The organism is Faecalibacterium sp. BIOML-A4 (genome assembly GCF_009679665.1).
Taxonomy (GTDB): domain Bacteria; phylum Bacillota; class Clostridia; order Oscillospirales; family Ruminococcaceae; genus Faecalibacterium; species Faecalibacterium taiwanense.
Genome location: NZ_WKZG01000010.1, coordinates 57,672 through 115,342, shown reverse-complemented (window position 1 = coordinate 115,342; position 57,671 = coordinate 57,672). Strand labels below are relative to the sequence as shown.

General features: G+C 59.0%; 50 protein-coding genes and 2 tRNA genes (1 of these 52 only partly in view). 18 read left to right on the top strand and 34 right to left on the bottom strand.

The annotated features are described in order from the left end of the window. Positions 1-18: 18 nt before the first annotated feature. Positions 19-1,725: a hypothetical protein gene (locus GKG34_RS08595; RefSeq protein ID WP_154255998.1), complete on the bottom strand. Its 1,707-nt coding sequence runs from the start codon at positions 1,723-1,725 to the stop codon at positions 19-21. A 5-nt stretch (positions 1,726-1,730) separates the two neighbouring features. Beyond that, on the bottom strand, positions 1,731-3,788 hold the full coding sequence (locus GKG34_RS08590) for an MMPL family transporter (RefSeq protein WP_154255997.1): 2,058 nt from the start codon (positions 3,786-3,788) through the stop codon (positions 1,731-1,733). A gap of 339 nt (positions 3,789-4,127) precedes the next feature. Here GKG34_RS08590 and GKG34_RS08585 point away from each other — a divergent pair, with 339 nt between their 5' ends. Together GKG34_RS08585 and GKG34_RS08580 are read left to right on the top strand one after the other, a co-directional pair. Further along, positions 4,128-5,477 (top strand): MATE family efflux transporter, encoded by a 1,350-nt coding sequence (locus GKG34_RS08585; RefSeq protein WP_154255996.1) that lies wholly within the window; start codon positions 4,128-4,130, stop codon positions 5,475-5,477. A gap of 129 nt (positions 5,478-5,606) precedes the next feature. After that, positions 5,607-6,344, top strand: coding sequence for a Type 1 glutamine amidotransferase-like domain-containing protein (locus GKG34_RS08580; RefSeq protein WP_097774068.1), 738 nt, complete (start codon positions 5,607-5,609; stop codon positions 6,342-6,344). 146 nt (positions 6,345-6,490) lie between these two features. Here GKG34_RS08580 and GKG34_RS08575 read toward each other — a convergent pair whose 3' ends face one another. The 5 genes from GKG34_RS08575 to GKG34_RS08555 all read right to left on the bottom strand — a co-directional run bounded on the left by GKG34_RS08575 (position 6,491) and on the right by GKG34_RS08555 (position 13,576). Next, the gene (locus GKG34_RS08575; protein ID WP_154255995.1) at positions 6,491-9,784 is read right to left on the bottom strand and encodes an SbcC/MukB-like Walker B domain-containing protein; all 3,294 of its coding nucleotides are present in this window, start codon (positions 9,782-9,784) and stop codon (positions 6,491-6,493) included. Beyond that, positions 9,781-10,377: a DUF4194 domain-containing protein gene (locus GKG34_RS08570; protein ID WP_005937508.1), complete on the bottom strand. Its 597-nt coding sequence runs from the start codon at positions 10,375-10,377 to the stop codon at positions 9,781-9,783. The genes GKG34_RS08575 and GKG34_RS08570 overlap by 4 nt, the downstream gene beginning before the upstream one ends. Next, the gene (locus GKG34_RS08565) at positions 10,364-11,791 is read right to left on the bottom strand and encodes a Wadjet anti-phage system protein JetA family protein (protein WP_154255994.1); all 1,428 of its coding nucleotides are present in this window, start codon (positions 11,789-11,791) and stop codon (positions 10,364-10,366) included. The genes GKG34_RS08570 and GKG34_RS08565 overlap by 14 nt, the downstream gene beginning before the upstream one ends. Positions 11,792-12,153: 362 nt before the next feature. Next, positions 12,154-12,678: a hypothetical protein gene (locus tag GKG34_RS08560; RefSeq protein WP_154255993.1), complete on the bottom strand. Its 525-nt coding sequence runs from the start codon at positions 12,676-12,678 to the stop codon at positions 12,154-12,156. A gap of 427 nt (positions 12,679-13,105) precedes the next feature. Next, positions 13,106-13,576, bottom strand: coding sequence for a hypothetical protein (locus GKG34_RS08555; RefSeq protein WP_154255992.1), 471 nt, complete (start codon positions 13,574-13,576; stop codon positions 13,106-13,108). A gap of 438 nt (positions 13,577-14,014) precedes the next feature. On the opposite strand from GKG34_RS08555, the gene GKG34_RS08550 reads away from it, so the two are divergent. Continuing rightward, positions 14,015-14,686, top strand: coding sequence for a hypothetical protein (locus tag GKG34_RS08550; RefSeq protein ID WP_154255991.1), 672 nt, complete (start codon positions 14,015-14,017; stop codon positions 14,684-14,686). A 227-nt stretch (positions 14,687-14,913) separates the two neighbouring features. Here GKG34_RS08550 and GKG34_RS08545 read toward each other — a convergent pair whose 3' ends face one another. Further along, the gene (locus tag GKG34_RS08545; RefSeq protein WP_097774075.1) at positions 14,914-15,246 is read right to left on the bottom strand and encodes an acylphosphatase; all 333 of its coding nucleotides are present in this window, start codon (positions 15,244-15,246) and stop codon (positions 14,914-14,916) included. A 1-nt stretch (position 15,247) separates the two neighbouring features. Next, positions 15,248-16,903: a putative manganese-dependent inorganic diphosphatase gene (locus GKG34_RS08540; RefSeq protein WP_154255990.1), complete on the bottom strand. Its 1,656-nt coding sequence runs from the start codon at positions 16,901-16,903 to the stop codon at positions 15,248-15,250. Between the two features lie 234 nt (positions 16,904-17,137). Here GKG34_RS08540 and GKG34_RS08535 point away from each other — a divergent pair, with 234 nt between their 5' ends. From GKG34_RS08535 to GKG34_RS08525, 3 genes are all read left to right on the top strand, one after another. Then, entirely contained in the window at positions 17,138-17,935 is a 798-nt protein-coding gene (locus tag GKG34_RS08535; protein ID WP_243139232.1) for a hypothetical protein, read from the top strand. 90 nt (positions 17,936-18,025) lie between these two features. Beyond that, positions 18,026-19,393, top strand: coding sequence for an MATE family efflux transporter (locus GKG34_RS08530; protein WP_005937406.1), 1,368 nt, complete (start codon positions 18,026-18,028; stop codon positions 19,391-19,393). Between the two features lie 183 nt (positions 19,394-19,576). Next, the gene (locus tag GKG34_RS08525) at positions 19,577-20,236 is read left to right on the top strand and encodes a phosphatase PAP2 family protein (protein WP_097774079.1); all 660 of its coding nucleotides are present in this window, start codon (positions 19,577-19,579) and stop codon (positions 20,234-20,236) included. A 56-nt stretch (positions 20,237-20,292) separates the two neighbouring features. Here the strand turns inward: GKG34_RS08525 and gluQRS are convergent, their stop codons facing one another. Together gluQRS and GKG34_RS08515 are read right to left on the bottom strand one after the other, a co-directional pair. Continuing rightward, the gene (gene gluQRS, locus GKG34_RS08520) at positions 20,293-21,270 is read right to left on the bottom strand and encodes a tRNA glutamyl-Q(34) synthetase GluQRS (RefSeq protein WP_154255988.1); all 978 of its coding nucleotides are present in this window, start codon (positions 21,268-21,270) and stop codon (positions 20,293-20,295) included. 675 nt (positions 21,271-21,945) lie between these two features. After that, positions 21,946-23,493 carry a PTS transporter subunit EIIC gene (locus GKG34_RS08515; protein ID WP_154255987.1) on the bottom strand — a complete coding sequence of 516 codons (1,548 nt, stop codon included), beginning with the start codon at positions 23,491-23,493 and terminating at the stop codon, positions 21,946-21,948. 248 nt (positions 23,494-23,741) lie between these two features. Between GKG34_RS08515 and GKG34_RS15880 the strand changes: the two genes are divergently transcribed. Beyond that, complete coding sequence (locus tag GKG34_RS15880; protein WP_155115857.1) at positions 23,742-24,353, top strand: hypothetical protein; 612 nt, start codon at positions 23,742-23,744, stop codon at positions 24,351-24,353. Between the two features lie 78 nt (positions 24,354-24,431). On the opposite strand, the gene GKG34_RS08505 is transcribed toward GKG34_RS15880, so the two are convergent. Beyond that, positions 24,432-25,556, bottom strand: coding sequence for a DUF362 domain-containing protein (locus GKG34_RS08505; RefSeq protein WP_097776767.1), 1,125 nt, complete (start codon positions 25,554-25,556; stop codon positions 24,432-24,434). Between the two features lie 410 nt (positions 25,557-25,966). Then, positions 25,967-26,827 carry an undecaprenyl-diphosphate phosphatase gene (locus tag GKG34_RS08500; protein WP_256372191.1) on the bottom strand — a complete coding sequence of 287 codons (861 nt, stop codon included), beginning with the start codon at positions 26,825-26,827 and terminating at the stop codon, positions 25,967-25,969. Between the two features lie 223 nt (positions 26,828-27,050). Here GKG34_RS08500 and GKG34_RS08495 point away from each other — a divergent pair, with 223 nt between their 5' ends. The 5 genes from GKG34_RS08495 to GKG34_RS08475 are packed head-to-tail and all read left to right on the top strand — an operon-like array spanning position 27,051 to position 30,601. After that, complete coding sequence (locus tag GKG34_RS08495; protein ID WP_005937093.1) at positions 27,051-27,464, top strand: TrkA family potassium uptake protein; 414 nt, start codon at positions 27,051-27,053, stop codon at positions 27,462-27,464. A gap of 16 nt (positions 27,465-27,480) precedes the next feature. Beyond that, positions 27,481-28,146, top strand: a complete 666-nt coding sequence (locus GKG34_RS08490; RefSeq protein ID WP_118529207.1) for an NAD-binding protein — start codon at positions 27,481-27,483, stop codon at positions 28,144-28,146. Beyond that, positions 28,143-28,574: a hypothetical protein gene (locus GKG34_RS08485; protein WP_097774085.1), complete on the top strand. Its 432-nt coding sequence runs from the start codon at positions 28,143-28,145 to the stop codon at positions 28,572-28,574. The genes GKG34_RS08490 and GKG34_RS08485 overlap by 4 nt, the downstream gene beginning before the upstream one ends. After that, a complete protein-coding gene (locus tag GKG34_RS08480; protein WP_154255986.1) occupies positions 28,571-29,923 on the top strand; it encodes a PH domain-containing protein in 1,353 nt (450 codons plus the stop codon). The genes GKG34_RS08485 and GKG34_RS08480 overlap by 4 nt, the downstream gene beginning before the upstream one ends. 21 nt (positions 29,924-29,944) lie before the next feature. Next, positions 29,945-30,601 (top strand): HAD family hydrolase, encoded by a 657-nt coding sequence (locus GKG34_RS08475; RefSeq protein ID WP_347563444.1) that lies wholly within the window; start codon positions 29,945-29,947, stop codon positions 30,599-30,601. Between the two features lie 492 nt (positions 30,602-31,093). Here GKG34_RS08475 and GKG34_RS08470 read toward each other — a convergent pair whose 3' ends face one another. The 21 genes from GKG34_RS08470 to rpmH all read right to left on the bottom strand — a co-directional run bounded on the left by GKG34_RS08470 (position 31,094) and on the right by rpmH (position 52,521). Beyond that, positions 31,094-32,416 (bottom strand): ABC transporter substrate-binding protein, encoded by a 1,323-nt coding sequence (locus GKG34_RS08470; protein ID WP_097774088.1) that lies wholly within the window; start codon positions 32,414-32,416, stop codon positions 31,094-31,096. A 99-nt stretch (positions 32,417-32,515) separates the two neighbouring features. Then, a complete protein-coding gene (locus GKG34_RS08465; protein WP_005937160.1) occupies positions 32,516-33,223 on the bottom strand; it encodes an ABC transporter ATP-binding protein in 708 nt (235 codons plus the stop codon). After that, the gene (locus tag GKG34_RS08460) at positions 33,216-33,965 is read right to left on the bottom strand and encodes an ABC transporter ATP-binding protein (protein WP_005937157.1); all 750 of its coding nucleotides are present in this window, start codon (positions 33,963-33,965) and stop codon (positions 33,216-33,218) included. Before GKG34_RS08460 ends, GKG34_RS08465 begins: the two co-directional genes overlap by 8 nt. A 2-nt stretch (positions 33,966-33,967) precedes the next feature. Beyond that, on the bottom strand, positions 33,968-35,023 hold the full coding sequence (locus GKG34_RS08455) for a branched-chain amino acid ABC transporter permease (protein ID WP_154255985.1): 1,056 nt from the start codon (positions 35,021-35,023) through the stop codon (positions 33,968-33,970). Position 35,024: 1 nt separating this feature from the next. Continuing rightward, positions 35,025-35,888: a branched-chain amino acid ABC transporter permease gene (locus GKG34_RS08450; RefSeq protein ID WP_005937151.1), complete on the bottom strand. Its 864-nt coding sequence runs from the start codon at positions 35,886-35,888 to the stop codon at positions 35,025-35,027. Between the two features lie 674 nt (positions 35,889-36,562). Then, a tRNA-Glu gene (locus GKG34_RS08445) sits at positions 36,563-36,634 on the bottom strand. A gap of 92 nt (positions 36,635-36,726) precedes the next feature. After that, positions 36,727-36,803: transfer RNA gene (locus GKG34_RS08440), tRNA-Met, on the bottom strand. Positions 36,804-37,006: 203 nt separating this feature from the next. Next, the gene (gene serS / locus GKG34_RS08435) at positions 37,007-38,338 is read right to left on the bottom strand and encodes a serine--tRNA ligase (RefSeq protein ID WP_005937144.1); all 1,332 of its coding nucleotides are present in this window, start codon (positions 38,336-38,338) and stop codon (positions 37,007-37,009) included. A gap of 86 nt (positions 38,339-38,424) precedes the next feature. Beyond that, complete coding sequence (locus GKG34_RS08430) at positions 38,425-39,294, bottom strand: ParB/RepB/Spo0J family partition protein (RefSeq protein WP_154255984.1); 870 nt, start codon at positions 39,292-39,294, stop codon at positions 38,425-38,427. Positions 39,295-39,312: 18 nt separating this feature from the next. After that, a complete protein-coding gene (locus tag GKG34_RS08425) occupies positions 39,313-40,146 on the bottom strand; it encodes a ParA family protein (RefSeq protein WP_044953183.1) in 834 nt (277 codons plus the stop codon). A 741-nt stretch (positions 40,147-40,887) separates the two neighbouring features. Beyond that, positions 40,888-41,685 carry a ParB/RepB/Spo0J family partition protein gene (locus GKG34_RS08420; protein WP_154255983.1) on the bottom strand — a complete coding sequence of 266 codons (798 nt, stop codon included), beginning with the start codon at positions 41,683-41,685 and terminating at the stop codon, positions 40,888-40,890. A 159-nt stretch (positions 41,686-41,844) separates the two neighbouring features. Next, positions 41,845-42,552: a 16S rRNA (guanine(527)-N(7))-methyltransferase RsmG gene (gene rsmG / locus GKG34_RS08415; RefSeq protein WP_154255982.1), complete on the bottom strand. Its 708-nt coding sequence runs from the start codon at positions 42,550-42,552 to the stop codon at positions 41,845-41,847. Between the two features lie 19 nt (positions 42,553-42,571). Beyond that, a complete protein-coding gene (locus GKG34_RS08410; RefSeq protein ID WP_337678554.1) occupies positions 42,572-43,129 on the bottom strand; it encodes a prolyl-tRNA synthetase associated domain-containing protein in 558 nt (185 codons plus the stop codon). Position 43,130: 1 nt separating this feature from the next. Then, entirely contained in the window at positions 43,131-45,002 is a 1,872-nt protein-coding gene (gene mnmG, locus GKG34_RS08405; RefSeq protein WP_154255981.1) for a tRNA uridine-5-carboxymethylaminomethyl(34) synthesis enzyme MnmG, read from the bottom strand. Positions 45,003-45,407: 405 nt separating this feature from the next. Continuing rightward, a complete protein-coding gene (gene mnmE, locus GKG34_RS08400; RefSeq protein WP_044953129.1) occupies positions 45,408-46,778 on the bottom strand; it encodes a tRNA uridine-5-carboxymethylaminomethyl(34) synthesis GTPase MnmE in 1,371 nt (456 codons plus the stop codon). Positions 46,779-46,998: 220 nt separating this feature from the next. Further along, positions 46,999-48,810 (bottom strand): 5'-nucleotidase C-terminal domain-containing protein, encoded by a 1,812-nt coding sequence (locus GKG34_RS08395; protein WP_243139231.1) that lies wholly within the window; start codon positions 48,808-48,810, stop codon positions 46,999-47,001. 304 nt (positions 48,811-49,114) lie between these two features. Further along, on the bottom strand, positions 49,115-50,278 hold the full coding sequence (jag, locus tag GKG34_RS08390; RefSeq protein WP_005936973.1) for an RNA-binding cell elongation regulator Jag/EloR: 1,164 nt from the start codon (positions 50,276-50,278) through the stop codon (positions 49,115-49,117). 17 nt (positions 50,279-50,295) lie between these two features. Beyond that, positions 50,296-51,357, bottom strand: coding sequence for a YidC/Oxa1 family membrane protein insertase (locus GKG34_RS08385; RefSeq protein WP_243139036.1), 1,062 nt, complete (start codon positions 51,355-51,357; stop codon positions 50,296-50,298). 94 nt (positions 51,358-51,451) lie between these two features. Continuing rightward, positions 51,452-51,766: a membrane protein insertion efficiency factor YidD gene (gene yidD / locus GKG34_RS08380; protein ID WP_005937122.1), complete on the bottom strand. Its 315-nt coding sequence runs from the start codon at positions 51,764-51,766 to the stop codon at positions 51,452-51,454. After that, complete coding sequence (gene rnpA / locus GKG34_RS08375) at positions 51,763-52,173, bottom strand: ribonuclease P protein component (RefSeq protein WP_044953169.1); 411 nt, start codon at positions 52,171-52,173, stop codon at positions 51,763-51,765. Before rnpA ends, yidD begins: the two co-directional genes overlap by 4 nt. Before the next feature lie 213 nt (positions 52,174-52,386). Further along, positions 52,387-52,521: a 50S ribosomal protein L34 gene (rpmH, locus tag GKG34_RS08370; protein ID WP_005924258.1), complete on the bottom strand. Its 135-nt coding sequence runs from the start codon at positions 52,519-52,521 to the stop codon at positions 52,387-52,389. Positions 52,522-52,877: 356 nt separating this feature from the next. Between rpmH and dnaA the strand changes: the two genes are divergently transcribed. From dnaA to gyrB, 6 genes are all read left to right on the top strand, one after another. Further along, the gene (dnaA, locus tag GKG34_RS08365; protein WP_005937115.1) at positions 52,878-54,200 is read left to right on the top strand and encodes a chromosomal replication initiator protein DnaA; all 1,323 of its coding nucleotides are present in this window, start codon (positions 52,878-52,880) and stop codon (positions 54,198-54,200) included. A 396-nt stretch (positions 54,201-54,596) separates the two neighbouring features. Next, positions 54,597-55,703 carry a DNA polymerase III subunit beta gene (dnaN, locus tag GKG34_RS08360; protein WP_097776786.1) on the top strand — a complete coding sequence of 369 codons (1,107 nt, stop codon included), beginning with the start codon at positions 54,597-54,599 and terminating at the stop codon, positions 55,701-55,703. Positions 55,704-55,715: 12 nt separating this feature from the next. Next, entirely contained in the window at positions 55,716-55,931 is a 216-nt protein-coding gene (locus GKG34_RS08355; RefSeq protein ID WP_005937022.1) for an RNA-binding S4 domain-containing protein, read from the top strand. Further along, positions 55,931-57,052: a DNA replication/repair protein RecF gene (locus GKG34_RS08350; protein WP_005937019.1), complete on the top strand. Its 1,122-nt coding sequence runs from the start codon at positions 55,931-55,933 to the stop codon at positions 57,050-57,052. The genes GKG34_RS08355 and GKG34_RS08350 overlap by 1 nt, the downstream gene beginning before the upstream one ends. A gap of 82 nt (positions 57,053-57,134) precedes the next feature. Then, complete coding sequence (locus GKG34_RS08345; RefSeq protein ID WP_005937016.1) at positions 57,135-57,392, top strand: DUF370 domain-containing protein; 258 nt, start codon at positions 57,135-57,137, stop codon at positions 57,390-57,392. 83 nt (positions 57,393-57,475) lie between these two features. Beyond that, positions 57,476-57,671 carry the start of a DNA topoisomerase (ATP-hydrolyzing) subunit B gene (gene gyrB, locus GKG34_RS08340; protein WP_097774101.1) on the top strand. 1,799 nt of this gene lie beyond the right edge of the window, so the window shows 196 of its 1,995 coding nt (coding positions 1-196); its start codon is at positions 57,476-57,478; its stop codon lies off the right edge, out of view.

The following is a 57,671-nucleotide window of genomic DNA, read 5'->3' as shown; positions in this document are numbered from 1 at the left end:
GGAGCCATTTTAAATCTGTCAGCCTTTATACAGCCCAAACAGCTTGAGCAGCTTCTGCCAGAAGGTCAGGGTCACAGCTGCCGGTTCCGGCTGGGCAGCCGGGGCCGGGGCCGTGATGGCAGTGGTCTGCAGCGCAAACTGCACCGCGCCCACCTCGGTGTTCTCTGCCGAGGTGAAGCTCTGCACCTCCCCGCCGCCGGAAAGACTGTTCAGCAGGCCGTCCAGCTGGGCACCCATGTCGATGCCGGAAACGCTGCTGCGCAGCTCGCCGGTGCCGCCGGTCAGCTGCGATGCACCCTCCGCCAGCTGCGCAACGCCCGCCTTCAGCTGGGCTACACCGTCGGTGTAGGCGTTCAGGCCGTCGTCCAGCTGGACGTACTGGGCGGCAAGCTGGTTCACGCCGTCGGTGAGCACCGAGAGATTGCCCAGCATCCCAGTAAGCACACCGGCCAGCTGACGCACCCCGGCATCAAACTCGCCGTAGCTGCCGTTCAGGGTGCTGCTGCCCTCGTGCAGCTGGGCAATTCCGCCGTTCACGGTGTCGAGATAGGTCTGCATGGCATCGATGTTGGCCGTAGACCCCTGCAAAAGCAGGATCACATCCTTGAGCTGCGGCATCATCCATACCATGCCCTGCAGCTGCTGGATGGCCTTGGCATTGCCATCCTTTACCACGTCAAGGTCAAGGCCGTTCTCTTTCAGGATGGCCTTGTAGGCTTCAAAGCTCACCTGCTGCTCCAGCTGTGCCGCGCCCTCATCCAGCCGGGCAATGCCGTCCCGGATCTGGGTGGAGGCATCCAGCAGGGTGTTCAGCTCGTCGGTGGAGGCAGAGATGCCGTTCAGCGCGGTCTGCATCTGGGTGAGGGCGGCACGCACCCGGGCTGAGCCGCCGGTCAAGGCACCGGAATTGCCGTTCAGGGTGTCGATGCCCGCCTGCACCTGCGCAATGCCGTCTGCCAGCGCGTTGGCACCATCGTCCAACTGCACGGAACCGCTCTGCAGCTGTTCCAGCATCCCGGTCAGGTCCATATCCCCGAGGTCGAGGTTCAGGTTCAGCCGCACGCCGTTCAGGGAAACAGCGTCCATGGCAAAGTCCGTCACATCGGCGGTGACGGTCACGTCGCTGTCCGCGCCCGGCAGCAGGATGTAGGAAAGCTGCTTTTTGCTGCCCACATTCGCCACCGTAGCGCCCGGCGCGCTGATGTTCCGGGCAAGGCCGGTGTCCAGACTCATGGTCACCTGCAGCGCGTAGTCGTCAAAAAAGCTGCCGGTGCAGTCCGGGTTGCGGCTCACCTGCAGCCGGATGGAAAGGGCACCGCTTTTGCCGCCCAGCTCGTCGGGGCTGATTTCTGCCCCATCCAGCGTATAGGTCAGCTTTACCACCCACGGCAGGGCCGTGGCGGCGTCCATGGTGCCCTCATAATAGAGCTTGCCGTCCTCGGTCACATGCACCGTGACCGTATCGCCGCTCTGCTCCACGGCATCGCTCGTGGTCATGTTGCGCACGGCAGTGTAGCTGCCGTGGTCCGCAACGGTGCCCCCCGCCTGCACGGAAAAGCTGTTCACGGCGTACACGCCGGTCACCGCACCGGAGGCCGTAAGATTTGCATAAATGACCTCTTCCTTGGCAGCGGAGGCTGCTGCAAAAGCCGGCAGACTGCTGCCCGCCAGCAGGCAGCCTGCCAGCGCCAGCGCCGACACCCGGCGCACAAATCGATGTTTCATCTCGGTCAAGCCTCCTTCGGCTGTCTTTTCTTTTTTATAATGAGCGGGTCGGCCAGATACAAAAAGCCCGGCAGTGCCGAAAGCACGATGGCCAGCGACACCAGACTGCCCACGCCCAGAAAATTGCCCAGCTGGCCCAGCAGCTGGTTTGTGGAAATGGCTCCCATCAGGAAGCCCACCACCGCCATAGCGCTGCCTGTGGTGCTGACCGAGGTGGTCACGGCGGACACCGTGGCCGCAACGGCTTCTTTGCGGCCCAGCGTCTCGCGGAACTCCTGATAGCGGTCGGAGAAGAGGATGGCGTAATCCACCGTAGCACCCAGCTGCACCGAGCTGATGATGAGGTAGGCAATGTAGAACACGTACTGGCCCCGGAAGTACGGGATGGCCAGATTGATCCAGATGGCGGTCTCGATGCTGAGCACCAGGATCACTGGCAGCAGCAGCTGGCGCTTCATAAGGAGCAGAATCAGGAATACTGCGCCGATGGCCAGCAGGTTCACCTTGACCATGTCGGCCGTGATGGTGTCCATCAGGTCATAGGTGCTCACGCCCTGACCGGCCAGATAATAATTGTCCGAGTAATATTGCTGCACCGTGGTGCGCACCCGCTCCACCAGCGCAAAGGCCCCATCGCCCTCGGTGTCGGCATCCACCGTAAGCACCATGCGGGTGTAGCCGCCGGAGACCAACAGCCCCAACGTATCCCCGGGCACGAACTCCGGCGGAATGGACGCGCCTGCGTTGTCCACATAGGAAAGGATGCCGGTCACCTCCGGGATGGCGTGCAATGCATCCGAAAGCTTTTGCTGCGTGGCGGTGTCGCCCTCTGGCACCAGTACAACGTAGGTGTCGCTGCGGCCAAAGGTCTCCTCGATGGCGGCGGTGTCCGCACCCAGACGGGTGTTCTCGCCAAACATGTGGGCGGCACCGTAGTAATACTGGTTCGAGTTGGAGGCCAGATAGCTGGGCACCATCAGAATGACCAGCACCAGCGCCATGGGCAGCATGATGCGGGCCACAAAGCGGCCAAACTTGTCAAAGCTGGGCAGCAGTGGCCTGTGGTAGGTCTTATCCATCCACTGATACGCTGCCAGCGTGAGCGCGGGCATAAAGGTGAACACGGTGACAAGGCTCAGCACCACGCCCTTTGCCAGCGCAAGGCCCAGATCCGGGCCGATCTGGAACTGCATGAGCACCAGTGCCAGAAAACCGATGACGGTGGTCAGGCCGCTGGACAGGATGGAGCCGGTGGATCTGCACAGGGCATCCACCATGCACTCCTCCGGGCTGGCATCCGGGTTTTCAGCCCGGCACTCCGCAAAGCGGTGGATCAGGAACACCGAGTAGTCCAGCGACACCGCCAGCTGCAGGATGCTGCCCGCCGCGTTGGTGACAAAGGAGATGGTGCCGAAGATGAGGTTCGTGCCGTTGTTGAGCAGGATAGCCGCGCCAAGGCCCGTCAGCACCAGCAGCGGCTCCGCCCAGGAATCGGTGGTCAGGATCAGGATGAACAGCACATACACCACCGCGATGGCGGCGATCTTTGCCACCTCGGTCACGGTGGAGTTGGTGGCAACGGCAGTGGAGACCGCCGCGCCCTCCAGCGCGTTGCCCTCCCCGATCAGATCCCGCACGGCAGCCACGGCTTCCAGACGCTTCTCGTCCTCCACCGTCACGGTGAACAGGGCGCAGCCATCCTTATAATAGCTCTCCACCGTGGCGGTGTCCTGCATCTGCAAAGGCACTGTCACATCCAAACTGTCGTCCAGCCATGCAACGGAGGACACTCCGTCGATGGCGGCAAGCTTTTCCTTGTACTCCAGCGCCTGCGGCACCGTGACATCCCGCACCATGACCCGCATGTTGGGGATGCCGCCGGTGAAAGCACCGTTCATCACCTCGATGGCGGTGGTGGAGGGGGATTCCGGCGGCAGGTAGTCGTTGATATCGTAATCCACCTTTACCTGACGCACAGCGAACACGCTCAGCACAGCCGCCAGTGCAAACACCGCCAGCACCAGCCTGCGGCGGCGCACGATGGCGGTATAAAAACGTTTCATCAAAACAGGAGTTCTCCTTTCCGGATCCATAAAAAAACTTTTATCATTCTAACAGGTTTGATAAACGTTGGAAAGAGACAGTTTATGAATTTTGACCCTCGAATGCCGATTTTTTGATTTTTCTGCCTTGACAACAAAAATAAATTCTGATATGCTCTTTTTCGGTTCATCGGAGGACCGTTTTCAACGTAATTTGAAACGGGCCGGATAAGATGCCGTGCAGACAGCGCCCCGCCGGAGGTTTCGTTGCCGTAGTGACGAAGCAGATCGAGGCCGGGCGTGCACTCGCGGACATTTATCCGGCCCGTTTTTTGCACCTTGTGCAGAAAGGAGGACGCCATGTCCAAGCAGCGGATCCAGCTTTCCGATCACTTTACCTATCCCCGCCTTTTGCGGTTCGTACTGCCCTGCATCGGTACCATGTTGTTCACCTCCATCTACGGCATCGTGGACGGCCTGTGTGTCTCCAACTTTGTGGGCAAGACGGCCTTTGCGGCGGTCAACCTCATCATGCCGCTGCCTATGCTGCTGGGCACCATCGGCTTTATGCTGGGCACCGGCGGCAGCGCCATCGTGGGCATCACGCTGGGCGAGGGCGACCAGAAAAAGGCCGACCGCTATTTCACCCTGTTCCTGCTGGCGGCTCTGATCTCGGTCAGTGTGCTGGCCGTGCTGGGCATTGTGTTCCTGCGGCCCATTGCCGTGCTGCTGGGTGCCAAGGGGGAGCTTTTGGACTATGCGGTGCGCTATGGACGCATCTTGATGGTGTCCCTGCCCACCTTTGCGCTGCAGAATATGTTCCAGAGCTTTTTCGTCACCGCCGAAAAGCCGCACCTCGGCTTCTGGTTCACCGTGGGCGCGGGCTGCACCAACATGGTGCTGGATGTGCTGATGGTGGGTATCTGGGGCTGGGGCGTGGAGGGCGCGGCCATTGCCACCTTTATCAGCCAGCTGGTGGGCGGCGTACTACCGGTGTTCTACTTCATCGACCGCAGCAACTCCAGCCGCCTGCACCTGTGCAAGACCAGTTTTTACAGCAAGGTCCTGCGGGATGCCTGCATCAACGGCTCTTCCGAGCTGATGACCAACCTTTCCATGTCGCTGGTCAATATCCTGTACAACTACCAGCTGCTGCGTCTGGCCGGTGAGAACGGCGTGGCCGCCTACGGTGTCATCATGTACGCGGCCTTCCTGTTCGTGGCGGTGTTCGTGGGCTATGCCGTGGGCAGTGCACCCATCGTCAGTTTCCACTACGGTGCCCGCAACCACGCCGAGGTGCACAACCTCTACCGGAAAAGCCTGCGGCTCATCGCCGTGGTGGCTGTGACCCTGACGCTGGCTTCCATGTTCATCATCCCCTGTGTGGCGCGCATTTTCGTGGGCTACGACGCGGAGCTGCTGGCCCTGACCAGCCGGGCCTTCCGGCTGTATGCGCTGAGCTTCCTCATCATGGGCTTCAACGTGTATGCATCCTCCTTCTTCACGGCGCTGGGCGACGGCGTGACCAGCGCACTGATCTCTTTTTTGCGCACGCTGGCGTTTCAGGTGATCGCCATTCTCCTGCTGCCGATGCTGCTGGGCATCGACGGCATCTGGCTGGCCGTCACCGCCGCCGAGCTGGCGGCTCTGGCCGTGAGCGCTGCCATGCTCCTCACCAAGGACAAGGTATTCCATTACCGAAAGGCATGATAAGATCCCCTGCTTTCTGCGAAACGGCGAAAAGCGGGGGATTTTTTTGGTGATTCTGGCTCTGCCGCTGGCAGCAAAATCGTGTTAGAATGGACACAGCTTCTTATTCACTTTTTATGAGGAATCATTATGACATTGTTTTTGACCAGCAGCCCCAGCGGCTGCCCCTTTGAGCCGGGCCCTGCAGTGCCGGTGCTGGACACGCGCAACCACTTTGTGGCGAACCTGCGGGCCGTCTGGCCGGATCACGCCGTGCTGGGCCTTGCCATTGCGGCAGACCCCTATGCCTACGAGCAGAACGACGAGATGTGCCGGGTGTTTGCTCAGAGTTTTGCGAACGCCCACCTGCCCCTGACGGCGCTCATCCCCTGCGATGCCCGCAATGCTGAGGAGATCGGTTCTCTTCTGCCCCAAAGCGGCTTTGTGATGCTGTGCGGCGGGCACGTACCCACCCAGAACCACTTTTTTGCTCAGCTGGGCCTGCCGGGGCTGTTCCACAACTACCACGGCATCGTGCTGGGCGTGAGTGCCGGCAGCATGAACGCCGCCCACATCGTGTACGCCGCGCCCGAGGAACCGGGCGAAGCCGCCGACCCGCACTACTCCCGCTGGATGAACGGCCTTGGCCTGACCGAGACCCGCATCCTGCCCCACTACCAGTTCATCCGGGATCATGTGCTGGACGGGCAGAAGGTGGAGGACATCGCCCTTGCCGACAGCAAAAAGCGGCATTTTCTCGCTTTGCCGGACGGCTCGTATATCCTGTGCGCCGACGGCAGCGAGGCGCTGTACGGCAGAGGCTGGTACTTTGCGGATGGGATGATGGAAGAGATCAACGAGGATGAAGATGTGCTGCCACTGCGGTAGCAATAAAAAAGAAGCACGCAGATGCGTGCTTCTTTTTTTATGATGTTCTGCTGCGCAGAAATGAGGTTGCTGCGCAAAATGATGTGTGCTATCGCACATTCTATCATGCCCCGCAGGCAGACATCATTGCACATACAATGCGCACATCATTCCGCCGCAAGGCGGACAAAGGGCGCTATTGCGTTGGTGTCGCCGTGGCGGACGATGGAGTAGGTGATGTCGCAGTAGGGCTGGATGGCGGTACTCTTTTCCACGGTGGAGATGAGCAGCACCTGCAGCTGCAGGCGGCGGAACAGCTCCATCATGGGGCGGATGCGGTCGCTGGTCATCTTGCTGAAGGCTTCGTCCAGCAGCACAAGACGGATGCTGTTCTCGCTCTTCTCATAGATCTGCAGCAGGCTGGCGCAGATGGCCACATAGAAGGGGGCCTGATTCTCGCCGCCGGAGGAGTCGCGGCTGACCCGGGACAGATACGCCTGCTGGCCGGTGACCCGGTTCGTCACCTTGATGTCGTAGTCCAGATAGGTGCGGTAGTCCACATAGTCCGACAGGGTCACGCCGCCGGTGCGGCCCTCCTGCCGGGCGCGGGTGTTCTCGTCCACGTCCGCCATGATCTTTTCCATCAGCTCGTCCACCTGACGCTCATAAGCAGGGTCGGCGGTGGCGGCAAGGTTGTCCAGCGAGTCGCCTTCGGTCATCTGCTGGTTGCCCTTGTCCACGATGACCTGATAGAAGGCTGCCAGCTGCGGGTCACGGCTGGGCTCCAGCTCAAAGCGGTAGACCTCCTCGCCGTAGGTCAACTGCTCCATCACCTTGTTCAGCTCCCGGAACTGCCGCCGGGCGTTGAAGATATCGTCCTTCATGCGGAACAGGATATCCTTGCGGAAGCGGTCCTTGCAGTCCCGCTGGGCCTGCTCCAGACGGGCGGCGTAGCGTTCCAGATCGATGCGCACAAGGCTCTCGTGCTGGGCGCGGTACTGGTCCAATCCCGCAAGGCCCAGCGGATAATCGCACACATAGTGCTCGTTGTAGGCTTTCTGGGCCGGTTCCAGCGTGCCGGTCAGATAGACGGCCAGCGCATCGTCCAGCTTGGCCTGCGCCTTTTCCGCAGCCTGTGCGGCGGCGCGGGGCTTATCTGCCGGGGCCAGCGCCAGCATCCGGGTGCGGGCCAGCGGCTCCACCAGCGGATGCGCCGCAAAGAAACTCCGGGCGGCATCGGCGCTCTGCTGTGCCGTTTCCCCTGCCTTTTTCTGCTCTGCTTCGCAGGAGGCGATCTGCTTTTGGCACACGCGGATGTCGCCGCCCGCCTGCTCCACGGCGGCGCGGGCAGCCTCCCATGCGGCTTCGCGGGCTTCTTCCTCTTTGTAAAGCTGCTGCAGGAGCGGGTTCTCGCGGCACTCGGTGAGCTTTGCTTCCTGTTCGGTCACAGCATTCTGTGCGGCAGTCAGTGCGGCGCGGGCATCCCACAGCGCAGCCAGCTCGTCCAGTGCCGTGCCCCGCAGCAGGGTCTGGTACTGGTTATAGGCGGCTTTCAGGTTCTGTTCTGTCTGGGCGGCAGCACGGGCGCTTTCCCCCAGAGCTTCCAGCTCGGCCGCCAGCGCCCCGGCGCGGGCGCGGCGTGCGTCCAGACCGATATACCGCTGGGGAGTGCGCAGCCGTTCCAGCCGGAAGGGGTGGTGGCGCAGAAGGTCGCGGGTGGCGCTGTCGGGATGCTGTTCCAGCGTATCGGGGGTGTCGCAGCAGACGATGCGGCCCAGAATGGTCTGGGCATACTGTGCAGCCAGCGGGTTTTCGCTGCTCACCTGCGCGGCAAGGCTGTCCGGGCCGTACTTGTCGGCGCGGCGGTTGGCCTTGCGGATGCCCGGGGTGTCCAGCAGGCTGATGGGGCCTACCTTGTCCTTCAGAGCCACAAAGGCGCTCTTGGCGGCTTCGTAGTGGGCGGGCGGCACAAGGATATCAAAGCGGCGGTCGCCAAGGCAGGCTTCCACGCAGTCCTGCCAGCTTTCGTCCTCCACGTTCAACAGTTCACAGAAAATTTTTGCATCCGGCTGCATGCCCCGGCTCTTGAGTTCCGCATTCACGGCATCCCGCACCCGGGTGGCGGCATCGCCGTGGGGGTAGACCCACTTGCCGCCGGACACGGCGTCCAGCTCGGCGCGCTTGCCGGCCTGCTCCTTCTGCAAAGCAGCAGTGTTCTGGCGGGCAGCAAAATAGGCTTCCTCCAGCGGTTTTTCCTGCGCGGAGAGCCATGTGGTGAGCTGCGGCAGAGTGTCCGCCGTCAGCTCTTCGGCCTTGATGCCGGCAGCAAAGCCGCTGCGGCGCAGCACAGCCAGCAGGCTCTGGGTGCGGGCAAGGGCACTTTCTGCCTTTTCGGCTTTGCGTGCGGCGGTATCCAGCGCCGTTTTGCGGCGGGAAAGCTCCTCGGTCAGGGCGTCCAGTGCCCGGCCCTCGCCGCTGGCGCTGGCGGCACCGTGGGCGGAAAGATAGGCCCGGCGGGCTTCCGCTTCGGCATTTTTGGCCTCGGCATAGCGGGCGTTCAGCTGTTCCAGCTGGCGGCGGCCCGCATCCAGATGCTCCTGCCAGACGGTCTGTTCGCTGCCGTCGGCAGCGGCGCGGGCCAGCAGCGCCGCGCCCCGGTTCACAAGGGTCTGGGTCTGCTTTTCGGCAGCTTCGCGGCCAAAATCCACGATCTCTTCCAGCGCGTCGGCGCGGGTCTGTGCTTCGGCCAGCACGGCGTGCAGATTTTCCAGTTCCAGCCGGTCGCCCTGCAAAGCGTCCAGATCCAGCTCCGGCTGGGGCAGGATGTACTGGTACAAAAACTCCCGGAAGTTGGGGATCTCGTCCATGCTGGTGCCCATCTGGAACACCTCGTTGAACTTTTTGCCCAAGGGGCTGGAGGCGCGCCCGATGCCCAGTGCACGGCAGATGCGGTCCCGCGCTTCGCTGGGGCTGCGGGTGTAGGAAAGGCGGCCCGTTGCGGGCTTGAAGTCCTCCTTTGCGCTGGGTGCACCGGTCTTAGGGTCGATGAAGGGCAGCTGTTCCAGCGTGCAGCCGTCCTCCGAAAGATACCATGTCTGATCGCCGGGGTGCAGCTCCTGCATGGGGCCTTCGGACTCCACCCGCACCGCGATGACGAAGGGGGTGCGCTTGACGCTGTCCCAGAACTCCGCCCCGATGTAGGCCACAGTATGGCCCGGGCGGCGGTAGGCGTTCTCGCCGCGCTGCTTTGCGTGCACCGAACCCTGCAGGGTGCGGCCGCTCTTTTTATTGCCCAGCGCATTGAAATTGCGGTTGGTGGTCAGGCAGTAGCGGATGGCATCCAGAATGGTGGTCTTGCCCACGGCGTTCACGCCGATCATATAGGTGAGCCGTGCGCAGTCGAAGGTGACATTTTCAAAGTTGTGCCAGTTGATAAGCTTCAGCCGTTTGAGTTCGATCATTCTTCACCCTCCCCTGCTTCTTCCGGTCGTTCATAAAGGCCAAGCTCTGTGCGGGTGCGGGCAGATTCTGCCGCTGCATCCGCAAGGTCGGCATCCGGCAGGGCCAGCAGCACGGTGGGAAATACTTCAATGCGGCTGTCCAGCCCGGAAAGCCGCCCCACAGGCCGCGCCAGATTGTACCGGCGCAGGGTGCGCATGAGGTTTTCCAGCGTTTTCTGGTCCAGACGGCGGGGCAGATTCATCTTCTGCAGTTCGGTCTGCACCTCTTCCACCGTCACCAGCACCTCGTCGGCATTGGCCGCAAGGCTCTCGCGCTTTTGCAGGTACAAAAGCCGCAGCACCAGCAGCAGGATGCTCTCGTATTTCAGCAGCCGGGCCTGACTGCCCTCGTGGCCGTTGACCAAAGCCGCCGCCTGCAGGGGTGCCGGGTACAGCAATACAGAATAGCCCAGCGGGGCGAACACGGCACGGACCTCGTCCAGATGGTCCTGCACATAGAGATATTTTGCCCGCTGATCCTCCACGCCGCCCAGCACGAAGCAGTGGTTCAGCAGATAATTCGCGGTTTCTTCCAGCATGTTAATGGTTGCCATTTTCTTCCTCCCTGCGGCGGGTGAGGACAAAGTCCTCAAAGCGGAAACCGCCGCGCTCCACCCAATTGCCGGTGAGCTGAATGTCATAATCCCGGTGCGGCGACTGCGAGTAGGTATGCAGGCCGATGATACGGGCAAAATCGTTCGGGTATTCGTCTGCCAGAAGTGCCGCGTTCACCTGCGGGCGGGCGGCAAGGGCCTGCCGGGCCAGCAGGGCCACATTCTCCTCGGTAACGGCAAGGCGGGCGTAATCCAGCAGCAATTGCTGCTTTTTTTTGAGCTGTTCTGGATCGAATACTTCGGCGCGCACCGGGGCCAGCGGCTCGGCGGTGCGCTGGGCAGCGGGCGGGTACAGAAATTTTTCCCCGAACACTGCCGCCGGGTACAGATGCAGCCGCTTTGCCACCGGGCCGTCGTCCGGCTCAAACAGCTGCTCCGGGGTGCGGATGTCCTCGGCGTAGCGGCGCAGCAGGGCGGTGACGCTGCCCTGCGAAGAACGGTCGCTCAGCAGCAGGAACTGTGCCCGCTGCACAGCCCGCTTGCGGTAGCGGATGTGGCTTGCATCGATCTCGCGCATGAGCAGGCTCATCTCTTCCAGCGCGTCCCGCTGCTTCTGGATGAGTGCACGCACGGCAGGTGTCGCTTCGTTCGGGGCGCAGCGCTCCACCCGGGCATAATCAAAGGCCAGCTGCGGCAGGTAGTTCTCCTCGCAGTCGTCCAGCTCTTCTTCCAGATAGGCGCGGTAGTTGAACAGGTTGTCGCTGGTCTTGAAGCGGTGGTAGGCCGCCGCCACCACCTTTTCCTCGTACTGGTCGAACAGTTCCAGCACCTCCTGCGGGGTGCGGTTGCGGGTGAGCCGGTCGATATAGTGGCCGATGGAGGCATTGAGCGCCCGGAGAGAGCGGTTCAGCGCGTCAAGGTCTGCGTCCACCTCCCGCAGAACGTTCTCATAGGGGCTTTTTTCCTGCCCGATGCTGCCCAGCAGCTGCCATGCCTTGTACAGCTTGCCGGTATAGGTGACTACGCGGGGGTTCAATATTTCTTCCAGCGCTTCCAGCAGCGGCGTTACCTCCGGCACAAAGGCAAGGGACGCTTCCCCCTCGTAGCTGCCGGGCTGCTCTTCCAGCCAGCCGGTGCGGCGCAGCCGCAGCAGAAAGCCCACGGCCAGCGTGTGAGGGTCGCGGGTGGGCTGCTCGTCCTCATCGCCCGCACCGTCGGCATCCAGCGCAAGGGGCTTTGCCAGTGCGGCAAAGTAATCCTCGGCACGCCAGACGGCCTCCGCACGGGAAATGCTGTAATCCGCCGTGTGGCGGCACTCCTCCCAGAGCAGAAGCAGCAATTCCGCATAAAAAGCCCGGTTCGGCCCCGCCAGCGGGCGGAACAGCCGCGGGGACACCAGTTCAAACAGCTGCATGGAAACGTCCTTTCCTGTTCACATCAGAATACGTTTTTATTGTACCACAAAACGACACAGTTTGACAGAGAAACCATTCAGAATTGCCGCCGGGAGGGGCGGGGCAGACTCCTTCCGTCAAACCCTGCGGGTTTGCCACCTCCCTCAGTGAGGGAGGCGACCCTCTCAGTCATCGCTGCGCGATGCCAGCTCCCCCGAGAGGGGGAGCTTATTTGCTGCAAACCGTCAGATGCTTAAAAGCTCCCCCCTTTGGGGGAGCTGGCACGCCGTAAGGCGTGACTGAGAGGGTTCAAACGCAAAAAACCCCGGGGAGCGGGGTGCTCCTCGGGGCAAGTCAATTCTTCAATTTTGCGAATTAAGCTTTACGACACAGACTGGACAATTTCAATTGCTATTGCTGCATAGGTTTTGCCATTGATTACTTTAGTGGCAATACCGATTTTCTTAAGTGCCCGCATAGTTTCTACAGCATCTTCACCTGCACCCTCTGTGGTAATTTCACCCAAGGATTCGGCGGTGATTTCTTTTGCCTGACACACACCCTTATCGGGTTCGCCCTTCGTTCCTACGCTAATCACTACAGCTGTTACAGATTTTCCATCAGCATTGGGCGTTACAATAGAAGTGTTTGCATCAGTAACCGCAATCGTGCCATCATCCTTGATTTTCTGCAACTGAGCCAGAGCCTTGTTACGCAGGTCGGTATCATTTTCCAGTTTTTCTGCATTCTCGCCACGGAGAGTGTTAATCGCTGCGATGTATTTGTTTTCAAATTCCTCGCCAATCGTGGATGCACCAGAACCAGCGCCACCGCCGCAGGCGGTGAGCATTGCCAGAACCATCACGCCGGCCAGAAGGGCGGCTGCGAAACGCTTGAACATTTTCATTGTAATGTTCCTCCTGTTTTCAAATTCTGACGGTTTGGGCGACCCCAAATCGCTTTACCCGTCTGAATTTATTTTAGCCATACCCCCCCCCCCGCATGTCAACAGGCATATCGCCCAAATTCCGCCCTTCTTTTTGGCAATTGTCCCTAAACGCAAAAAAGCCCCGGAGCAGGACGAACTCCTTCCGTCAAACCCTGCGGGTTTGCCACCTCCCTCAGTGAGGGAGGCAACCCTCTCAGTCATCGCTGCGCGATGCCAGCTCCCCCGAGAGGGGGAGCTTATTTGCTGCAAACCGTCAGATGTCTAAAAGCTCCCCCCTTTGGGGGAGCTGGCACGCCGTAAGGCGTGACTGAGAGGGTTCAAACGCAAAAAAGCCCCGGAGGGCGGCCTTGCAGCCACGCTCCGGGGAGAAAGGGTGAGGAATTTTTTACTTTTTGCCCTTGATGCGGATGGAAATACCAATGTAGCTCTGCTCGTTGTTGCTCTTGACCACAACGCCTATATTCGACCAGTTGCCGTCCTGCTCTACGCTGGCATTATGATCAGTGTCAACGTGATGAGAGATCTTATCCAGCACATAGCTCAGGAGAGTGTCCTTATAGTCATACCGGGCGGTGATGGTGATGACCAGATCACCTTCCAACGTATCCGTATGGAAATTGAACGCTCCTGCATGGCCGAGGATCTTGAACTGAGCATTGAGATCTTCATTCAGATTTCTTTCAGCCACTTCGCGGAGCTTTGCGTCATTGGTCGCCTGGACGCCCTTCTCCTGACTGATCTGGGCCAGTACTTTCTGCTCTTCGGTTGGGCCGCCACCACCGCCGCAGGCCGTCAGCAGGGCCAGAGCCATCACACCCACCAGAAGCAGGGCAGCAAATTTCTTCAGCTTTTTCATTGTAAAGCGCCTCCTGTCATTTCAAGATTTTGTTGATTTGTCTCATTTCAGTGCTGTTTTTCCGCACTACAGAACGGGTGTCGTTCTGGCCTGATTATATCCGACAGCAGTTGGTTTTGTCAATCGAGAAGATGCATAAAGTTTCCGAAACATTTTCGTTCAAAATCAATGAAGCAGCGGCTTTTTTGTTGCAGTATTGAGATACACTGTCCTTATTTCGCAAAGGTTCTTTACCGTGCTGGAAAATCTTCTTCCAGCCGGAAGCTCCATGCTGTTCTTTTCCGGGGCACAGTCCTTCCCGGTTTGAACAAATGTTGTGTTCCGATCCATCTTCGATCCATCTTTCAGAATCCTTTCAAAAAATTACGATTTTACACAATTCTACCATTTTTGCATGGTAAAATAAGGTCGTAGAAAAAACAAAGGATGTGGCTCAATATGCAACACTGTCCCGCCCGCGCGGCACAGCGGCTGGCGGCGGCAGTTCTGGCGCTGTGCCTTGTGCTGGCTCTGGCCGTTCCCCACGCACACGCAGCTGCCCTGCAGGAAACGCACGGCATCCGGATGCTGGACTTCAGCACCAGCCAGATCCTTTCCATCGGCAACCAGACCTCCGGCAAATGCAGCTGGTACGCCTTGCGCTATGCACGCACCATTCTGGATGGAAAAGTTTCCTCCGGCAGCGGCATGTGGTCAAACGGTGCGGTCTGGTCTGCGGGCGGCTACTACGGTTATTCCGGCAGCCTGTCCGAGTGCCTGCAGAAGCTTTACACCGAGCTTTCCGCCGGGAAGCCGGTGATCGTGCATCTGAAAAACACCGCGGTGAGCGGCGTAAAACGGCACACGAACCGCACCTCCAGCTATGAATACCACCTGACCGGCTCCGGCTGGAACAAGGTCAATTACCCGCACATCGCCACCAGCGCCGCCTATGGCCACTGGGTCTGTGTGGTGGGCATCCGTGCGGATGCAGACCCCGCGAACCTGAAGGAGAGCGATTTCTACGCGCTGGACCCGGCCCGTGTTTCCGCAAACGGCACTCTGGCTGTGACCCGGCTGCTGGACGGCACCATCTGGACAGAAAATTCCCCGCTGAAAACAGCAGGTTGATAAATTTAGAAAGAGCAAAAAAGCTGACGCTTTCGCGTCAGCTTTTTTGTTTGCACGAACCCTCTCAGTCTCGCTTTGCTCGACAGCTCTCCCGAAGGGCGAGCTTTATAAGCGGGGATCATTCAAGATCCTCTTCCCGAGAGGCAGTGCTTGCCAAAAAATGTCAAAAAGCTCCCCCATCGGGGGAGCTGGCAAAGCCGACAGGCTTTGACTGAGAGGGTCTCGCATCAATACCCTTTTACCGAGAAGCCCCGCTCCCATGGGTCGGGCGGCAGATCCTTCTGGCGGATGCCGGTGATCTGGATGTAATCGCTTTTCTGGATCATGGCGAACAGCCGCAGGAACTTTTCCGGGTCGCCCTGCACTTCCAGCGTCACACTGCCGTCGTCCTCGTTCTCCACCCAGCCGGTCAGTTCCAGCGTCTGGGCCGCATAGCGGGCGCGGTAGCGGAAGCCCACCCCCTGCACCTGCCCTTCGATGGAATAGCGGCGGCGCACAGTGCCTTCCGGCAGGGCGGGCGGCGTGGCATCCTGTGCTTTTTTATGCAGAAAATCAAACATCTTACAGCTCCTGATAGGCGGTCATCAGCGCCGGGATGAACTGCTTTTTGCGGCTCACCACACCGGGCAGGGTAAAGCTGCCGTCCTCGGCAGGCTGGGTCTCAAAGCCGTCCGAGAGCACCTCGGAAGCATAGCGGCCATCGCTGATGACCACGCTCTCCTCCTTGGGCACGTCGGTGAGCAGCATGTAGATATCTTCCACGTTCTGCTTGTTGCGGGCTTCTTCCAGATAGGGGCGCAGCAGATTTTCGGCGGCCAGCAGGTTCTTGCGGGTCATGTAGCTGCCCTGTGCCACGCCAAAGCGGATATCGCCGCACATGAACACCTTGAAGTCCTGCAGGAACACCTCCTCGGCGGTCTTGCCGTCCAGCTTTTCGCCTGCTTCAAACATCTCGCTGGCAAACTCGTCAATGTCCACACCGGCAATTTTTGCCAGACGCTTTGCAAGGGCCTCATCCAGCGGGGTGCAGGTGGGGCTGCGGAACACCAGCGTATCCGAAAGGATGGCCGCCAGCAGAAGGCCTGCGATCTGCGGCGGGATCTCCATACCGTTCTCGTCGTACATCTGGGTGATGATGGTGGCAGTGCAGCCCACCGGCTGGTTGCGGAAGTACACCGGGCCGCTGGTCTCCAGGCTGCCGATGCGGTGGTGGTCGATGATCTCCAGAATTTCGGCCTGATCGAAGCCCTCCACGGCCTGCGTGGCCTCGTTGTGGTCCACCAGGATGATGCGGCGTTTTTGCAGATTGATGATGTTCCGGCGGCTGACCATGCCGCAGTATTTGCCGTCCTCGTCGAGGATGGGGAAATAGCGGTGGCGTACCTTGGCCATCACGCGGGTAACATCGGCCACCGGCGTGACGAGGGTGAACTTCATGATGTCGCTGCGGGTCATATAGTAGGAGATGGGCGCACACTGGCTGATGAGCTTACCGGCAGCATAGGTATCCACCGGGGTAGTCATGATGGCAACGCCGGTCTCCTCGGCAATGCGCTGGATGGTGCGGCCCACCTTGGCGTTGTTGCACAGGATGAGCAGCGACGCTTCTTTTTCAATGGCGCACAGCTGGCTTTCGTAGCGGTTGGTCAGGATGACGATGTCGCCTTTTTCCACGGTATTTTCCAGCATTTCGGGCGTGGCGGTGCCGATGCGGATGTGGCCGGTGGTGCACACGTCGTCCTCGCGGCCCACCACCATGGTGCCGCCCAGCGTTTCCAGAATATTGCGGTAGGTGGTCTGGCTCTTGGCCAGGATGCCGGTGTCGAACACGTCCATGTTGGCGGTGGCAATGTCCTTGACCGTGATCACGCCCTCCAGCTCGTTGTCCGGGCTGGTGACCGGCAGGGTGTCGATCTGCTTGTCGCGCATGATCTCCCACGCCTTGCGCAGGCTGGTGGAGCCGGGGATGCCGGGCATCTCGCGGTAGTCCACATCGCGGATCTTCGGGTTCACGTCCGTGCACATGCGCGGGGGCTTTACCCCGAACTTTTTGAGCACGAACTCGGTCTCCTGATTCATTTTGCCTGCACGGCGGGGCTCACAGACCAGATCACTGGTCTTGTTTTTCAGCTCTGCATAGGCAATGGCCGAGCAGATGGAGTCGGTATCCGGGTTGCGGTGGCCGATCACGACCACCTTATGGGCTGCTTTTGGCATATTGTTCCCCCTTTGGGTTCTGATTTACCTTTTATTTCTTATCTCATTTACCACAGTGCACTCCCCGCTCCTGCAAAGCGCGGTGCACCTCAGGTTTATTTTAGCACAATTGCCTGCACGGGTAAAGTGGAACAAACACGCTGCGGCGCGGCTTTTCCGCCTGCCGCAGTCCTTGACAGACCCTGCAAAAAACAGTAAGCTTTACCTAAAAAAAAAACACAAATGGAGGCATCTATGAAAAAACGGTTTTTCCGCATCCTCTCCTGCTGCGTGCTGCTGGCCTGCCTGTGCGCCCTGCCCGCCTACGCACAGGAACCCAAGGCCGCACAGCCCGCCGCAAAAGAGGATAAGGTGGTAACAGATATCACCGGTTCTGCCGACCTGATGCACAATGTCGTTGGCTTTACCACCAACTTTGGCGGGCCGTACCACTTTGCGCAGGCAGACCACAAGTCCCCTGCGCAGGCCTACGGTGATGCCCCTGCCGAGGGAGCCGTTGCGGTGCTGCGGCTTTTTGCCCGCGCCGATGACCACGGCGATGTTCCCCTCAACACCAGCGGACACAGCTTCCTCACCATCACCAATGTCTCGGAGCAGGATATCAATGTGGGCGGACTGCTCATTGCGCCGGATACGTCCATCACCGTAAGCACCCGCGGCAACCGCTGCGAGCATTCCGGCATCTGGTACAATCTGGAGGGCTACTACAAATATTACCTGAACGCTTCTTACTATCAGAATCTTTACGGCATTCAGGTCTCACTGGACCAGAGCCAGCTAGACACTGTAAATCAGGCATTGGCCAACGCAGACCACTGGTCGGCCATTTACAACTGCACCTCGTTCTCTGCGGGCCTCTGGAATGCCGTGTGCTCCGATACGCTCTGCGCCGGTGTGCCCGAGACCCCGGCCGACCTGAAAGCGGACATGCTGAGGAAGTACCCAGACAAGACGGTGTTCGGGCCGACCGTCCCGTATGATTATATCGTATATTACGGCACCAGCCTGACCCCCAGTCAGGAATTTTCCTGACAGAAGATTTTCTCTTGTAATTCTGCGCGCTCTGCTGTATGATATAGGTCATGTATCCAAGTGTATCTTGTCACCGTTACGGAGGAACCTATGACAGCAACCAAAACGCCCGCGTTCCATAAGCCGCCGCTGTTCACCCGGCAGCAGCTCATTGCCCTGCTGCTGCCGCTGATCGCAGAGCAGGCGCTCAGCGTGACCATCGGTCTGGCCGACACGCTGATGGTCTCCTCGGTGGGGGAAGCCGCTGTTTCCGGCGTGAGCCTTGTGGACAGCTTCAACACCCTGATGATCCAGATCATGAGCGCCCTTGCCACCGGCGGCGCGGTGGTCACCAGCCAGTACATCGGCCGGCAGGAGCCAAAGGATGCCAAGAATGCAGCGGCGCAGATCCTGTTCATCCTGTCCAGCTTCAGCCTGCTGGTGGCCGCCGTTGTGGTGGCGGGCCGCCATGCCATCCTGCGCGGCATCTTCGGCTCCATCGACGTGGACGTGATGCGCTATGCCGAGACCTACTTCCTGCTCTCGGCCCTGAGCTACCCGTTCATCGGCCTGTACAACGCCGGTGCGGCCCTGTTCCGGGCGCAGGGCAACAGCAAGATCAGCATGATGTCCAGCCTTGTAATGAATGTGGTGAACATTGGCGGCAACGCCGTGCTGATCTACGGCTTCAAAATGGGCGTGATGGGTGCCGCACTGGCCAGCCTTGTGTCCCGTGCCATTGCCTGTGTGGCTGTGCTGTACCTGCTGCAGCGGCCCGCCTGCCCGCTGCGTGTGGACGGCCTGCAGGCCCTTGCCCCGAAGGCACGGCTCATCCAGCAGATCCTGCGGGTGGGCATCCCTGCCGGTATTGAAAACGGCATGTTCCAGATCGGCAAGCTGTCCGTTTCCAGCCTGACCTCCACTCTGGGCACCGCCGCCATTGCGGCCAACGCCGTGGCAAACACCACCACCACCTTTTTGAACATCCCGGCCAACGCCGTGGGCATGGCTGCGCTGACCGTGGTGGGCCAGTGCCTTGGCGCAGGCGAAAAAGATCAGGCCGTGTATTACTCCCGCCGCCTGATGCTGTTTGCCTACTGCGGCGCATGGTTCATGAACCTTTCGGCCTTCCTGTTTGCCAACAAATTTGCACTGGGCCTGTTCAACCTCTCGCCGGAAGCCTACGCCATGGCGCTGGAAGTGATGGTGTGGTTCAACATCGTTTCGCTGTTCATCTGGCCTTCCAGCTTTACCATGCCCAACATCCTGCGTGCGGCAGGCGATGCCCGCTTTACCATGACCGTGAGCATCGTGTCCATGTGGGCCTTCCGGGTGGGTTTCTGCTACCTGTGTGTGCTGGCCTTCCACGGCGGCCTGCTGGCCATCTGGATGGGCATGTATCTGGACTGGGCGTTCCGCTCCCTGTGCTTCTTTGTACGCTTCGTGCGCGGCAAGTGGCTGGAACAGCAGGTCATCTGAATCTTTCCTCTGCATTTTATAAGAGCCTGCCGCGAAGGCAGGCTCTTTTTTACGCAATACGCACAAATAATTTATTTGTTTTTCAGCAATGTTGTCTGCTTTCATTCTTGTTTTTGTCACATTCCCGGCGTATAATTTCACAGTGCTAAGAGCTTTCACTTCTGCAAAAAGGAGGCTTTTTCAATGAAACGCAGTTGGTTTTCGCGCCATCCGCTTTGCTTCATGGCGCTGTATCTCATACTTTATCTTTCCGCATTCAATTTCCTGAACACCCAGATCCATATGCCGCACATCCTCGTGCACTGCCGGCTGGACGATCTGATTCCCTTCTGCAAATATGCGGTCATCCCCTATTTTGCATGGTTTCCGTGGATCCCGTTCACCCTGTTCTTCCTTCTGTGGAAGGCACCCCGGGAGGATTTCTGGCGGCTGTGTATGCCGCTGTTCAGCGGTATGACCATTGCGCTGGCCTGCTACGTGATCCTGCCCACCGGGCTGAATCTGCGCCCCTGCTATGTGCCGGGCACAGACATCTTCGCCCGTGCGGTGCGGTTCCTGTACAGCACCGACACACCCATCAATGTCTGCCCGTCCATCCATGTGTTCAACTCGGTCACGCTGATGCTTGCCTATCACCGCTGCCGCATCTTTGAGCAGCCCCGGTTCCGCTGGATGCGCCCGGCCGCTGATGTGCTGTGCATCTCCATTGTATGCTCCACCATGCTGCTCAAGCAGCACAGCTGCATCGATGCAGCGCTGGGCGCTTTGCTGGCGCTGGCACTGGATACCGCGTTCAGCCGTATGATGGACACCAACGATCTGCCGCAGATGCGCCGCATCTGAATCTCTATAAAAAAGAAATGCGCTGTCATCGGGGGACAGCGCATTTCTTTTTTTGTTCAGAACAGATCCTCCGGCAGGCAGACATCCTGCTTTGGCACCTTTGCCCAGGAAAAGTCCTTGATCAGGCTTTCCGGTGTGCGGGGCGCAGGCTCCGGCTGCAGGCCGTAGGCATAGGCAAGCTTGCCCACGATCTCCTGCGCGGTATACTTTTCCCGCAGGTTTTCCAGACTCTGGTCGCCGTCGCGCTTGGAGAGCCGCCGCCCATCCGGGGCCAGCAGCAGCGGGCAGTGGGCAAACCCCGGTGCCTGCAGGCCCAGCAGGCGGTACAAATACAGCTGCCGTGCCGTGGACGAAAGCAGGTCTGCACCGCGCACCACTTCGGTAACGCCCATGCGGGCATCGTCCACCACCACGGCCAACTGATAGGCGAACACGCCATCCGCCCGGCGCAGGTAGAAGTCACCGCAGTCATGCAAAAGATTTTCGGTGTGCGGGCCCATGCAGCCATCCACAAATGTGATGTCCTCGTCCGGCACCATCAGACGATAGGCAGGGGCCTTCTTTTTGCGTTTTTCCTCAATTTCGGCAGCGGTCAGGCCGCGGCAGGTGCCCGGATAGACCACGTTGCCGTCCGAGGTATGGGGCGCGCTGGCCGCGTGCAGCTGGGCGCGGGAGCAAAAACACGGGTACACAAGGCCGCGCTCTTCCAGCTTTTTGTAGCTTGCGGTGTAGATCTCCGCGCACTCACTCTGGTAATAGGGGCCGTTCGGCCCGCCGGTGCTGCCGCCCTCGTCCCACGCAAGGCCCAGCCAGTCCAGATCCTGTTCCAGCAGGTCAGCATAGATGCGCGGGCAGCGCTCGGCATCCAGATCCTCAATGCGCAGCACGATACGCCCGCCCTGACTTTTTGCGCTGAGCCACGCCAGCAGGCTGCAGGCCAGATTGCCAAGATGCAGCCGCCCGCTGGGGCTGGGTGCAAAGCGGCCGGTTGGCGGTATTATCTCCGATTTATCACAATGTGCTTGGTTTTGCATTGGGGATCCTTTCAACCGCTAGACGATTTAAAATTGCCGACGCGTTCGCTTTGGCAATATCAGCGGAAATATTATTTTTAAATTTGTAACTCCGAAACGACTGCGGTCGTTTCGGAGTTACTTTTTCACGGGAAAAGTCGTAACGGGAAACGGCATGTTGCTGCTGTCGGCTTATCGCCGTCGCGCAGCGACTATAAATCGGCGGAACACAAAAAATCCTCTAGCGGAGCGACTTGGATTTTTTGTATGGAGCCCAACTGCTTTGGGGTTACTAGGGGCGAGCAGCCCCTAGTTTGCAACGGCAACGACCGCGGCCAGCGGCCGAAACAGGGAGGAGCTGTTGGGGCAGCGGCCTGCAGGATGCGAGTGCCGCGCAAGGCACAAAGCAGACGCAGGGAGCCGCAACCCGCCGCCTCCCGCGCCTCGAAAGTAGCGGAGACCTTGCCGCGCTGAACACGCGGCATTTGCTGCGCAAACCGGTCTGCAGCTTAAAAGCCCCACTGGGGCTTTCATGCCCTGCGGGCACCGCCGTCCTTTCTGGTTCTCTTTTGGCACGCAAAAGAGAACGTACCCGGCGGTAATGCTTTTTACAAAAGGCATGAAACTTGATCCACGCGAATACGCTCTGCACAGGAAGCCGCTTTTTCCCTATTATAGTTGCCCGTCCGCCAAAGGTCAACAGACCACCCTGTTCAGCCGCCGCTCCACCGCCTGCCGCACCTCCGGCGCGCGGATGCCGTACACGATCTGCACATCGCAGCCGCTTTGCACCACACCGCTGCAGGGCAGGGCTTTCAGGGCCTGCTCCTTGACGAAGGCCGGGTCGTTCACCGTGACACGCAGGCGGGTAAAGCAGTTGTCCACCGTGCGGATGTTCTCCCGCCCGCCAAAGGCTGCAATGAGCTTTTCTATTCCCTGCTCGTCCAGCGGCAGGGCCTTTTCCGGCCGGGACGGCTCTTCCGGGCGGCGGCCCGGTGTGGGCAGGTCCAGCGCCTTGATGAGCACAGTGAACACCACAAAATACACCGCGATCTGGGCAAGGCCCAGCAGATACAGCACCGGGTAGTTCGTGCGGGCCGCACCAGCGGAAAGGTTCATCACAAGCGACCCCAGAAGGTTCGAGGTAAACGCCGTGACTCCGCACAGGTGCAGCAGCACGATGAAGCTGCCGGAGATGGCTGCGTGCGCCAGCCACAAAACCGGTGCCGAGAAGCAGAACAGAAAATCCAGCGGCTCCGTAATGGAAGCCAGCGATGCCGTAAAGGCCAGCGGCAGCAGCTGAAGGGCAGTCTTTTTGCGGCTGCCCCGCCGGGCACAGAAGATGAATGCCGCCGCAATGCCAAAGTAGCCGAAGGTCTTGGTAAAGCCGGTGTACATCCACACGATGCCATCCGAAAACGGCAGGCCGAGGTTATATTCGGTCATCATGACCACATAGGCACCGGTATAGGTGACGCTGCCCACCATAAGCTGACCGCCCAGCTGTGAGAACTGGAACGGCATATACACCAGATGATGCAGCCCTGTAGGGATGAGCAGCCGTTCCAGAAAGCCGTACAAAAACAACCCGATATTGCCGGAAGCGGCAATGAAGCCGGTGACGGCCGCAATGGCCTTCTGGATAGGCGGCCAGACAAAGCAGGCCCCAGAGCCCAGCACCGCCGCCAGTGCCGCCACGCAGGCAAAGGACCACCGCACACCGGAGAACACACCGCCCAGAATGCCGCGGTGGGCTTTTTCGCAGGTGCGGTCATATACAAAGGCGGTGAGCAGGCCCAGCAGAATACCGCCGAACACGCCGGTGTCCACAGTCTGGATGCCCAGCACCATGGTCTGGCCTGCGCTGTACAGGCCGGTAAGCGCATCCGGCTGCGCCAGCAGGCCCAACTCGGTCAGCGTTACATTGCCCGCTGTCAGGTAGACAAGATAGCTCATCAGGGCGATGAACGCCGCCTGATGCTTTTCCCGCTTTGCCAGCGCCGCCGCAAGCCCGGTGCAGAACAGCACGCTCAGATTTGAAATGACCGCCGTGAGGCATTTGTAAATGATCCTGCCCGCCAGCTGCACCGGCTCCCACCGCAAAAAGGGCAGCACCCCGGCCAGCGGCGCACTGGTGAGCAGTGCGCCCACCACCAGCAGCAGGCCCGCCGCCGAAAGATAGCTCAGCGGTGCCAGCATTGCGCGGGAGAACCGCTCCAATGCGGCTGTGATGCGGTGCTTCATGGGCGTTTCCCTCCTTTCCGGCTGACGTGGGCAGACACTATACTTGTAGTCAACCGATTTTTGCAAAAAATGTCAAGAATGCAAAGTTCCCAAAAATGCATCCCTTCTTTGTGCAGGGTGCATATTTCCCGCTTGAAATTCGTTCTGCGCTGTCCGATTGACAACCGCCGCGGCAGAACGTATACTTAAGGTGTATCGTTTTGAAGTGCTGCGGCCCGGCTGCGGCACCGCTCAAGGAGGACACTACTATGAAATTGAGATATACCCGCATCCTCTCGCTGCTGCTCTGCGCAGCGCTGGCCTGCAGCATTCTGGCAGGCTGCGGCGGCTCAACCGCCAGCAGTTCCGAAGCGCCAAGCTCTGCCAGCAGTTCTGCAAGCTCCGCTGCTTCCGGCGAAGACCTGCCTGATTCCACCACCCGGGCCGACACCTCCGGCCTGAACCCCGGCGATTTTGACGAGAACTCCATCTTCTCCATCACCGGCACCGCTGCCGCCTTTGAGCCTTGTCTGGGCTGGGGGCCGGGTGTTTCCGGCTGCTCGCTCAAATCGGTGATCGCAGCGGCATCCCTGCTGCAGTGGGCAGAAAACGCCCGCCTTGCCTCCCGCACCCCGGAAGCCGTGCAGGAAGCTTTCTACAGCTGGTACGACACGCTGGACGCTGATGAGCAGGAAAGCTTTGCCGAGGCCTGGACGATGATCGAGCCGGACGCGCTGAGCCTTTTGAGCGACAAGGACAGCATGGCTGGCCGCATTGAGGATGCCGGCCTTGACCCGGACACCCTGCCCGGCTGCACCCTGAAGAACTGGCAGGCCCTGCAGACCGTGCTGGACGACTGCGTGCCCGCAGCGGGCCAGTGAACCCAACATAAAAAGAAGCTGACCGGGCTGGTCAGCTTCTTTTTGTTTTTGCGGAAAAGGCTGGGGCCGCCTGCGGCATCAGACCTTCTTCAGCACATACTGGCGGGTGCCCATGCCGATCTTCTCGGCCTGCTCCAGCGTGGCCTTCCACTCGATATTGGGGTTGGAATCCTTGAAGTTGTCGTGGTGGCAGTTCCAGCCGGGCTTTGCAAGGTTCTGGCCCAGCTGGCTGTTCGGCAGCGGCTGTGCATTCAGGCAGGCATCGGCGCAGGCCTGATCCAGCGCCACCGGGTCAAAGGACGCAAAGATGCCGATATCCGGCAGGATGGGAGCATCGTTCTCGCAGTGGCAGTCGCAGTTGGGGCTGATGTCCTGCACCAGAGAAACATGGAAGCAGGGACGGCCTGCGCATACGGCAGCCGCGTACTCGGCCATTTTGCGGTCCAGCATCTCGTTGGCGCTGTCGCACTGGGAATAGATAGCGTCAAAGTTGCAGGCACCGATGCAGCGGCCGCAGCCCTTGCACTTGGTCTGATCAATGACGGCCTTGTTGTTTGCATCATAGGTGATGGCATCGGAGCCGCACTCCTTGGCGCAGCGGTGGCAGCCGCGGCACAGGCTCTGCTGCACCTCCGGGTGTCCGGCGGCGTGCTGTATCATCTTGCCCGCGCGGGAGCCGCAGCCCATGCCGATGTTCTTGAGAGTACCGCCGAAGCCGGTGGATTCGTGGCCCTTGAAATGGGTCAGGCTGATAAAGATATCCGCATCCATGATGGCGCGGCCGATCTTTGCCGTCTTGCAGTATTCGCCGTTCGGCACCGGCACCTCTGCCTCATCGGTGCCGCGCAGGCCGTCCGCAATGATGACCTGACAGCCGGTGGTCATGGGCCAGAAGCCGTTCAGCTGGGCACAGGTGAGGTGCTCCAGTGCGTTCTTGCGGCTGCCCGGATACAGGGTGTTGCAGTCGGTCAGAAACGGCAGACCGCCCTGCTCCTTGCACAGGTCGGCCACCACCTTGGCGTAGTTGGGGCGCAGGAATGCCAGATTGCCCAGCTCACCGAAATGCATCTTGATGGCAACGAATTTGCCATCCATATCAATGTCCTTGATGCCGGCAGCAATGCACACGCGGCGCAGCTTGTCCAGCAGGCTGGTGCCCACGGGACAGCGGAAATCTGTATAATAGACCTTGGATGCTTCCATAGCAGTTTCCTCCATTTTGTTTGCACGGCACGCTGCCGCATACTCTCTTGTTTTGTAGTATAGCACATCTTTTTGCAAAGAAAAAGTGCTGTCGTAAAGGGCGGCGGGCACACCCTCCACGTCCTCGCTTCCGGGTGCCAGTCCATCCAGCGCGGAAAGCCCTCGTACTCCGTAAAAGCGGCATCTTTAAATCTGGCAAAGTCCTGTGCCCTTTGGCAGACAATGGCATCGCGTCAGCGCTGCCGCAGAGGGCGCACCCGCCTTGGCTGCATCGAAATTTTTTGCCGCTCACAGCACCATAAAAAACAAATGCCACTTGCCTTCACGACCCTTCCCCTGAAAAAACGACCCCGGAAAATCCGCAGATTTTCCGGGGTCGTAAATTATAAAAATAATTCTTCCGCTTAAAATCAGAAGATTGCCGTCGCAGCCGCCACTGCCAGCACGATGATGCCCAGCACGATGCGGTAGGCACCAAAGAACTTGAAATCGTGGCGCTTGACGTAATCCATCAGGAAGCGGATGGCGGCAAGGCTCATGCCAAAGGCCACCACACAGCCCACTGCCAGCACAGCCACCTCGGTGCCGGTCATCACAGAACCGCCGACAACGAACTTGACCACCTTGAGCAGGGATGCGCCCGCCATGACCGGGATGGCCAGATAGAAGGTGAACTCTGCCACACAGGCGCGGGACAGGCCCAGCAGCAGGCCGCCCACGATGGTGGCACCGGAGCGGGAGGTGCCCGGAATGATGGCCAGACACTGCCACAGGCCAATGATGATGGCATCACGGTAGGTGATCTGCTCCAGCCGGCTCACGTGCGGCGCGGCGCGGCGGTTCTCCACAACAAAGAACAGCGCGCCATACAGAATGAGCATCGCGGCAACCGTGATGTAATTGTAGAAGTGAGCTTCCATCCAGTCGTCCAGCGGGCTGATGATGAGCACCGGGATCGTGGCCGCTACCACCTTGAACCACAGGTTCCACACGCTGGGCTTGGAAATGACTCTGCCCTGCTTCATGCCAAAGGGCCACAGCTTGCCCCAGAACAGCACCACCACGGCCATGATGGCACCCAGCTGGATGACCACACGGAACATGGACATGAACTCTTCGCTTGCGTTGAATTTGATGATCTGTTCCAGCAGGATCATATGACCGGTGGACGAAATGGGAAGCCACTCGGTAATGCCCTCCACAATGCCCATCAGGATGGCTTTGATGATCTCAAAAAACGTAAGTACCCCTCCTTGTGCACAAAGGCACAGCAGCTTATTTTCTTCCAGTATACCATACTATGTCTCTGCACGCACGCAGAATGCGAAAATTTTTACGCCCGCCGCCACTTTTGCCCTGCAGGCTGTTACTGCGCTGGGAAATGTGTTATACTGATGCAAAGACCATTTTCCTTCTATTTTATCCGCAAATCAAAACAGAGTTTAAACACCCTTGGTATTTTTGTTAAGCCATTCTACAACGAGGTGAATCCATATGAATATTCTGGTGATCGGCTGCGACCAGGTGGGTGCTTCCCTCATCCGCGATCTGGAACGCATCGGCCATGATATCTCGCTGATTGAAAAGGATCCCGAACAGCTCAAGCGTCTGGATGCCTTTGACGACTACAGCTTTGGCGGCACGGCTCTGGTGGGCGACCCCACCGACCCGGATACTCTGCGGCAGGGCGGCATTGACAGCTGCGATGCCGTGGCCGCTGTGAGCGAGGACGACTCGGTAAACCTGATGGCGGCACAGATCGCAAAAAGCATCTTCCGCCGTGAGAAGGTGATCTGCCGCGTGTCCGACCCGCACCTGCAGGTGCTGTACCACAAGGCTTACGAGATCGACACCATCTGCCCCACGGTACTCACCGAGCAATCGGTGTTCCGCGCACTGGCAAAGTAAAAAGTGAGGGAAGCATATGAAAGTTTGTATCGCAGGCGGCGGCAAGGTGGGCATGTATCTGGCCCAGAGCCTGCTGGCCCACCGCCACAAAGTGACCATCATTGAACCGCAGGAAATGCTGTGCCGTTCGCTGGCCGATTCGCTGGATATCCCGGTGATCTGCGGCGATGCCATCAGCTTTGACACCATGCGCACGGCCGACGTTGCCAGCTGCGATGCCTTTGTGGCCGTGACCGGTGCGGACGAGAACAACCTTGTTGCCTGCCAGATTGCAAAGCGGGAGTTTGGCGTGAACCGCACCGTGGCCCGGGCCTCCAACCCCAAGAACCGCGAGCTGCTGCACACCTTAGGCGTGGACACCGTAGTGTGCGGCACCGACAACCTGAGCCACATCCTTGAGCGCGAGATCGAGACGGATACCATCCGCCAGCTGCTCTCGCTGGGCGGCGGCACTGCCAGCCTGAACGAGATCCTGCTGCCGGAGAACTTCCAGTTTGCAGGGCAGGCGGTCAAGGACATCCCCATGCCGGGCGACGTCATTCTGGTGTGCATCACCCGCGATGCGGAGTTCATCATCCCCCACGGCAATACCACCTTACTGCCGTGGGACCGCATCCTCTGCCTGACGCAGGATGACACCCTGCACCTGCTGATGGATGCCTGGGGCCTTTCCGGCAAATGACCGAACGTGACCTGCTGCGCACGGCGCTGATCATCCCGCCCAAGGGCCGGGCCGTGCTGTGCGTCTGGGCCGCTGTTCCCGGCGTGTTCTGCGCGCCTTTTGTGTTCTGGCAGAGCCTGTTTGCCGGGTGTATTTTCTGTGCCCTGTGGGCGTGCCTTGTGTTCGCCGCGTGGGCAAGAGCCTGCAGCTTTACCGCAGTGCTCACCGCCCGGAACACTGCCGTGCGGGCCGGTATCGCCGTTCCCATCACACGGCAGCTTCCCCGCCGGGCCGTGACTGGCGTGTGGACCCTGCGCACGCCGCTTCTGTGGCTGGCCGGGTGCAGCGTGCTGGTGGTGCACGGCCCGGGCGTACAGCTGTTCCTGCCGGGCGTGGATGCCCTGCAGGCGCAGGCCCTTGCCGCTGTGCTGATGGAGGAAACGCCATGACCGAACGCGGCTTCCACCCGTTTGCGGTGCTGCATTTTTTGCGCAAGACCATCCTGCTGTATCTGCTGCCGCTTTTGCAGGTGCTGTTTGCCCGCAACTGGGCGGCGCTGCGTACGGCTCTGGTGCAGGGCGCGGCGCTGCTGACAGTGCTTGCCGCTGTGAGCGCCGCCGTGCTGCACGCAGGCCGCTGGCGGGTGGATGCACAGGGAACCCTGCGGGTGCGCTGGCGGCTGGGCGTACGGCTGGACCGCTGCCTGAAAGCCAGCCAGCTGGCAGCGCTCACCATCGAGCGGCCCCTGCTCTACCGGCTGGCCGGTGCCAGCCGGGTGGTGCTGTACCCTGCCGGGCAGAAGCGCACCCTGACCCTGCTTTTGAGCGCGCAGAACGCGCAGTTTTTAGCTGACCGCATGATGCCGCGCCGGGATGCTGTGGCCCACACCCCGCGCGGCGGCGAAAAGCTGGCCTTTGCGGTGCTGGGTGCCAACGGCCTTTCCACCCTTACTTTGCTGGCGCTGGCCGTCAAACAGAGCAGGCCCTATGCGCCGGATGCCCAGACGGCAGCCTTTGCCCACCTGAACCGCATTGCGGCGTGGGCGGCGCGCTGGCTGCCCATGGGCACAGCATGGCTGCTGGTGCTGGGCGGTGTGCTGTTCTGCGCAAGCCTTGTGCGCAGTGCGGCCCATGCGGCCCATTACACCGTGTGGCGCACCGAGAGTCACCTTGGCAGCAGGGGCGGCTTTGTGCGCCGGTATGAGATGCGCCTTGCGCTGGAACATCTGAGCTATGCGGACCTGCGCCGCTCGCCTGCCACATGGGCGCTGGGCTGCTGCCCGGTGTTCGTTACAGCAGGCAGCTGCCAGCCGGAGATCCCGTTGCTGGTCTGGCGGGAGGACGGCCCTTTTCTACAGGAGCTGCTGCCCGGCTTTGCCCTGCCGCCAAAAGCCCCGGTGGACACCGCAGGCCGCAGCATCCCGGCGTTTTTTCTGCCTGTCGGCATCCCCTGCGGGCTGTGCCTGCTGCTGACAGCAGTATCCCGCTACACCCTGCCCGCCCTCACGGTGCCGCTTCTGGTGGTCACTGCTATGTTTGCCGCCCTGCTGGTGGGTGCGTACAACGGCTGGCGCAAAGAGGGCATCTGGCTGCAAAACGGCCGCCTGACCCTGCGCTGGCAGCACGGCTTCCATCTGCACGACATCTGCGTGCTCTGCCCTGTTCCGGCCCTGACGGCCATGCAGTCGCCATGGGCCGCGGCGGTGCACCGCACGAACCTCACCCTCACCTTTCCGGGCGGGGTGAAGTGCAAGGTGCGCAGCGTAAAGTGCAGCGAATTGCCTTTTTTGCTTTTCTGAAACTGTAAGGAGTCTTTTTCTGTGATAAAAACTGTATTATTCGATCTGGACGGCACCCTTCTGAACACCATCGACGACCTTGCCGATGCGGGAAACTGGGTGTGTGAACAGCACGGCTGGCCCACCTTTACGGTGGAACAGTTCAAGCACATGGTGGGCAACGGCATCCCGAAGCTGGTGGAGCGCTTCTCGCCGGAAAATGCCCGCACGCCGGAGCAGCTGGCGGCCACACTGGCTGAATTCACTGCCCGGTACGACGCCCACAAGGAGGACAAGACGGCCCCTTATCCCGGCATCCCGGAGCTGCTGGACGAGCTGCGGGCACAGGGTGTTCAGTGCGCAGTGTTCTCCAACAAGGCCGACCCTCTGTGCGGCAAGATCATCGCCCACTATTTCGGCACAGGCCGCTTTGCCGCTGTGCGCGGCAGCAGGCCCGGCGTGCCCACCAAACCGGACCCCGCCGGGCTGTATGCGCTGATGGACGAGATCGGTGCAGACCGCTCTGCCACCCTTTTTGTGGGCGACAGCGATGTGGACATCCTCACCGGACACAATGCCGGACTGCCCGCCATGGGCGCGCTGTGGGGCTTCCGGGGCCGCGCAGAACTGACCGCTGCCGGTGCGGATGCACTGGCAGCGGTGCCGGAGGATATTTTTACCTATATCCAGAAGGGTTGACGATTTAGAATGCCCTCCGTTTTACTCTGGGCATGTTTAGCGGAAAATTTATTTTTATTTGCAGCTCAGAAAAATCTGCGGATTTTTCTGAGCTGCTTTTTCACGGGGTAGGGTCGTGGCGGGAAGCGGCATCTGCTGCTGTCGGCCTGCGGCCGTCGCGCAGCGACTTCTGATTGGCGGAACCTCAAAAAGCGGTTAAGAGATCTTCACGCCGAACAGGCGGGAATCTCCAACTTTTTGGGGTGGAGCCTACTGCTTTGGGATTATTAAGGGCGAGTAGCCCTTAATTCGTGCCTCCCGCGCTTCGAAAGTAGCGGGTGCTTTTCTGGTTCTCTTTTGGCACGCAAAAGAGAACATACCCGGCGGAGAACGACTTCATAAAAGCCACACAGCCTATCCCCTACTCGAATACGCTCTGCACAGGAAACAATGCGCAAAAAGGCGAGCCGACCATTGGGCGGCTCGCCTTTTGTGTTCTTCGGGGTAACTTTATCAGCCCAGAGTGACTTCCTGGATCTTGGAGGAAGCGAACTCGAAGGGCCAGACGGTCTTCCACTCCTGATCCTGCACCTGTGCGATAGCAACAGAAGCGTAGGTGTTATCACGGTAGTGCTTTGCGCCGCCGATCTCGTACTCGGGAGCGAACTCGATCTTGGAGTAGGGCAGAACGATCTTGCGGCCGCCCTCGAATGCACCGTCGATGGACAGCTCTGCCAGAGCGTCGCGGACGGCAGCACCGTCGGTGGAGCCGGCCTTCTCGATGGCGGTCTTGAACAGCCACACAACGGTGTAGGACTCAGCAGAGTGGCCGTTCATGTTGACATTGTAGACCTTCTTGAAGTCCTCGTTGATCTCCACGCCGTTGGTCAGGTCGGGGTTGAACTCAACAACAGAAGCCACGCCGTTTGCGGATGCGCCCAGGTTCGGGATGAAGGAAGGATCGGTGAAGCCGTTGGCCTTGGCAACGATCATCTTGGGCTTGTAGTTCTGCTCCTTCAGGGTCTGGACGAACAGAGTAGCGTCGCCGATGTAGGAGTCGCACAGGATGGCATCGGGATCAGCCTGCTTCAGGGCCAGGACCTGAGAGGACAGGTCGGTAGCGTTGGAGCTGTAGTCCACTTCGGCCACAACATCCAGACCGTAGTCGGGTGCGAACAGGTTGACGCAGCGGATCAGCTCCTGACCGATGGCAGCCTTATCGGTGAAGATGGCGACCTTCTTGATCTCGTTGCCGGTCTGCTCCTTGGAGTCCTGCAGATACTTCAGCATATCTTCCACGTAGACGGAGTTCAGCGGGCACAGACGGAAGAAGTAATCGTAGTCCTTGTGGTCCTCGTCGGTCAGGCGGTCCAGCGTGGAAATAGCGGTGATCATGGGGATGCCGTACTGCTGGCAGACCTGAGCCACGACCTCGGTAACAACGGACATATGGCAGCCCATAATGACGTTGACGCCTTCCTGAGTGATCAGGCGCTCTGCCTCAGACTTGCCGGTGGCTGCGTCGCCTGCGTGATCACCGCGGACAACTTCCAGCATCTGACCGTTCACGCCGCCTGCCTTGTTGATCTCGTCCACTGCGAAGTCGATGCCGCGCAGGATGTTCTCGCCGATGGCTGCGTTGCCGCCGGACATTGCGTAGATGGTACCGATCTTGATGGTATCACCGCTGGCTGCTGCAGTGCTGCCGGATGCTGCGGTGCTGGTAGATGCTGCAGTGCTGGTGGAAGCGGAAGAGCCGCCGCAGGCGGTCAGAGCAGCTGCGCTGCCCAGAACAGCGGATGCCTTCAGGAAGCTTCTGCGAGAGATCTTTTTCATAATTGTCCTCCAATTCTGTTTGTAAAAAACAGCTTGTTAATCCGAGATGCCCCGCCGCACCGTGTGAAGTAGTGCCCGCCGGACATCCAGTTTCCAAAATCAGATGCCGAGGTACGCCTTCTTGACGTGCTCGTTTGCCGAAAGCTCGGCGGCGGTTCCTTCCAGTGCCACGCGGCCATTCTCAATAACATAGCCGCGGTCAGCCGCTGCAAGGGCCTTGGTAATGTCCTGCTCCACCAGCAGCACCGAGATGCCGTCATTCTTCACCATGGTCTTGGCCACTTCCAGAATGTCGTCCACGATGTTGGGGGCAAGGCCCAGACTGGGCTCGTCCAGGATCAGCAGCTTGGGCATACCGATCAGCGCACGGGCCACGGCCACCATCTGCTGCTCGCCGCCGGACAGGGTGCCGGCAGCCTGCTTTGCGCGCTCACGCAGTTTGGGGAACCAGTTATAGCACTTTTCCAGATTTTCTGCAAAATGCGCCTTGGTCTCCTTATTGAATGCACCCAGTTCCAGATTTTCCAGCACGGTCATCTCGGTAAAGAGCTGACGGCCTTCCGGCACCTGCACGATGCCGCTGTCCAGAATAACGCGGGAGCTTTTGCCGGAGAGGTCCTCCCCGTTGAACTCCACCTTGCCGGAGCTGGCCTTGACCATGCCTGTGATGGTGCGCACCATGGTGGTCTTACCGGCACCGTTGGAGCCAAGGATGGCAACGATCTCGCCGTCCTTCACCTCAAAGCCGATGTCCCACAGGATGTTCACAGAGCCGTAACCGGCGTTCAGACCTTCAACTTTAAGCACTTGCGCCCTCCTTTTTGGTGCCCAGGTACACCTCCATGACGTAAGGATCGTTCATGACCTGCTCGGGCGTGCCCTCAGCGATCTTTTCGCCGTGGTGAAGGACGATGACCTTCTCGCACAGGCTCACGACCGCCTTCATGATGTGCTCGATGAGCAGGATGGTGACACCGGACTCGTTGATCTTGCGGATCAGCTGGATGGCCTCTTCGGTCTCAGCCGGGTTCAAGCCTGCCATGTTCTCGTCCAGAAACAGCACTTCGGGCTTGGTGGCCAGAGCGCGGGCCATCTCCAGACGCTTCTGGTCCGGCGTGCCCATGTCCTTGGAGATCACATGACGCTTTTCGTACAGGCCGGTGAAGTGCAGCACCTCCATGGCGCGCTCCTTGGCCTCTTTTTCGCTCTTTGCACCGGCGTGGCCGAAGTAGGCGGCGGCGGTGACGTTATCCAGAACGCTCAGGTTCTTCAGAGGTTTCATGATCTGGAAGGTGCGGGCGATCTTCATGTTGGTGTACTCATACGCCTTTTTGTTGGTGATGTCTTCACCATTGTAGAAGATCTTGCCTTCGGTGGGCGGGTAGTAGCCGCAGATCATGTTGAAGGTGGTGGATTTACCAGCACCGTTGGGGCCGATCATGCCGGTGATGGAGCCTTTCTCCACCGAGAAAGAAACATCATGCACGGCGGTCAGACCCTTGAACCGCTTGGTCAGGCCCTGGACTTCAATAATAGGCTTTTCTGCCATGATTACTTCCCTCCCTTGTCTGCCATCAGCTCATACTCTTCCAGCACGTCCAGAGACGGCTTTTTGAGGATCTTTTCATCGATGAAGGTCTTGACCTTCGAGTTCATGTACCAGCCCAGAATACCGGACGGACGGAAGCGGATGACCACGATCAGCACGATGGCATACATCAGCATGTTGATGCCGGGCAGGATGGCGGCAAAGTTTGCACGCAGCAGTTCGCTCAGCGGGATCATGATGAGGCCGCCGATCAGCGGGCCTTCGACGTAGGCAGCGCCGCCCACGACTGCCGGCAGCACGATCTCAGTGGACTTGGACTGGATCATAATATCGGGGTCGATGTAGCGGATGTAGCTGACGTAGAAGAAGCCGACCAGACCGGCAATGATAGCCGAAATGACAACGGCAATGACCTTGTACTTGGTGGGGTTGATGCCGATGGCGGCGGCTGCGTCCTCATCCTCGCGGATGGTGCGCAGCGCAAAGCCCAGCTTGGAGCGGCCGATCTTCTTCATGATGAGGTAAACGCCCACCATCATGATGAAGCCGATGTAGTAGTACGGCACCTTGCTGGTAAAGCGGAACTGTGCAAAGGAGTCCTTGCCGAAGGGCAGGCCCACACCGGATGCACGGCCGAAAAACTCCGAGTTGATGATGAACTGACGGATGGACTCGGCAAACGCGATGGACACCAGCGTGAAGTAGGGGCCGCGCAGGATCAGGCTGGGGAAGAAGATGACACCGGCCACAACGCCCACAACGAGCATATCCAGCACAGCAGCCACCCAGGGGTTCATGCCCGTCTTTGTGACCACCAGACAGCACACATAGGCACCCAGACCCATGTAAGCGGCCAGACCCAGCGAGTTCTGGCCGGTGATGCCGCCCAGAATGTTCCACGCCATGGACAGGGTGGACATATAGAAGGTGAGAACGAAAATGTTGATGATGTAAGGTTTATCCACGACCAGCGGGATCGCTGCGAAGATGGCGACGATGATAGCCAGAACGATCGCCAGATTGCGGTGATAGGTTTTAACTGCTTTTCTGGTATCCATCTTATCGCCTCCTCAGAATCATGACCTGACGCACGACCAGAATGATGATGAAGGTGACGAACACGATCATATCACTGTAGGACGGGCTGATGAACAATGCACTCATCTGCTCCAGCAGGCCCAGGAAAATACCGGCGAAGAATGCGCCGGGGATGGAGCCCAGACCGCCCACGACCACGACGATCAGTGCGCGGAAACCGAAGCTTGCGCCTGCGGTGGGATAGATGGTGTAGAACTGGGTCAGCAGAGAGCCGGCGATACCGGCCAGAGCAACGCCCAGACCATAGGTCAGAATGTAAATTTTCTTGACGTTGATGCCCACGACCTCAGCACCAATGGGGTTCTGAGATACGGCGCGGATCTGCTTGCCGGTGGTGGAATACTTGAGGAAGGCAAACAGTGCAATGGCAACCACGATCAGGATCAGGAAGCTGACCAGACGGGGCAGCGCAATGGTGACCGGGCCAAGCGGGATATAGGTCTGCGAATAAGGGGTAATGATCTTATAATAGGTGGAACCAAAGATGACCAGAGCGCCGTTGGTGAGCAGCAGGCCCAGACCGACGGTGAGGAACAGCAGGTTCGTAAAGCTCTTGGTCTTGAGCGAAGGGGTGATCAGAGTGGACTGGATCAGCGCACCCAGACCGAACATGAGCACTGCGACGATGGGAAGGGCTACATAGGGGTCCACCCCAAAGTAGGTATACAGAACATAGGTGATGTACATGCCCACCATCAACATTTCGCCGTGGCAGAAGTTGACGATGTTCATAACACCGAAAATGATGTTCTGGCCCATACCCATCAGGGAGTAGAAACCGCCCAGCAGGATCCCGTTTACCAGTGCTTGCAAAAAGACTTCCATTGACATCCTCCCGTTCTAAGCATCAGGCGATGGGAGCAGATGATGCAAAAACTGCACGCTGCATCCGCCATCGGCCCGTACTCGTGATTGAAAACCGCCCTTGTGGACTCCATTTCCTCCCTTCTGCTCGTACAATAGGATATCCCAGAGTTTTTGGTGTGCAAGTCAATTTTCGCAGTTAAAAATGGAGGATTGATGTCTCATTGACATAATTTTGTTACGATTTCAGGCCGGAAATTTACGGAAAATGCAGAAAAACCCGGCAGAAGAGCACCTGAACGTGTTCCCCTGCCGGGCTTTTTATCCATAAAATGGCATGTGGTATTCAAGATGAAGGCGCACCGCCGCCCTGTCTCGGGTTGTGGTTCCCAGCGTATGCTTCACGCCTTGGAGCGGCGTTCGCATTCCGCTGACCACGGCCCCAGCTTCGCTTCCCTGTTTCCGCCGCTGGCGGCGGTCAGCTCAGCTGCAATTCCCGTGCGGGTCAAATTAAAAATCCCCCGAGCGAATGCAGCGGCAGCAACCACATTAGACATTCCTACAGGATGGGACCCGAACACTAAAAAAGAGCCCACTGGGCTCTTTTTTGCCGCCTGCGGGCGGCCGTGTTCCTTCGATTCCTCGTACGGGTTGCATGAAAAAATCCCTGATCCTAAGATCAGGGATTTTATTCATGACCCGTACGGGAATCGAACCCATGTTACAGCCGTGAAAGGGCCGTGTCTTAACCGCTTGACCAACGGGCCTTAGAAATACAGAGCTTCGCTAAAACCTCCGACTTCCATCGTCCACTACTGCAGACGACCGTCCCCCTAACCTTAGCGAAACTCTGTAAAAGTGGTAGCGGTAACTGGATTTGAACCGGTGACACTTCGGGTATGAACCGAATGCTCTAGCCAACTGAGCTATACCGCCACATATTGTTTGTGCACTTGAACAGTGCTCTATTATTATACCCACAGATACCCCTTTTGTCAACACATATTTTTAAAAAAATCATATTTTTTCGTGTCGTCCAAAATACAAACGAAGATACGCAAAAATCCCGCTTTCCATTGAATAGAAAGCGGGATTTTTCAACCATTTATCCGAGCCTTGTGGAAAAGCCGGTCAATTCTTCAACCCTTCTTGTGGGTGGGAACCATGACCTTCAGGCCGCCCATATACGGCTGCAGCACTTCGGGGATGGTCACGGTGCCGTCGGCCTGCAGATGGTTCTCCAGGAAGGCGATCAGCATACGCGGAGGTGCCACGCAGGTGTTGTTCAGGGTGTGGGCCAGATAGGTCTTGCCGTCCTTGCCCTTCACGCGGATGTGCAGGCGGCGTGCCTGTGCATCGCCCAGATTGGAGCAGGAGCAGACCTCGAAGTACTTCTGCTGGCGGGGGCTCCATGCTTCGATATCGCAGCTCTTCACCTTCAGGTCGGCCAGGTCGCCGGAGCAGCAGTTCAGCTGACGCACCGGGATCTCCATGCTGCGGAACAGCTCCACAGAGTTCTTCCACAGCTTCTCGTACCAGTCAGCGCTCTCGTCGGGGCGGCAGACCACGATCATTTCCTGCTTCTCGAACTGATGGATGCGGTAGATGCCGCGCTCCTCGATGCCGTGAGCACCCTTTTCCTTGCGGAAGCAGGGGCTGTAGGAGGTCAGGGTCAGGGGCAGAGTGGCCTCGTCCAGAGTCTGGTCGATGAAGCGGCCGATCATGGTGTGCTCGCTGGTACCGATCAGGTACAGGTCCTCACCCTCGATCTTATACATCATGGCATCCATTTCCGGGAAGGACATGACACCCTGCACCACGTTGCCGTGCATCATGAAGGGAGGGATCACATAGGTGAAGCCCTTGTTGATCATAAAGTCGCGGGCATAGGCCAGCACAGCCTCGTGCAGGCGGGCGATGTTGCCCAGCAGATAGTAGAAACCGTTGCCGGCCACGCGGCCTGCAGCGTCCATATCGATGCCGTCGAAGCTCTCCATGATCTCGGTGTGGTACGGAATGGGGAAATCGGGCACCACAGGCTCACCAAAGCGCTGTGCTTCCACGTTATAGGTATCGTCCGGGCCGATGGGCACGCTGGGATCGATCATCTGCGGGATGGTGTACATGATCTCCTGAATGCGTGCGGACAGGGTCTCTTCTTCCTTTTCCAGCTCAGCCATCTTGTCGGCGTCGGCCTTGACGGCGGCATTGTTGGCATCGATCTGAGCCTGCAGCTCAGCCTTCTGTGCCTCATCGGTGCACTTCTTCAGCTGGCCGAACAGGGGGCCGTTGGCCTTGCTCAGCTTGTTGCGGGCAGCCTTGAGGGCTTCCACTTCCTTCAGGCATGCGCGGTACTTGGCATCCTTCTCGATGACCTCGTCCACCAGCGGGAGCTTTGCATCCTGAAACTTCTTCTTGATGTTTTCCTTGACAGCGTCCGGGTTTTCACGGACAAATTTGATATCAAGCATGATTGACTCTCCTTGCTCTATTTCGGTTCGCACAGAAGATCCCCTCCCCTGTGCCGTTCAAAGACGGTCGCCCGCCTTGGATCGCTTTATTCTTCGTTCTGGTACTGTCCCAGCAGGTTGGCAAAGGCCCGCAGCTGCTCGTCTGAATAGAAATGCACGGTCAGCTTGCCCTTGCCGTCGTGGTAGGCCACGTTCACCTCGCTGCCCAGCACCTGCTTGAGGCTTTCTTCCACCTCCACCGGCAGGGTGCCGCGCGGCTGGGGCTCTCTGGGCTCCTTTGCGGGCTTTGCCAGCTTTTTGCACAGTGCCTCGGCCTGACGCACGTTCAGCTGGTTGTCCGCAATGATCTGCGCCGCCTGCTCCTGCAGCTCCGGTGTGGGCAGGCTCAGGATCACCTTTGCGTGGCCGATATTGATAAAGCCGCTTTTCAGCAGTTCCAGCACGTTTTCCGGCAGGTTCAGCAGGCGCAGGCTGTTGGCCAGTGCGCTGCGGCTCTTGCCCAGCTTCTGTGCCGCCTGCTCCTGCGTCAGGCCGCAGCGGGTCATCAGCTCCCGGATGCCGGTTGCTTCTTCCACCGGGTCCAGATCCTCGCGCTGCAGGTTTTCCACCAGAGCCAGCTCCATGGCCTGCTCGTCGCTGACTTCCTTAATGACCACCGGCACATCGTTCAGCCCTGCCATGCGGCAGGCACGCCAGCGGCGCTCACCCGCCACGATGCTGTAGCCGCCGCGCGGGCGCGGACGCACCGCGATGGGCTGCAGCAGACCATGCTCTGCAATGCTGGCCGCCAGCTCGCCCAGCGCCTGTTCGTCAAAGGTCTTGCGCGGCTGTTCCGGGTCCGGTTCGATCTCACGCAGGGGCAAGGTGTCTACCTTTGCACCGGACTCAAAAACCGGGGCGGCATCTTCAAACAGACTGTCCAGCCCGCGGCCAAGTCCTCCTTTTCCTCTTGCCATTCATGTTCCCCCTGAGGTTTAATCTTCCAGAGCATTTTTCGTCTGCTCTGCGACGGGTGCACTTTTTCTGCGGGCCTTTTTGGGCTCGTGCGGGCGGTTGTTCTTGACAAATTCGATTGCCAGATCCATGTACGCTTCGCTGCCCTTGCCCTTGGGTTCATAGAAATTGATGGGCTGGCCGTAGCTGGGCGCCTCCGAAATGCGGATGGAGCGCGGGATGGTGGTCTTGTACACCTTGGAGCCGAAATACTTCTGCACCTGCTCCACCACCTGCACGGTCAGGTTATACCGCAGCGAGAACATGGTGAACACCACGCCCTCGATATCCAGATACGGATTGTACTTTTTGCGAATGGTCTTTAAGGTGCTGATCAGCTCCGAAAGACCCTCCAGCGCGTAATACTCGCACTGCACCGGAATGAGAACGCTGTCGCAGGCACTCAGGCCGTTCAGCGTGAGCAGGTCCAGACTGGGCGGACAATCGATAAAGATGAAGTCATAGTCCTTCTGCACCTCGGCCAGCGCCTTGCGCAGGCGGCTCTCACGAGCGGGCAGGTCGATCATTTCCAGACTGGCACCGGCCAGACGGGTGTTGGAGCCGATGACATCGGTGCGGTACTCGGTCTTACGGATGGCCTCGGAGGCCCGCGCTTCACCGATCAGGATCTCGTAGGTTCCCTTTTCCACGCTGCGCTTCGGGATGCCGTAGCCGGTGGTGGTATTGCCCTGCGGATCAAGGTCTACGATGAGCACCCGCTTGCCCAGCGCCGCAACGCAGGACGACAGGTTGACGGCGGTGGTGGTTTTGCCAACGCCGCCCTTCTGGTTCGCAATTGCTACAATTTTTGCCACGCACAATTCTTCCTTCCGGGAAAATTTAATTGTTCCATGTGGAACATTCGCAGTCATGCCCGCCGGTTTCCCGTCCATACAGGCACCTTAACACCTAGTATAGCACATCCAAATCGGTTTTTGAACCATCTGAAGCTTTTTTCCGCTGGATTTTTAACTTTTAGAAGTGGAAAAATCAAAAACAGCACGGTTTTGGGAGCCGAATCAACGATTTGGAATGCGCGGCGGGAAGCTGGCTAACCCTCTCAGTCAAGCCCTATCGGGCTTGCCAGCTCTCCCAAAGGGAGAGCCCTTGGCATAACGGCAAAGTTTCCGGGCAGACCATAACGCTTTCCGGTTTTGCCAGAGGCTCCCTCTTTGAGGGAACTGTCGCGCAGCGACTGAGGGGCTTCCAATCGGCGGAACACAAAAAATCCTTTAGCGAAGCGACTTGGATTTTTTGTATGGAGCCCAACAGCTTTGGGGTTACTAGGGGCGAGCAGCCCCTAGTTCGTGCCTCCCGCGCCTCGAAAGTAGCGGAGACCTTGCCGCGCTGAACACGCGGCATTTGCTGCGCAAACCGGTCTGTGGCTTAAAAGCCCCACTGGGGCTTTCATGCCCTGCGGGCACCGCCGTCCTTTCTGGTTCTCTTTTGGCACGCAAAAGAGAACGTACCCGGCGCAATGCTTTAGCAAAAGGCATGAAACTTTAAACACGCGACTACGCTCTGCACGGGAGTTTCCTGTTCCACATGGAACAATTTTACCGTTCGGCGGCGGTGGTTGGGATGCGCACCGTATATTCGATATACCCGTCCTTCTCCTCCCGGTGGGCAGTGGCGGGCACACCATTATCGGTCATCAGACGGATGGCATGGTCGATGGTGTTCACAAAAATACGCACATCCTTGACCATCGAGATGCGGTGCCTGCCTTTTGCAGGGGTGTTGAGCAGCTGTTCAATGTAGAGGTCGGTCTGGCGGGCGTTCATGCGGCGCTTGGCAATGTTGATCAATGCTTCACTGCGGCGGTTCTCCGGCAAACGCAGCACCGCCCGGGCATGGCGCTCCGTGAGGTTGTTGTCCAGCACGAACTGCCGCTGATCGGCGTTCAGCTGCAAAAGCCGCAGCTTGTTGGCAAGGGTGGGCTGCGCCATGCCCAGACGTTTGGCGGCCTCGGCCTGGGTGCAGTCCCACAGCACCATCACATCCTTTAAGCCCTGCGCCTGCTCAAAGGGGTTCAGGTCTGCGCGCTGGATGTTTTCCAGCAGGCCCAGCGCGGCGGTGCGCTCATCGTCGTAATCACAGAGGATGGCAGGGATAGTGTTCATTTTAGCAAGGCGGCAGGCACGGAGCCGCCGCTCCCCGGCTACCAGCTCGTAGCCGCCATCCGACACTTTTCGCACCGAGATGGGCTGCAGCAGACCATTTTCTCGGATGCTCTGGGCCAGCGCATCCAGCTCCTGCTCGCTGAACTCCCGCCGTGCCTGAAACGGCGACGGCCTGATCTGATCGATGGGCAGGAAATAAATCTTGCCCGCCTGCTTTTTGCGTTCAAACATGGATACACGGCTCCTTTCGCGTGGTGGATGGGTTTTGTTTTTCACATTTTCCCGGGAAAGCGTGGAAAACTCAGGCTTCAGGCACAGTGTATCACACAAATAAAAGCCCTGCCAGAAGTTTCGTTCGGCAGGGTTTTACAAAATTCTATCGGTATTTCGTTATTTCAACGGGCTTTTCGCAATTTTTCCGCCGTTTCTGGGGTAGGCTGTCGGAGTCTGCGAAATCTTTTTGCACAGGATCAGGGTGCGGGTGTCGCCGCCCGGAAGGTGCAGAGTGCGGGTCTCTTTGTACTCGCCGCCCAGCTTTTTGATGGCACCGCGCGCTGCGGCCAGTTCTTCCTCACCGGAAGAGCCTTTCATGGCGAGGAAATTGCCGCCCACCTTTACCAGCGGCAGACAGTATTCGGCCAGCATGGGCAGCGCGGCCACTGCACGGGCCGAGGCCAGATCAAACTGTTCACGCCACGCCTTGCGGGCGGCTTCCTCGGCGCGCTCCTTTGCAAACTCCACGCCGGTCAAGCCCAGCTGTGCACAGGCGTACTTCAAAAACTCCACCCGCTTGCCGGTGGGCTCCATCAGGGTCAACTCCAGTTCCGGCTTGTAGATTTTGGTCACGATGCCCGGGAAGCCTGCGCCTGCGCCCACATCCACCATGCGGCCCGTAACTTCCGGCTGGCTGGCAAACAGCAGGCTGTCGAGGAAGTGCTTATCCTCGATCCCCTCGGGGTCGGTGATAGCGGTCAGGTTGACCTTCTGGTTGTAGTCCACCAGAATTTCGGCAAAGGCATCCAGCTGGTCCAGCTGGGTGCCGGTGAGAGTGATGTTCCATGTGGAACATTTTGCTTCAAGGCGCGGTTTATCGATCATACGCAGATTTTCCTTTCTGTTATTCGCCGGTCAAGTGAACGAAGATTGGCTCGTGGTGCACGGCAGGCAGGAAAGTTTCCAGCACATCTGCCGTTCGCAGCTTGAGCGAGGAGGTGTTGATGCAGGGGTGGCAGCCGAGGTACTCCCCTGCCTTTATGTCCTCATCCATCAGCAGCTGCACCTTATTTTCAGCATCATTGGCAAGGCCCATAATGGAGGAGGAGCCGGGCGTGCAGTCCAGATACTGCTCCATATCCTCGGGCGAGGCAAAGCTCAGGCGGGCAATGCCCAGCTGATGGGAAAGCTCTTTGGTTTTGAAGGGCTTGTCCCCGGGCATCATGAGCAGATAGAAGTTCGTCTTCTGCCGGTTGCACAGGAACAGATTCTTGCACACGGTGGCATTCAGGCAGGCATCGATCACATGGCAGTCCTCCATGGTATCGGCCTTCATCCAGCCGTGGTCGGTGCGCCAGAATTGGATGCCCAGCTTGTCCAGCAGGTCATAGGTACGGATCTCTTTTTCCAGCCGCCCGGTGCAGTCGGCAGGACGGCCCTCGTAAAGCTTCAGTTCTTCCATTTTATTTTCCTCTCGCTGCCAGTGCAATGCTCAGCTGCGCCACATCGGAGGGCGATACGCCCGGGATGCGCCCCGCCTGACCGAGGTTCTTCGGCCGGATGCGGGCCAGCTTTTCGCGGGCTTCCAGTGTCAGGCCGGTCAGGTCGGAATATTCAAAATCATCTGGGATCAGGGTCTTTTCGTGCCGGGCCACGTCCCGGATCATCCGATCCTGCCGGGCAATGTAGCCCGCATACTTGATCTCGGTCTCCAGCCGTTCGGCCAGCATGGGGGTGATCTGCTCGCCCCAGCCGATGACACCGGCCAGCAGCGGATAGCTGATCTCCGGTCGGCGCAGCAGCTCTTCCGCAATGCCGCCCTCGGCAGCAGGGGCAAGACCGGCCGCTTCCATGGCGGTGCGCAGGTCGGCGGTGCGCAGATGTGTCTCGTGCAGGCGGCGGCGCTCCGCTTCCAGAATGCTCTGGGTGTGCTGGTACTTGGCCCAGCGGTCATCCTGCACAAGGCCGTATTCCCTGCCGATGGGGGTCAGCCGCTGGTCAGCGTTGTCCTGACGCAGAGTCAGGCGGTACTCGCTGCGGCTGGTCATCATGCGGTAGGGGTCCATGACCCCTTTGGTGACCAGATCATCCACCAGTGTGCCAAGGTAGCTGGTGTGGCGCGGCAGAATGAGCTGCTCTTTGCCCAGCGCATTGCGGGCAGCGTTCAGTCCGGCCAGCAGGCCCTGGGCGGCGGCTTCCTCGTAGCCGGAGGTGCCGTTGAACTGACCCGCGCCGTACAGTCCCCGCACCACCTTGCTTTCCAGCGTGGCTTCCAGACTGGTGGGGTCCACGCAGTCGTACTCGATGGCGTAGGCCGGGCGCATGATCTCGATGTTCTCAAACCCTTTGATACTGCGGTAGAAGGCGTTCTGCACATCCTCCGGCAGGCTGCTGGAGGCTCCCTGCAGATACATCTCTTCGGTGTTCTCGCCGCAGGGTTCCACAAAAATGGGGTGGCGGTCCTTGCCCGCAAAGCGCACCACCTTATCCTCAATGGAGGGGCAGTAGCGCGGGCCAACACCCTCGATCATGCCGCCATAGAGCGGGCTGCGCCGGATGTTATCCAGAATGATCCTGTGGGTCTCGGGGTTGGTGTAGGCGATCCAGCACTCCACCTTGTTGTGCATGGGTGCATCGGTCATAAAGCTGAAGGGCTGCAGCTCATTGTCCGGGTCGCCGGGCTGGCATTCCAGCTTGGAAAAATCGATGCTGCGGCGGTGCACCCGGGCAGGGGTGCCGGTCTTGAACCGGCGCAGCGGCAGCCCGGCAGCCTTCAGGCTGTCGGTCAGGGCGTTAGCGGCGTGCATCCCGTCCGGGCCGGAGGCGTACCATGCATCGCCCACAAAAATTTTGCCGCCAAGGTTCGTGCCGGTGGCAATGACCACGCACTTGGCGCTGTATTCGCCGTTCAGCTGGGTCACAACGCCCTTCACACGGCCGTTCTCGGTCTCGATGCTCACAACCTCAGCCTGATGGATGGCAAGGCCGGGCGTGAGTTCCAATGCATGCTTCATATATTCATGGTAGCGCTTGCGGTCGGTCTGCACACGCAGGGCGTGCACCGCCGGGCCTTTGCCCTTGTTGAGCATCCGGCTCTGCAGATAGGTGGCATCCGCAGCAAGGCCCATCACGCCGCCCAGTGCATCCAATTCACGTACCAGCGTACCTTTTGCCGTGCCGCCAATGCTGGGGTTGCAGGGCATGTTGCCAATGGCATCCAGACTCATGGTAAACACGGCCGTTCTCGCGCCCAGCGTTGCGGCGGCGTGAGCTGCCTCGATGCCGGCATGACCGGCACCGATGACGATAACGTCATAATCTCCTAAGTGGTTCATATACTTTCGGGTTTCCTCTAACAAATGATTTAAAATGCCCTCCGTTTCACTCTGGGCATATTCAGCGGAAAAATTATTTTTAATTTCGCAAATCTGGAAAATCTGCGGATTTTCCAGATTTGCCTTTTCACGGGAGGGGCCATAACGGGAAACGGCAGCTGCTGCGCTTGCTCCCCCGGGGGGAGCTGTCGCGCAGCGACTGAGGGGCTGCAAATCGGCGGAGCCGAAAAAAACGGTTAAAAGATCTTCACGCCGAACAGGCGTGAATCTTCAGTTTTTTCCGGTGCAGCCCTCTGCTTTGGGGTTAAAAGGGGCGAGCAGCCCCTTTTTCGTGGCTCCAGCGCGTCGAAATCGCTGGCACTTTTCTGGTTCTCTTTTGGTGTCAAAAGAGAACATCCCCGGCTCTTACTTTCCCACGCAGAAACGTTCAAACACCTGTTCGATCACAGCTTCCGAGGCGTTCTCACCGGTCAGGTCGCACAGGGCGGCCAGTGCGTCGTCCACACAGACGGAAACGGCATCCAGCCCAAAGCCGCCTGCGGCAGCATCCAGTGCACCGGCCACAGCGTCCCGCGCACGCAGTGCGGCGGAAAGCTGACGCTGGCCGGACAGACTGGCGGCATGGGGATCGATCTGGCTGGTACCCAGCAGGCGGGCCACCGCAGCGGAGATCACCTTGCGGCTCTCCTCCTCCTGACAGCACACCGGCAGCACCATGGCAAAGCAGGGTGCTATCAACTCTGCGTCAAATTGCGTTGGTTTATCCTCTTTGTTGATAAGTGCAATGGCTGGACGGCCTGTGCAACGCTGTGCAAGCTCCAGATCTTCCCGCGTGGGCGGCTCAGAGCCATCGAACACAGCCAGGATCAGGCCTGCCTCCTCCAGCTTTTTCCAACTGCGGCGGATGCCCTCGGCTTCAATGGCATCTTCAGTCTCGCGCAGACCGGCGGTATCGAACAGATTCAGCTGGATATCCCCCAGCTGTACCGCCTGCTCCACCACGTCACGGGTGGTGCCAGCCACCGGCGTGACGATGGCCCTGTCGAACCCGGCCAGCAGGTTGAGCAGTGTGGATTTGCCCGCATTTGGTCTGCCCACAATGGCGCAGTCCACACCTTCGCGCAGGACGGTATCCGCCTGATAATTATGGATCAACTCGTCCAGCTCTGCCTTTACCCCACTCAGTACGCGGTGCAGATGGTCACCGTCCAGCTCCGGCACATCCTCTTCGGGAAAATCCACCCATGCGGCAAGGTGAGCCTGAATGGCGGTAAGCGCTTCCTTCTGGGCACTGATCTTCTTTGCCAGCGCACCGCCCAGCGCGGCATTGGCCAGCGCGGCACCCTGACGGCCATCCGCCGAGATCAGATCCATCACCGCTTCGGCCTGCGTCAGACCCAGCTTGCCGTTCAGGAACGCGCGGCGGGTGTACTCGCCGGGCGCGGCAGGCTGAGCACCGGCAGCAAGACAGGCTTCCACCAGACGGCGGGCCACGGCGCTGCCGCCATGGCAGGAAAGCTCCACCACGTCCTCGCCGGTATAGCTGTGGGGCGCGCGGAAAAACAGGGCCACCCCCTCATCAAAGGCTTCGTCCCCTTCCCGGAATGTGCCGTACATGGCGGTGTAGCCTTTGGCATTCTCCACCTTTTTTGCGGCGTTGGCCGGGCGGAACACCCGGGCTGCTATGGGATAGCTCTCCGCACCGGAGAGCCGCACGACGGCAATGCCGCCTGCGCCCGGTGCTGTTGCAATGGCTGCAATGGTCGTTTCCTGCATGGTTTTTTCTGGCTTCCTTTCCGCGCCCGGTCTGGCCGCTTGCTCCCATCTGCCCACAGCAGCGAGACCAATACAGTTTCATTGTACCACGAAATGCTGCGGAATGGTACTGTTTTTTCAACCAATTCCCGGGAAACGGTTGAAAATCCGCCCGTTTCTCACACAAAAAAGGGGCTTTCCGTCCCAACACGGAAAGCCCCTTTTTACAAGAAACTGTTTTTTAGAACTTGGCGATATCCGCCGTGGTGATGGCCTTGCCAGGCAGCGTGCGTGCATCGGCATTCTCATTCAGGGCCAGCTTGCCCTCGCGCAGCAGCTGCACAGCCTTCTGGTGATCGGCAGCCTTCCAGTTGTTGCCCACGATCTTCCAGTTGTTGTTCACGTGCGGCTCAATGGTGCCGCCCTTCACGGTGCGGATGTACTCGCCCAGCAGCTCGCGGATGCCGCCCACGTCGCCGCGCACATCGATCTCCAACAGCTTGGGCAGCTCTTCGCCCGGCAGGAAGATGTCCGCAGCCGTCAGCAGCTGGGTGGTGGCACGGTAGTTGTTCACTGCCACCACAAAGGTGTCGGTGTCCTTCACGGCCTTGCCGTTCGGCCACTTGAGGTTCTTGATGCGGTGGCCCGGCTCCTTGGAGACGTCCAGCTCATAGTTGACGCCCTCAAAAGCATCGTACAGGTAGTAGCGCACCGAGGGGTCAAAGGCGATGGTCACTTCATCCGGCTTCCATGTCTTGAAGAAGGCTGCGGACCACTCCATAAAGCGGCGCAGCTGCTCGCCGGTCATCTGCAGCTTGTACAGGGTGTTCTGGTAGGTGTAGATGCTGGCCATATCGCACTTGCGGATGGTGCCCGCGCGCATCTGGGAGGTCATGGAGGTCAGGGCGGTAGCAGAGACCTGCGCACCGGTGTAGTACATCTGCACTTCGTTGATGAAGTCCAGCAGCGCGGTATCCTGCACCATGGCCTGCGGCAGGCAGTCGATCTCGTTTTCGGGGGCCAGATCGCCGCCCTTCAGCTCGCCAATGGGGGTAACAGCGTCTTCCTTGGCGCGGGTGTCGTAGGGAGCCAGCAAAGCGGTCAGCTCCGGATCGGGCTCGTACTCCTTGATCTGCAGGTTTTCAGAGGTGCGGTTCACGACCTTCCACTTACCGTCCAGCTGGCGCTCCAGATAGACGTGGATCTCGGACAGGGTGGCACCGGCGTTCTTGTTCTCCACCACCAGCACGTTGTTGATCATCATGTTGGGGATGCTCCTGTGGCCGTGGCCGCCCACGATGACGTCGAACTCGGGGCAGGCATTGGCCAGATCGGTGACGCCGGAGCCATAGACACCGTACTCGTTCTCGGTATCCATGTGCATGACGCCGATCAGAACATCCACCTGATCCTTGATCTTATCAATGATCTTGCGGCTCTCGTCCACAGGGTTGGTGACCTTCCAGCCCTCCAGATTCTTGGCATCCCAGCGGATGATGTTGGGGGTGACCATGCCAATGACACCGATCTTGACGGTGCCCTTCTTAATGATGGTGTAGCCATCGGCCAGCGGGGTGCCGTCCGGTGCGTAAACGTTGCCGGTGAGCACCTTGGCCTTCTGCTGTCCCATGACCTTTTTCAGCACATCCATGCCGTAGTTGTACTCATGGTTGCCGGTGGTCCAGATATCATAGCCGATGGCATTCATGGCAGCGACCATGGGATGCAGGTCATCGTTCAGGAACAGCTCTGCGGAGTTGGCCTGAATGGTATCGCCTGCATCCACCACCAGCGTGTTCCGGGTGCGGCACTGCTTGATGGCGGTCGCCTGCTGGGCCACACTGCCGGAAGCATCTGCCTTGTTGGCAGCGTAGTCCCATGGGTCGAATTTGCCGTGGGTATCGCTGGTGGCAAGGATCTGCAGATCCATGCTCCACAGGGACTTGATGTCACAGGCGGCTGCAGAGGGTGCCATGCAGCTGGCGGCTGCGATGGTGGCGGATGCCCCTGCACCACGCAGGAAGCTGCGGCGGGAGATCTTGTTCTGAGCCATAGTTGAATACCTCTCTTTTCATCATTCTGTCTGTTCTTCACGAACAGAACGCTCTTGACTACAGTATAAAGCCTTGACCAATTGTTTTACAATTGCCATTTAAGAGAAAGATTTCGGCAAAAAACAGGCAGTTTCTCCAAATTTTGAGAAGAATGACTTTTTTCGTGTTCAGTATACCGCAACGGCTGCCCAACCCGAAACCAGCTTGGCATCAGTTTTGGGTAAAATCCTTTTTTGCGTGAAAAAAGGTCTCCGGAAAATCCGCAGATTTTCCGGAGACCCTGATTTCAAAAGTAATTCCGTATTACAGCTCGATCTTGCCAAAGCTGAAATCGGCAAAATCGTCCACCCGCTCGGTGCGCTTGGGTGCTACCGGTGCTGCATTCTCTGCATCACGGGGTGCATAGGTGCGCTCCGGCACGCCGGAAGGCCGCGGGCCGCGGGGTGCACCATTGCGGCTGCCACGGTAACCGCCACGGTTTCCATTGTGGTCGCCATGCTCAGAACGGTTCCCGCCGCGATAGCCGCCATTGCGGCTGCCGCCGGGACGACGGCCATTGCCGCGTCCGCCGCGGGGACGGCGCTCGCCATAGGTGTTCTCGGTCTGTGCATCGGGTGCGGTGGAGTAGATGACCACACGGCGGTCACGGCCTTCGCCCTTGCTCTCGCTGCGCACGCCCTCCATCTTGCTGATGGCAGAGTGGATGATACGGCGCTCGTAGGGGTTCATGGGTTCCATGGCAAAGCTGCGGCCGGTCTTGCGCACCTTGGCACCAATGCGCTGTGCCAGTGCGGTCAGGTCGCTCTCGCGCTTATCGCGGTAGCCGGCCACATCCAGACCCAGCTTGATGTAATCGCCCTCCAGACGGTTTGCCACAAGGCTTGCCAGATAGGAAAGGCTCTCCATGGTCTCGCCGCGGCGGCCGATGAGGGCACCCAGCTTTTCACCGTCCAGACGGATGATGGTAGCTTCGCCCTTCTGCACAGCGCTGAAGGTGACATTCTCCACGCCCATCAGGGCAATGACCTCACGCAGGTAGTCCACAGCAGCCTTGATCTTAGCGTTCTCTTCGATCACGATGGGGACTTCCGGCTCCTCTTCCTCGGCAGCGGGCTGCTCTGCAGCAGCTTCTGCAGCGGGGGCAGCAGGCTCTTCGGCCTTTGCTTCCGGCTGTGCTGCCGCAGCAGCAGGCTCCTCTGCCACGGGAGCGGCCTTGACAGCCTCCTGCACGGGAGTCTTTTTCTCAACAACAGGCTCAGCGGGTGCTGCAGCCGGAGCATCCGGCTCCTCCACGCTCACGCACACCTTAGCGGGGGTGAGCTTCAGTCCCAGAAAACCAGTCTTCTGGGGCATTTCCAGCACTTCGCAGCTGACATTCAGATCATCGGCCTGCACGCCCAGCAGAGCGCAGGCTTTTGCGCGGGCTTCATCGACCGTTTTGCCGGTCGCTTCCTGCTTACGGATCATAACCGTTCATCCTCCTCTTATTCTTTATCCTGCTTGTTCAGCTCGCTCAGCGGCACGGTACGCTCGTCCTTGTAGCGCTCCTCGTCCAGCTGGCGGGCATACTCCAGACGGCGCTTGTTCATCTCGCTGGCAGAAATGTTCTTTTCCGTGGTCTTGCCGGTCTTGGGATCGGTGACCTTGACGGTAGTGTTCTTCACACCGCGTTTTTCCTGCTTTTTCTTTTCTGCGATCTGCGCTTCGATCTCCTTGCGCATCTTATCGGGGTCGTACACCTTGCGCATGACCTGAGTCTGCACGGTCATCACGATGTTGGAAATGACGTAGTACAGAGAGAATGCCAGAGGATAGGTGAAGCAGAAGAACAGGTACATCAGCGGCATCATATACATGGTCAGCTTCATGCTGCCCTGCATCTGCTGGCCGCTGGCCTTCATGCTGATATGGGTGGACAGGAGCATGGTGATGACCGACAGCAGCGGCAGCACGATGTCCAGAGAAAGGCCCAGCTTGGGGATGCGGGTCAGGTCGATGCCGAGGAAGTTCATGTGCTGGCTGAACTCGGTAATGGTAGCGATCTGCTCGGCGCTGAAGCAGCCCAGCACACCGCCGTTGCCAGCAACCACCTGTGCGATGATGTTGGTATCGCGGGTGATGGCGGTAAAGGCGACGCCGGAGGCGGTCAGGGCCTCACCGGCGGCGGTCAGAGCCGCAGCGCTGATGTGGAAGATGCGCTCCAGCGGATTGTACACGACACCGATAACGCCGAACATGACAAGGAAGTTCAACAGCATGGGCACGCAGCCTGCGGTGGGGTTATAGCCGTAGTCCTGCTGCAGCTTGAGCATTTCTTCCTGCTGCTTTTCGGGCTTGTCCTTGTACTTGGTCTGGATCTCCATCATCATGGGCTGGAAGGCCGACATTTTAGCCATGCTCTTCTGCTGGCTCAGCTGCAGAGGGATCTTGACGATGTTGATGAGCAGCGTGAAGATGATGATGTCCCAGCCGTAGCTCGGGAGCAGCTTGTAGATCCACTCCATGACATAGCCGAGAGGACCGCTCAGGATGTAAAAGAAGTTCATACCTTTGTCCATTCTGCCCCGTCTGTGGCACGGGACTTGTTATTTTTATCGTAGGACACGCTGCCCACAGTGCACCGCGTCACAAGAAGCATATTTATTTTTCCACCTTTTGCTTGTGCCGTGTGGAAAACAGCTTTGCGGGCTGCAGCCGGCGGGCAGGGTTCTGCCAGCGGCCCGGCTCCGGCACCGGGTCAAAGCCCCATTTGCCGAAGGGATTGCACCGGGCGATGCGCCATGCCCCCAGCAGGATGCCCTTTACGCACCCATGGGTCATGATGGCCTGCATGGTGTAGTTGCTGCAGCTGGGCGTAAAACGGCAGCTGCGGCCGATCCATGGGCTAAGAGTGTACTGGTAGGCCCGGATGGGCACGCACAGCGCGCGGCGGCAGATGTACTGCAGGCGGTTCATGCGTCCGGCTTTTCCGCCTGTGCCCTGCGTGCCGGGGGCACGGTGGCAGGGGGCGGCGCATCCGGCCGTTTGGCCTTATCCGGCAGACCGGCCTGTGCAAACAGCTTTGCCACAACGCTGCTCAGCTGCCAGCTCTTCAGCCGCGGGGTCATACCGCGGGCTACAAAGATCAGATCGTAGCCGCCGATGTTGTAGTCCAGATGCTCGTCGATGGCCGCCTTCATCACACGGCGGGCGCGGTTGCGCTGCACGGCGTGGCCGATCTTTTTGGTGGCGGTCAGACCCACGCGGGTCTTTTTGCTGCGGGTCTTGAGCACATACATCACAAGACCGGGGTTCACATAGGATTTGCCGCGGGCATACACTCTGCCAAACTCGCTGTTGCGGCGGATGGGACGATAGCGCATGATTCCGCGCCTCCTTTCTGTGGCTGAGAACACGCCCCGAAGGGTGCATTCTTCAGCCAGTATATCAAAAATTTTTCGACTTTGAAAGCCCATGCGGGCATTTTTACGAAAATTCTTTCAATTTTCAAAAAAAAATAAGACCGCTAATCCAATATCAGCGGTCTTTTGTGCGCATATTCATTTCTGCGCCGGATCCCGTCATAAAAGGCCGGATCAGACAGTCAGGCTCTTGCGGCCCTTTGCACGGCGAGCATTGATGACCTTACGGCCGTTCTTGGTGCTCATGCGGGTCAGAAAGCCATGAACTTCCTTGCGCTGACGCTTCTTGGGCTGAAAAGTTCTCTTCATGGTTGTATCCTCCGTAAAAACTTATCCCCGGTATGGGGTCTGATGTGGTCCCAGATTGGGGACAGGCTTGCAATTCAACAGTATATCGCATAGTATGGCGTTCTGTCAAGCATTTTTTTCGCTTTCCTTCAAACTTTTTTGTGAAAAGATTTTCAACTTTTTCACCATTCTGCCGTGGAAAACTCTTTTGCCACAAGATATTGTGGCCCTGTTTTGCCCATGCCACAACGGCCGTGCAGGGCCTTTTCTTATGTATTATAAATTACATTATAGAAATATGGACGCACAGCGTTTTTTGTGGTATACTAACCTAGTATCAGCAGCATTGTTGAAAACTTTAACGGAGTGGATGTTTTATGGATTCTTTTAAGGACGTTTTAGAGGCCGCCCAGGCGTACTGCAAAACGCAGATGGCCGAGCCGACCTATAATCTCTATATCGACGGACTGGAGCCGATCAGCTTTGAGGATTCCAGCCACATCACCCTTTCGGTGCGCAACGACTTCATCTGCAAGATCGTGACGGACCGCTACCTTGGCCTGCTCAAGGAAGCCTTCAAGACCGTGCTGGGCTTCGACGTGGACATCACGCTGGTGGTGCCCAGCACGCCGCCGCACGAGGTGGTGCTGGCCCAGCAGTACGAGGCGAACCCCGCCTCCCCGCAGGGCAACTACGAGTTCACATTTGAAAACTTCATCAAAGGCCCTTCCAACCAGTTTGCGTTTGCTGCTGCACAGGCGGTTGCGGCCAATCCCTCCGGCGCATACAACCCGCTGTTTATCTACGGCGGCTCCGGCCTTGGCAAGACCCATCTGCTCACGGCCATCCAAACCGAGATCAAGCGCACCCACCCCGATTTCGTCATCATGTACGTTACCTGCGAGCAGTTCACCAATGAGCTGATCGCCGCCATCCGCGCCGGCAGCACCGAGGATTTCCGCATGAAGTACCGCGTGGCAGACCTTCTGCTGGTGGACGATATCCAGTTCATCGCCGGCAAGGAGTCCACGCAGGAGGAGTTCTTCCACACCTTCAACTCCCTGCACGATGCCCACAAGCAGATCGTCATTGCCTCCGACCGCCCGGCCAAGGAGATCAAAAGCCTGGAAGAGCGGCTGCGCACCCGCTTTGAGTGGGGCCTGACCGCCGATGTGCAGCCGCCGGATTTTGAGACCCGCGTGGCCATCGTCAAGCGCAAGGCAGAGCTTTTGCATCTGGACCTGCCCGAGGATGTGGCCGAGTTTATTGCCAACCACCTGAAGAACAACATCCGCCAGCTGGAAGGCGCTGTAAAAAAACTGAACGCCTACTACATGCTGGAGGGCATCCAGCCGGTCATCAGTGTGGCCCAGAATGCCATCAAGGACATCCTCAACGAGACCCAGCCGGTGCCCGTGACCATCGAGAAGATCATCGGCGAGGTGTCCCGCACCTTCAACGTCTCCCCTGCCGACATCCGCGGCACCAAGCGCAACGCCAACGTTGCCTCTGCCCGCCGCGTGGCCATCTACATCCTGCGCGAGGTCACCGGCATGAGCATGGAAGAGATCGGCCGTGAATTCTCCGGCCGTGACCACTCCACCATCGTCTACTCCCTCAAGACCATGGAGCGTGACATGAAGAACGACCAGCACCTGCGCGAGACCGTGAGCGACATCATCAAGAACGTGAAGGCCTGACCGCAGAAATCGTGCAAAAGTCGTACTCATTTATGGGTAAAACCCCAAAATATGGGGAGAAAACGGAACAAAACGGGGAAAAAGAACCTATATCTTGTGGTAAAAACGCAAATCTTTCCACACTTTCCACAGAGTTTTCAACATTCAACCTTCGTTCTCCACATGGTCTGTGGAAAGAAAGACCTATCCCAACCTTTCCACGATCCATTCACAACACATTCACAACCCCGTGGAAACCAAAACCCCCGCATTCCGACAAGGCTTTTCGGGGTTTTCCACAAGTTCCCCACCCCCTACTACGGTTACTACAACAAGTTCAATAAGATAGACCGGTTCTGAAACTGTTTTCAAACACAAAACAACATCAGAAACGAAAAACAAAGGAGAGAATTCAGTTTGAACATCGTATGTGATAAAGTTCTGCTGAGCGCAGCCATCGATGGTGTGTCCAAAGCCGTCACCATGCGTTCTGCCATCCCTGTGCTGGAAGGCATCCTGCTGAAAGCCGAAGGCTTCCAGCTCAACCTCACCGGCTACGATCTGGAAATGGGCATCGTGACCACCATCGAAGCCAATGTCAAGGAAGCCGGCGAGGTGGTGCTGAATGCAAAGCTGCTCAGCAGCATGATCAGCCGGATGCCCGCCGGTCAGGTCAGCATCCTCTCTGCCGAGAACGGCAAGACCACCATCCAGAGCGGCGTAGTCCAGTTCGAGATCCAGTCCATGCCGGCCAACGATTTCCCGGAGCTGCCCAATACCGGAGCGGAAGAGACCCTGACCATCAAGACCGGCGTGCTGAAAGATATGATCGATCGTACGTTATATGCTGTCAGTCAGGACGAGAAAAAGCCCGCCCACACCGGTGAGCTGTTCGAGATCCTGCCCGATAAGCTGACTGTGGTGGCACTGGACGGCTACCGTCTGGCCATCGTGGAACGCCCGGTGACGGCGGTAAAGGATATCCGCATCATCGTGCCCAGCAAGACCATGACCGAGGTCGCCCACCTGCTGCCCAACGACGACGAAGAGCCGGTGCACATCAGCGCCAACCGCCGCTATGTAGTCTTTATGGCCGGCGGCTACACCATCATGAGCCGTCTGATCGAGGGCGAATTCCTCAACTACCGCAATGTGATCCCCGCCGACAGCCGCACCCGCGTGACCATCGACACCAAGGAATTCATCGAGACCATCGAGCGTGCTTCGCTGATTATTACAGAGCGTTTAAAAAATCCTCTCCGCATCTCCTTTACAGAGGGTAGAGTCGTGGTGCGCTGCCAGACCAACCTTGGCCGCGTGGTGGACGAGTTCAACGCCGACTGCGAGGGCGACGAAGTGGAGATCGGCTTCAACAACCGCTATCTGCTGGATGCGCTGCGCAACGCCCGCACCGAGAAGGTCCGCATGGAGATCAGCGGCCCTCTGAGCCCGGTCAAGGTGCTGCCTGCCGAGGGCAACGACTTTTTGTATCTGGTGCTGCCGGTGCGCTTCAAGAACGATTAAGAGGGCGAAATTATGCAGAAAATTCTCATCCATACGGAATTTATCAAGCTGGATGCCCTGCTGAAATATGCAGGCCTGTGCGAGACCGGCGGCGAAGCCAAGGAGCTGGTGCAGGGCGGTGCCGTGAAGGTGAACGGCGAGGTGTGCACCATGCGCGGCAAGAAGTGCCGTGCCGGTGATGTGATCGAGCTGGACGGCCAGACCGTGGAAGTGGGTCAGGGCCAGTAATGCGTCTGCTTTCACTGGAAGTTGCGAATTACCGCAATATTGCGGCAGCGCAGCTGGAACCTGGCCGGGAGCTGACCGTGATCTGTGGCAACAATGGTCAGGGCAAAACGAACCTGCTGGAGGCCATCTGGCTGCTGACCGGCGGCAAAAGCTTCCGGGGCGGCAAGGATGCCGAGCTTGTGCGCCGTGGAGAAACATTCGCGGTATTGGAGGCCGTCACCCAGCGCACCCGGCAGGAGGATCAGGAACCGGACGAACCGGCAAATGTGCGCATTACGGTGGGCACGCCGGATGCACAGCGCCCCGGCCGGTATGCATCGGTCAACGGCTCTCCGCCCAAGCGGGCGGCGGGCCTTGCGGGCAGCTTTCCGGCTGTGGTGTTCGACCCCGGGCACCTGAGCCTTGTAAAAGGTGCACCGGAAGGACGGCGGCGGTTTCTGGACGCGGCGCTGTGCCAGCTGTACCCCGGCTACCTTGCCACCTACCGCCGCTATGTGCGGGCATTGCAGCAGAAAAACGCGCTTCTGCGTCATTCCGCAGGCGGCACGGAGCGCCCGTGGGCAGAAAAATGCGCCCTGCTGGAAGTGCTGAACGTGGAGCTTGCAGCGCAGGGCGAGGCCATCCAGAAGCGGCGGCGGGAGTATCTGGCCCTGCTCACACCGCTGGCCTGCGCCAACTATGCCGAGCTTTCCCACGGGGCAGAGCGCATGGCGGTGCGCTATGCCGCCCAGTTTGAGCCGGGCGGACTGTCCGCACTTTTGAAGCAGCGCCAGAACGAAGAGCTGCGCGCCGGGCAGAGCCTGTGCGGCATCCACCGCGAGGACGTTGAGCTGCTGCTGGACGACCAGCCCGCAAAGGTGTTTGCAAGTCAGGGACAGCAGCGCAGCGTGGTGCTGAGCCTGAAAATGGCCGAAGCGGCTGCCGCTGCCCGGATCACCGGAGAGCACCCGGTGCTCCTGCTGGACGATGTGCTCAGCGAGCTGGACGAGGGCCGCAAGCAGTATCTGCTCACCCGCATGAAGGAAAAGCAGACATTCGTGACCAGCTGCGATGATACCGCGTTCCTGAAAACGGACGGCGAAGTGTACCGCATGAACGGCGGTGTGCTGAGCAAAGCATGAAGAAATGATGCAAAAGTACATGCAGCCGCCGGTGAATAAACGGCGTTTTATGCATGAACTGCCAGAATGAGGAAAATACTGTATGTATATTCATCTGGGCCGTGACTACGTGCTGAATGACCGGGACATCATCGGCATCTTCAATCTGGAAACCACCACCATCACCCCCCGGGGCCGGGAGTTTCTGAACTACGCCCAGAAGAACGGCGCGGTGGTGAGCCTTTCGGACGAGCTGCCCCAGAGTTATGTTCTGGCAGACGGGGCCGTGGTGGACACGGTGTATCTTTCGGAGCTGTCGCCTGCTGCCATGCGGCGCAGAGCCGAAAAAATGATCGAGTAAACCAGCCAACAGGCGGAGAATATGCTCTGCTTTTACGATAGATCGAACAAAAATGCAAACATTGAACAAAAGGGAGAAAGGAAATGGCAGAAGAAATCATTACCAGCACAAATGCCGAAACCGCTACCGACCATGAGTATAATGCCAGCGAGATCCAGGTCCTGAAGGGTCTGGAAGCGGTGCGCAAGCGCCCGGGCATGTATATCGGCTCCACCGGCGAGCGCGGCCTGCATCATCTGGTCTACGAGATCGTGGACAACGCCATCGATGAAGCACTGG

Coding starts and splice junctions, on each gene's coding strand:
- GKG34_RS08485 (WP_097774085.1), top strand. CDS start 28,143: ATGACCGAACGTGACCTGCTGCGCACGGCGCTGATCATCCCGCCCAAG.
- serS (WP_005937144.1), bottom strand. CDS start 38,338: ATGCTTGATATCAAATTTGTCCGTGAAAACCCGGACGCTGTCAAGGAA.
- GKG34_RS08595 (WP_154255998.1), bottom strand. CDS start 1,725: ATGAAACATCGATTTGTGCGCCGGGTGTCGGCGCTGGCGCTGGCAGGC.
- GKG34_RS08555 (WP_154255992.1), bottom strand. CDS start 13,576: ATGAAAAAGCTGAAGAAATTTGCTGCCCTGCTTCTGGTGGGTGTGATG.
- dnaA (WP_005937115.1), top strand. CDS start 52,878: ATGGATTCTTTTAAGGACGTTTTAGAGGCCGCCCAGGCGTACTGCAAA.
- mnmG (WP_154255981.1), bottom strand. CDS start 45,002: ATGAACCACTTAGGAGATTATGACGTTATCGTCATCGGTGCCGGTCAT.
- rsmG (WP_154255982.1), bottom strand. CDS start 42,552: ATGATCGATAAACCGCGCCTTGAAGCAAAATGTTCCACATGGAACATC.
- GKG34_RS08355 (WP_005937022.1), top strand. CDS start 55,716: ATGCAGAAAATTCTCATCCATACGGAATTTATCAAGCTGGATGCCCTG.
- GKG34_RS08585 (WP_154255996.1), top strand. CDS start 4,128: ATGTCCAAGCAGCGGATCCAGCTTTCCGATCACTTTACCTATCCCCGC.
- GKG34_RS08460 (WP_005937157.1), bottom strand. CDS start 33,965: ATGGCAGAAAAGCCTATTATTGAAGTCCAGGGCCTGACCAAGCGGTTC.
- GKG34_RS08550 (WP_154255991.1), top strand. CDS start 14,015: ATGCAACACTGTCCCGCCCGCGCGGCACAGCGGCTGGCGGCGGCAGTT.
- GKG34_RS08490 (WP_118529207.1), top strand. CDS start 27,481: ATGAAAGTTTGTATCGCAGGCGGCGGCAAGGTGGGCATGTATCTGGCC.
- rnpA (WP_044953169.1), bottom strand. CDS start 52,173: ATGCGCTATCGTCCCATCCGCCGCAACAGCGAGTTTGGCAGAGTGTAT.
- jag (WP_005936973.1), bottom strand. CDS start 50,278: ATGATCCGTAAGCAGGAAGCGACCGGCAAAACGGTCGATGAAGCCCGC.
- GKG34_RS08515 (WP_154255987.1), bottom strand. CDS start 23,493: ATGAAGCACCGCATCACAGCCGCATTGGAGCGGTTCTCCCGCGCAATG.
- GKG34_RS08410 (WP_337678554.1), bottom strand. CDS start 43,129: ATGGAAGAACTGAAGCTTTACGAGGGCCGTCCTGCCGACTGCACCGGG.
- GKG34_RS08470 (WP_097774088.1), bottom strand. CDS start 32,416: ATGAAAAAGATCTCTCGCAGAAGCTTCCTGAAGGCATCCGCTGTTCTG.
- GKG34_RS08545 (WP_097774075.1), bottom strand. CDS start 15,246: ATGTTTGATTTTCTGCATAAAAAAGCACAGGATGCCACGCCGCCCGCC.
- yidD (WP_005937122.1), bottom strand. CDS start 51,766: ATGAACCGCCTGCAGTACATCTGCCGCCGCGCGCTGTGCGTGCCCATC.
- GKG34_RS08350 (WP_005937019.1), top strand. CDS start 55,931: ATGCGTCTGCTTTCACTGGAAGTTGCGAATTACCGCAATATTGCGGCA.
- GKG34_RS08570 (WP_005937508.1), bottom strand. CDS start 10,377: ATGGCAACCATTAACATGCTGGAAGAAACCGCGAATTATCTGCTGAAC.
- GKG34_RS08385 (WP_243139036.1), bottom strand. CDS start 51,357: ATGAACTTCTTTTACATCCTGAGCGGTCCTCTCGGCTATGTCATGGAG.
- GKG34_RS08480 (WP_154255986.1), top strand. CDS start 28,571: ATGACCGAACGCGGCTTCCACCCGTTTGCGGTGCTGCATTTTTTGCGC.
- GKG34_RS08590 (WP_154255997.1), bottom strand. CDS start 3,788: ATGAAACGTTTTTATACCGCCATCGTGCGCCGCCGCAGGCTGGTGCTG.
- GKG34_RS08505 (WP_097776767.1), bottom strand. CDS start 25,556: ATGGAAGCATCCAAGGTCTATTATACAGATTTCCGCTGTCCCGTGGGC.
- GKG34_RS08565 (WP_154255994.1), bottom strand. CDS start 11,791: ATGCAGCTGTTTGAACTGGTGTCCCCGCGGCTGTTCCGCCCGCTGGCG.
- GKG34_RS08580 (WP_097774068.1), top strand. CDS start 5,607: ATGACATTGTTTTTGACCAGCAGCCCCAGCGGCTGCCCCTTTGAGCCG.
- GKG34_RS08530 (WP_005937406.1), top strand. CDS start 18,026: ATGACAGCAACCAAAACGCCCGCGTTCCATAAGCCGCCGCTGTTCACC.
- GKG34_RS08535 (WP_243139232.1), top strand. CDS start 17,138: ATGAAAAAACGGTTTTTCCGCATCCTCTCCTGCTGCGTGCTGCTGGCC.
- GKG34_RS15880 (WP_155115857.1), top strand. CDS start 23,742: ATGAAATTGAGATATACCCGCATCCTCTCGCTGCTGCTCTGCGCAGCG.
- GKG34_RS08450 (WP_005937151.1), bottom strand. CDS start 35,888: ATGGAAGTCTTTTTGCAAGCACTGGTAAACGGGATCCTGCTGGGCGGT.
- GKG34_RS08395 (WP_243139231.1), bottom strand. CDS start 48,810: ATGGCTCAGAACAAGATCTCCCGCCGCAGCTTCCTGCGTGGTGCAGGG.
- GKG34_RS08420 (WP_154255983.1), bottom strand. CDS start 41,685: ATGTTTGAACGCAAAAAGCAGGCGGGCAAGATTTATTTCCTGCCCATC.
- rpmH (WP_005924258.1), bottom strand. CDS start 52,521: ATGAAGAGAACTTTTCAGCCCAAGAAGCGTCAGCGCAAGGAAGTTCAT.
- GKG34_RS08430 (WP_154255984.1), bottom strand. CDS start 39,294: ATGGCAAGAGGAAAAGGAGGACTTGGCCGCGGGCTGGACAGTCTGTTT.
- gluQRS (WP_154255988.1), bottom strand. CDS start 21,270: ATGCAAAACCAAGCACATTGTGATAAATCGGAGATAATACCGCCAACC.
- GKG34_RS08560 (WP_154255993.1), bottom strand. CDS start 12,678: ATGAAAATGTTCAAGCGTTTCGCAGCCGCCCTTCTGGCCGGCGTGATG.
- GKG34_RS08495 (WP_005937093.1), top strand. CDS start 27,051: ATGAATATTCTGGTGATCGGCTGCGACCAGGTGGGTGCTTCCCTCATC.
- GKG34_RS08455 (WP_154255985.1), bottom strand. CDS start 35,023: ATGGATACCAGAAAAGCAGTTAAAACCTATCACCGCAATCTGGCGATC.
- mnmE (WP_044953129.1), bottom strand. CDS start 46,778: ATGCAGGAAACGACCATTGCAGCCATTGCAACAGCACCGGGCGCAGGC.
- GKG34_RS08575 (WP_154255995.1), bottom strand. CDS start 9,784: ATGATCGAACTCAAACGGCTGAAGCTTATCAACTGGCACAACTTTGAA.
- GKG34_RS08345 (WP_005937016.1), top strand. CDS start 57,135: ATGTATATTCATCTGGGCCGTGACTACGTGCTGAATGACCGGGACATC.
- GKG34_RS08540 (WP_154255990.1), bottom strand. CDS start 16,903: ATGCCAAAAGCAGCCCATAAGGTGGTCGTGATCGGCCACCGCAACCCG.
- GKG34_RS08525 (WP_097774079.1), top strand. CDS start 19,577: ATGAAACGCAGTTGGTTTTCGCGCCATCCGCTTTGCTTCATGGCGCTG.